This is a genomic window from Microbulbifer maximicatervae (SeqCode), assembly GCF_052467955.1.
On the sequence record NZ_CP174329.1, the window covers coordinates 3,800,555 to 3,858,225 of the forward strand.

At 52.0% G+C, this 57,671-nt stretch carries 49 protein-coding genes and 4 tRNA genes (2 of these 53 running past the window's edge); 14 read left to right on the forward strand and 39 right to left on the reverse strand.

Features of this window, described 5'->3' with window-relative positions; all coding sequences use genetic code 11:
* The 12 genes from ACJJI5_RS16280 to uvrB form a co-directional block, all read right to left on the reverse strand.
* A protein-coding gene (locus tag ACJJI5_RS16280) for a hypothetical protein (protein ID WP_445354652.1) crosses the window boundary here: on the reverse strand, nt 1–1,072 show its start. It extends 2,369 nt beyond the left edge of the window; only the first 1,072 of its 3,441 coding nucleotides appear in the window; the start codon lies at nt 1,070–1,072; the stop codon falls past the left edge of the window.
* 279 nt (nt 1,073–1,351) lie between these two features.
* Nucleotides 1,352–1,428: transfer RNA gene (locus tag ACJJI5_RS16285), tRNA-Pro, on the reverse strand.
* Between the two features lie 114 nt (nt 1,429–1,542).
* Complete coding sequence (locus ACJJI5_RS16290; RefSeq protein ID WP_108733836.1) at nt 1,543–1,911, reverse strand: MerR family transcriptional regulator; 369 nt, start codon at nt 1,909–1,911, stop codon at nt 1,543–1,545.
* Complete coding sequence (gene ihfA / locus ACJJI5_RS16295; RefSeq protein WP_108733837.1) at nt 1,892–2,197, reverse strand: integration host factor subunit alpha; 306 nt, start codon at nt 2,195–2,197, stop codon at nt 1,892–1,894. The genes ACJJI5_RS16290 and ihfA overlap by 20 nt, the downstream gene beginning before the upstream one ends.
* A gap of 129 nt (nt 2,198–2,326) precedes the next feature.
* Complete coding sequence (pheT, locus tag ACJJI5_RS16300; RefSeq protein WP_445354653.1) at nt 2,327–4,702, reverse strand: phenylalanine--tRNA ligase subunit beta; 2,376 nt, start codon at nt 4,700–4,702, stop codon at nt 2,327–2,329.
* A gap of 129 nt (nt 4,703–4,831) precedes the next feature.
* Complete coding sequence (pheS, locus tag ACJJI5_RS16305) at nt 4,832–5,845, reverse strand: phenylalanine--tRNA ligase subunit alpha (RefSeq protein WP_282932052.1); 1,014 nt, start codon at nt 5,843–5,845, stop codon at nt 4,832–4,834.
* Between the two features lie 193 nt (nt 5,846–6,038).
* Nucleotides 6,039–6,398, reverse strand: coding sequence for a 50S ribosomal protein L20 (rplT, locus tag ACJJI5_RS16310; protein ID WP_108733840.1), 360 nt, complete (start codon nt 6,396–6,398; stop codon nt 6,039–6,041).
* 36 nt (nt 6,399–6,434) lie between these two features.
* A complete protein-coding gene (gene rpmI, locus ACJJI5_RS16315; protein ID WP_020413351.1) occupies nt 6,435–6,629 on the reverse strand; it encodes a 50S ribosomal protein L35 in 195 nt (64 codons plus the stop codon).
* 146 nt (nt 6,630–6,775) lie between these two features.
* Nucleotides 6,776–7,321 (reverse strand): translation initiation factor IF-3, encoded by a 546-nt coding sequence (gene infC, locus ACJJI5_RS16320; RefSeq protein ID WP_444898242.1) that lies wholly within the window; start codon nt 7,319–7,321, stop codon nt 6,776–6,778.
* A gap of 21 nt (nt 7,322–7,342) precedes the next feature.
* Nucleotides 7,343–9,271: a threonine--tRNA ligase gene (thrS, locus tag ACJJI5_RS16325; RefSeq protein WP_445354654.1), complete on the reverse strand. Its 1,929-nt coding sequence runs from the start codon at nt 9,269–9,271 to the stop codon at nt 7,343–7,345.
* Between the two features lie 110 nt (nt 9,272–9,381).
* Nucleotides 9,382–9,458 (reverse strand) — tRNA-Val (locus ACJJI5_RS16330).
* 176 nt (nt 9,459–9,634) lie between these two features.
* Nucleotides 9,635–11,644, reverse strand: coding sequence for an excinuclease ABC subunit UvrB (gene uvrB / locus ACJJI5_RS16335; protein WP_445354655.1), 2,010 nt, complete (start codon nt 11,642–11,644; stop codon nt 9,635–9,637).
* 241 nt (nt 11,645–11,885) lie between these two features.
* Between uvrB and ACJJI5_RS16340 the strand changes: the two genes are divergently transcribed.
* Both ACJJI5_RS16340 and ACJJI5_RS16345 read left to right on the forward strand, forming a co-directional pair.
* Nucleotides 11,886–11,961: transfer RNA gene (locus tag ACJJI5_RS16340), tRNA-Asn, on the forward strand.
* A 46-nt stretch (nt 11,962–12,007) separates the two neighbouring features.
* Nucleotides 12,008–12,083, forward strand: a tRNA-Asn gene (locus ACJJI5_RS16345).
* Nucleotides 12,084–12,204: 121 nt separating this feature from the next.
* Here ACJJI5_RS16345 and ACJJI5_RS16350 read toward each other — a convergent pair.
* The 13 genes from ACJJI5_RS16350 to gyrA all read right to left on the reverse strand — a co-directional run bounded on the left by ACJJI5_RS16350 (nt 12,205) and on the right by gyrA (nt 28,531).
* The gene (locus tag ACJJI5_RS16350; RefSeq protein ID WP_445354656.1) at nt 12,205–14,157 is read right to left on the reverse strand and encodes a polysaccharide biosynthesis protein; all 1,953 of its coding nucleotides are present in this window, start codon (nt 14,155–14,157) and stop codon (nt 12,205–12,207) included.
* Nucleotides 14,158–14,210: 53 nt separating this feature from the next.
* Nucleotides 14,211–15,101, reverse strand: coding sequence for an MraY family glycosyltransferase (locus ACJJI5_RS16355; RefSeq protein WP_444897935.1), 891 nt, complete (start codon nt 15,099–15,101; stop codon nt 14,211–14,213).
* A gap of 354 nt (nt 15,102–15,455) precedes the next feature.
* Nucleotides 15,456–15,764 (reverse strand): ComEA family DNA-binding protein, encoded by a 309-nt coding sequence (locus ACJJI5_RS16360; protein ID WP_444897936.1) that lies wholly within the window; start codon nt 15,762–15,764, stop codon nt 15,456–15,458.
* A gap of 141 nt (nt 15,765–15,905) precedes the next feature.
* The gene (gene pyrF / locus ACJJI5_RS16365) at nt 15,906–16,613 is read right to left on the reverse strand and encodes an orotidine-5'-phosphate decarboxylase (protein WP_445354657.1); all 708 of its coding nucleotides are present in this window, start codon (nt 16,611–16,613) and stop codon (nt 15,906–15,908) included.
* Nucleotides 16,614–16,683: 70 nt separating this feature from the next.
* Nucleotides 16,684–17,877: a lipopolysaccharide assembly protein LapB gene (lapB, locus tag ACJJI5_RS16370; RefSeq protein WP_413662668.1), complete on the reverse strand. Its 1,194-nt coding sequence runs from the start codon at nt 17,875–17,877 to the stop codon at nt 16,684–16,686.
* A 1-nt stretch (nt 17,878) separates the two neighbouring features.
* Nucleotides 17,879–18,187, reverse strand: coding sequence for a lipopolysaccharide assembly protein LapA domain-containing protein (locus tag ACJJI5_RS16375; RefSeq protein ID WP_413662669.1), 309 nt, complete (start codon nt 18,185–18,187; stop codon nt 17,879–17,881).
* Nucleotides 18,188–18,279: 92 nt separating this feature from the next.
* Nucleotides 18,280–18,588 (reverse strand): integration host factor subunit beta, encoded by a 309-nt coding sequence (gene ihfB / locus ACJJI5_RS16380; protein ID WP_282932044.1) that lies wholly within the window; start codon nt 18,586–18,588, stop codon nt 18,280–18,282.
* 141 nt (nt 18,589–18,729) lie between these two features.
* A complete protein-coding gene (gene rpsA, locus ACJJI5_RS16385; RefSeq protein WP_445354658.1) occupies nt 18,730–20,409 on the reverse strand; it encodes a 30S ribosomal protein S1 in 1,680 nt (559 codons plus the stop codon).
* Nucleotides 20,410–20,577: 168 nt separating this feature from the next.
* The gene (gene cmk, locus ACJJI5_RS16390) at nt 20,578–21,267 is read right to left on the reverse strand and encodes a (d)CMP kinase (protein ID WP_445354659.1); all 690 of its coding nucleotides are present in this window, start codon (nt 21,265–21,267) and stop codon (nt 20,578–20,580) included.
* Nucleotides 21,268–21,341: 74 nt separating this feature from the next.
* Nucleotides 21,342–23,573 carry a bifunctional prephenate dehydrogenase/3-phosphoshikimate 1-carboxyvinyltransferase gene (locus ACJJI5_RS16395; protein ID WP_444897940.1) on the reverse strand — a complete coding sequence of 744 codons (2,232 nt, stop codon included), beginning with the start codon at nt 23,571–23,573 and terminating at the stop codon, nt 21,342–21,344.
* Nucleotides 23,573–24,676 carry a prephenate dehydratase gene (gene pheA, locus ACJJI5_RS16400; protein ID WP_282932042.1) on the reverse strand — a complete coding sequence of 368 codons (1,104 nt, stop codon included), beginning with the start codon at nt 24,674–24,676 and terminating at the stop codon, nt 23,573–23,575. The genes ACJJI5_RS16395 and pheA overlap by 1 nt, the downstream gene beginning before the upstream one ends.
* 46 nt (nt 24,677–24,722) lie before the next feature.
* The gene (serC, locus tag ACJJI5_RS16405) at nt 24,723–25,802 is read right to left on the reverse strand and encodes a 3-phosphoserine/phosphohydroxythreonine transaminase (protein WP_445354660.1); all 1,080 of its coding nucleotides are present in this window, start codon (nt 25,800–25,802) and stop codon (nt 24,723–24,725) included.
* 167 nt (nt 25,803–25,969) lie between these two features.
* Nucleotides 25,970–28,531: a DNA gyrase subunit A gene (gene gyrA / locus ACJJI5_RS16410; RefSeq protein WP_445354661.1), complete on the reverse strand. Its 2,562-nt coding sequence runs from the start codon at nt 28,529–28,531 to the stop codon at nt 25,970–25,972.
* Nucleotides 28,532–28,723: 192 nt separating this feature from the next.
* On the opposite strand from gyrA, the gene ACJJI5_RS16415 reads away from it, so the two are divergent.
* The 4 genes from ACJJI5_RS16415 to ACJJI5_RS16430 all read left to right on the forward strand — a co-directional run bounded on the left by ACJJI5_RS16415 (nt 28,724) and on the right by ACJJI5_RS16430 (nt 32,300).
* Nucleotides 28,724–30,049: a TRZ/ATZ family hydrolase gene (locus tag ACJJI5_RS16415; protein ID WP_444897943.1), complete on the forward strand. Its 1,326-nt coding sequence runs from the start codon at nt 28,724–28,726 to the stop codon at nt 30,047–30,049.
* Nucleotides 30,050–30,115: 66 nt separating this feature from the next.
* Entirely contained in the window at nt 30,116–30,817 is a 702-nt protein-coding gene (gene ubiG / locus ACJJI5_RS16420; protein WP_444897944.1) for a bifunctional 2-polyprenyl-6-hydroxyphenol methylase/3-demethylubiquinol 3-O-methyltransferase UbiG, read from the forward strand.
* Between the two features lie 12 nt (nt 30,818–30,829).
* A complete protein-coding gene (locus ACJJI5_RS16425) occupies nt 30,830–31,489 on the forward strand; it encodes an HAD family hydrolase (RefSeq protein WP_413662676.1) in 660 nt (219 codons plus the stop codon).
* A 52-nt stretch (nt 31,490–31,541) separates the two neighbouring features.
* Complete coding sequence (locus tag ACJJI5_RS16430; RefSeq protein ID WP_444897945.1) at nt 31,542–32,300, forward strand: YciK family oxidoreductase; 759 nt, start codon at nt 31,542–31,544, stop codon at nt 32,298–32,300.
* Between the two features lie 57 nt (nt 32,301–32,357).
* On the opposite strand, the gene ACJJI5_RS16435 is transcribed toward ACJJI5_RS16430, so the two are convergent.
* Nucleotides 32,358–32,666, reverse strand: coding sequence for a hypothetical protein (locus ACJJI5_RS16435; protein WP_444897946.1), 309 nt, complete (start codon nt 32,664–32,666; stop codon nt 32,358–32,360).
* A gap of 668 nt (nt 32,667–33,334) precedes the next feature.
* Here ACJJI5_RS16435 and ACJJI5_RS16440 point away from each other — a divergent pair.
* Both ACJJI5_RS16440 and ACJJI5_RS16445 read left to right on the forward strand, forming a co-directional pair.
* The gene (locus ACJJI5_RS16440) at nt 33,335–34,483 is read left to right on the forward strand and encodes a sigma-70 family RNA polymerase sigma factor (protein ID WP_444925445.1); all 1,149 of its coding nucleotides are present in this window, start codon (nt 33,335–33,337) and stop codon (nt 34,481–34,483) included.
* Nucleotides 34,484–34,582: 99 nt separating this feature from the next.
* On the forward strand, nt 34,583–35,167 hold the full coding sequence (locus ACJJI5_RS16445; RefSeq protein ID WP_445354662.1) for an acyloxyacyl hydrolase: 585 nt from the start codon (nt 34,583–34,585) through the stop codon (nt 35,165–35,167).
* Nucleotides 35,168–35,221: 54 nt separating this feature from the next.
* Here the strand turns inward: ACJJI5_RS16445 and ACJJI5_RS16450 are convergent, their stop codons facing one another.
* The gene (locus ACJJI5_RS16450; protein WP_445354663.1) at nt 35,222–36,343 is read right to left on the reverse strand and encodes a glycosyltransferase; all 1,122 of its coding nucleotides are present in this window, start codon (nt 36,341–36,343) and stop codon (nt 35,222–35,224) included.
* A 146-nt stretch (nt 36,344–36,489) separates the two neighbouring features.
* Here ACJJI5_RS16450 and ACJJI5_RS16455 point away from each other — a divergent pair, with 146 nt between their 5' ends.
* Together ACJJI5_RS16455 and ACJJI5_RS16460 are read left to right on the forward strand one after the other, a co-directional pair.
* A complete protein-coding gene (locus ACJJI5_RS16455; RefSeq protein WP_445354664.1) occupies nt 36,490–37,380 on the forward strand; it encodes a TraB/GumN family protein in 891 nt (296 codons plus the stop codon).
* Between the two features lie 135 nt (nt 37,381–37,515).
* Nucleotides 37,516–38,790, forward strand: a complete 1,275-nt coding sequence (locus ACJJI5_RS16460) for an OprO/OprP family phosphate-selective porin (protein ID WP_445354665.1) — start codon at nt 37,516–37,518, stop codon at nt 38,788–38,790.
* 53 nt (nt 38,791–38,843) lie between these two features.
* Here the strand turns inward: ACJJI5_RS16460 and ACJJI5_RS16465 are convergent, their stop codons facing one another.
* Nucleotides 38,844–42,401, reverse strand: coding sequence for an indolepyruvate ferredoxin oxidoreductase family protein (locus ACJJI5_RS16465; RefSeq protein ID WP_445354666.1), 3,558 nt, complete (start codon nt 42,399–42,401; stop codon nt 38,844–38,846).
* 277 nt (nt 42,402–42,678) lie between these two features.
* On the opposite strand from ACJJI5_RS16465, the gene ACJJI5_RS16470 reads away from it, so the two are divergent.
* On the forward strand, nt 42,679–43,149 hold the full coding sequence (locus ACJJI5_RS16470; RefSeq protein WP_020413378.1) for an Lrp/AsnC family transcriptional regulator: 471 nt from the start codon (nt 42,679–42,681) through the stop codon (nt 43,147–43,149).
* A 63-nt stretch (nt 43,150–43,212) separates the two neighbouring features.
* Here the strand turns inward: ACJJI5_RS16470 and ACJJI5_RS16475 are convergent, their stop codons facing one another.
* Nucleotides 43,213–43,728, reverse strand: a complete 516-nt coding sequence (locus ACJJI5_RS16475; protein ID WP_445354667.1) for a shikimate kinase — start codon at nt 43,726–43,728, stop codon at nt 43,213–43,215.
* A gap of 19 nt (nt 43,729–43,747) precedes the next feature.
* Nucleotides 43,748–44,470 (reverse strand): acyltransferase, encoded by a 723-nt coding sequence (locus ACJJI5_RS16480; RefSeq protein ID WP_413662686.1) that lies wholly within the window; start codon nt 44,468–44,470, stop codon nt 43,748–43,750.
* 116 nt (nt 44,471–44,586) lie between these two features.
* On the opposite strand from ACJJI5_RS16480, the gene ACJJI5_RS16485 reads away from it, so the two are divergent.
* Nucleotides 44,587–45,204: a class I SAM-dependent methyltransferase gene (locus ACJJI5_RS16485; RefSeq protein WP_282932028.1), complete on the forward strand. Its 618-nt coding sequence runs from the start codon at nt 44,587–44,589 to the stop codon at nt 45,202–45,204.
* On the opposite strand, the gene ACJJI5_RS16490 is transcribed toward ACJJI5_RS16485, so the two are convergent.
* The 8 genes from ACJJI5_RS16490 to ACJJI5_RS16525 form a co-directional block, all read right to left on the reverse strand.
* Nucleotides 45,133–46,245: a prenyltransferase/squalene oxidase repeat-containing protein gene (locus ACJJI5_RS16490; protein WP_445354668.1), complete on the reverse strand. Its 1,113-nt coding sequence runs from the start codon at nt 46,243–46,245 to the stop codon at nt 45,133–45,135. The genes ACJJI5_RS16485 and ACJJI5_RS16490 overlap by 72 nt on opposite strands.
* The gene (locus tag ACJJI5_RS16495; protein WP_445354669.1) at nt 46,242–47,003 is read right to left on the reverse strand and encodes a class I SAM-dependent methyltransferase; all 762 of its coding nucleotides are present in this window, start codon (nt 47,001–47,003) and stop codon (nt 46,242–46,244) included. The genes ACJJI5_RS16490 and ACJJI5_RS16495 overlap by 4 nt, the downstream gene beginning before the upstream one ends.
* Nucleotides 47,003–48,379 carry a glycosyltransferase family 4 protein gene (locus ACJJI5_RS16500; protein WP_445354670.1) on the reverse strand — a complete coding sequence of 459 codons (1,377 nt, stop codon included), beginning with the start codon at nt 48,377–48,379 and terminating at the stop codon, nt 47,003–47,005. Before ACJJI5_RS16500 ends, ACJJI5_RS16495 begins: the two co-directional genes overlap by 1 nt.
* A gap of 462 nt (nt 48,380–48,841) precedes the next feature.
* Entirely contained in the window at nt 48,842–50,227 is a 1,386-nt protein-coding gene (locus ACJJI5_RS16505; RefSeq protein WP_445354671.1) for a glutamine synthetase family protein, read from the reverse strand.
* Nucleotides 50,228–50,343: 116 nt separating this feature from the next.
* On the reverse strand, nt 50,344–51,693 hold the full coding sequence (locus ACJJI5_RS16510) for an aspartate aminotransferase family protein (RefSeq protein ID WP_282932024.1): 1,350 nt from the start codon (nt 51,691–51,693) through the stop codon (nt 50,344–50,346).
* Nucleotides 51,694–51,905: 212 nt separating this feature from the next.
* A complete protein-coding gene (locus tag ACJJI5_RS16515) occupies nt 51,906–52,571 on the reverse strand; it encodes a GntR family transcriptional regulator (protein WP_282932023.1) in 666 nt (221 codons plus the stop codon).
* 2 nt (nt 52,572–52,573) lie between these two features.
* A complete protein-coding gene (locus ACJJI5_RS16520) occupies nt 52,574–53,677 on the reverse strand; it encodes a hypothetical protein (protein WP_444917742.1) in 1,104 nt (367 codons plus the stop codon).
* A 56-nt stretch (nt 53,678–53,733) separates the two neighbouring features.
* Entirely contained in the window at nt 53,734–54,174 is a 441-nt protein-coding gene (locus ACJJI5_RS16525) for a VOC family protein (protein ID WP_444893272.1), read from the reverse strand.
* Nucleotides 54,175–54,249: 75 nt separating this feature from the next.
* On the opposite strand from ACJJI5_RS16525, the gene ACJJI5_RS16530 reads away from it, so the two are divergent.
* Together ACJJI5_RS16530 and ACJJI5_RS16535 are read left to right on the forward strand one after the other, a co-directional pair.
* A complete protein-coding gene (locus ACJJI5_RS16530) occupies nt 54,250–55,416 on the forward strand; it encodes a hypothetical protein (RefSeq protein ID WP_445354672.1) in 1,167 nt (388 codons plus the stop codon).
* Nucleotides 55,417–55,577: 161 nt separating this feature from the next.
* Nucleotides 55,578–56,288 carry an SIMPL domain-containing protein gene (locus ACJJI5_RS16535; protein WP_445354673.1) on the forward strand — a complete coding sequence of 237 codons (711 nt, stop codon included), beginning with the start codon at nt 55,578–55,580 and terminating at the stop codon, nt 56,286–56,288.
* 204 nt (nt 56,289–56,492) lie between these two features.
* On the opposite strand, the gene ACJJI5_RS16540 is transcribed toward ACJJI5_RS16535, so the two are convergent.
* Nucleotides 56,493–57,671: the 3' portion of a metal-dependent hydrolase family protein gene (locus ACJJI5_RS16540; RefSeq protein ID WP_282932018.1), read on the reverse strand. The gene runs 186 nt beyond the window's last position; the window shows 1,179 of its 1,365 coding nt (coding positions 187–1,365); its start codon lies off the right edge, out of view; it ends in the stop codon at nt 56,493–56,495.

The following is a 57,671-nucleotide window of genomic DNA, read 5'->3' on the forward strand; positions in this document are numbered from 1 at the left end:
CCATACTTTGTGCAACTTTAGAAACAATGCTTTCCCCGGGATGAAGACTAACATCATCCAGTAAACAGCTCCTCACCTTGAGTTCAGCATACTTAATTAAATCCCCCTCAACCTCACAATAACGGCCCTCAGTGTACGCATCAAAGTTCTCTATGCTTTCAGCCAGCTTAGATACGTCTATCTTTCCACCAAGAAGACTTCTTAAATTGTCTAAGCGCGCATCATAAATTTCTCTTAATAACGGTATGGCTTTATCAAGCCCTTTATTTGATATTTCTAGCTCGCCTCTAGAAAAGCATAGTTCCGACATCCATAGAAAGCTCTCATACCTGTCGATAACAGGAAAAGTTTCATCAAATTCAATTACTTTCTCTGGATTCTGAATTTCATAGAGATAATATGGACATACCTGATAAATGATATGGTCTCTCAACCCAGGTATTGGAATACTCAATGTGTCCTGAAGTTCTTCTCTAAACCCTTGAAGGGTAACTGCACTTTCACTACGAAGACCGAAGAAAAATGCAAAATAACCCGCGAGTGGATGGATATCCTCTACAGAAAGGACACGCTCAACATAGTCTTTTTGCGCCTTCAGCCCCCCAGAGACCTGGAGCAGTTGAATCCTTCTAGCTATTAACCACATCGAAACGCCTAATGACCCCTCAAGTTCATCTAGCAATTTATGGCACTGCTCGTAATCTCCATATAGAAATCGACGTTCAAATTCATCACGTGTCTTTATGAACTCGTTCAATTGTTCGGTGTACAGCGACAAAACCGAAGCACACCAAATGAACTCTGTCCTTGCATCAACAGACGAAAGCCTCTTTGCATTCCGAAGCTCTTCTAATGACTTCGGGAAGGTCAGATGGCAAATTGCCTCTGAGAACTGGGGTTTATGGACTAATTCGCGAATAATGCTTGGTATGGAACTAGCGCTCACCGACTTTCTGGCCAGTGATACACCAGCTCGAACATTTGGAGATCGAAAAATTGTTCTGCGGAACGCCTTTAATGGATTAATGGATTTCTTTGCTTTTTTTGATTGTCTCTGGCGTTTTTTTGACAAACTATCCCCCCCATATTTGATACGTCCTGTTAAGCATACAGGAATCGAATTTCTAATTTTTTAGATCGAAAGAGAATATTGGACCGAGCTGAAAAGATAAACCGTTTTGAACATTGAGGTGAGTACCCAACCTTACCCGGACTTTGATACACAGATCGGCCGATCCAAACCACCTTGGAAGCATTGCTAGCCCCTGGAGTTAATATGGGCTTAAATTCCACCCACAAAAAAACCCGCTAAAAAGCGGGTTTCTTGGCCGTTGCGATGCAACGATATGTATGGTCGGAGCGGCCGGATTTGAACCGACGACCACCACACCCCCAGTGTGGTGCGCTACCAGGCTGCGCTACGCTCCGATTTTGAAAAATCGCTCACTTCGCTAAGTGATTGATTTTTAAAGACATCGTGTCTCGATGTGGCGTGAATCATACCTGAGTGCGGCTGGATTGCAAGCCCAGGTTTACAGTTTTTTATAAATTATTTTTCCCTTCCAGCAGGGCCACCACGTCCTTTAGTTCTGCGATCACTTCGGGTAGTACTTGTTGAAGCTGTACCACCTCTGCCCGCTCACTACCGGTTTCGATCTGCTGGCGGGCTCCACCAATGGTATAGCCCTCTTCGTACAGGAGCGCACGGATTTGGCGGATCATGATGACATCTTGGTGCTGGTAGTAACGGCGGTTGCCGCGACGTTTGACGGGTTTCAGCTGGGGGAATTCCTGCTCCCAGTAACGCAGGACATGGGGTTTAACGGCGCACAGTTCACTCACTTCACCAATAGTGAAATAGCGCTTACCGGGGATTGCAGGCAGCTGAGCGTTATTGCTCGGTTCCAGCATGCTCTTCTACTCGTGTCTTGAGTTTTTGCCCGGGTTTAAAAGTGACTACCCTGCGGGCCGAGATGGGGATTTCCTCGCCGGTCTTAGGATTGCGACCGGGACGCTGGCTTTTATCGCGCAGGTCGAAATTGCCAAAGCCGGAGAGCTTGACCTGCTCGTTACTTTCCAACGCATTGCGGATCTCCTCGAAGAAATATTCGACGATCTCTTTCGCTTCGCGCTTGTTAAAGCCCAGCTCTTCGTACAGTTTCTCGGCGAGCCCGGCCTTGGTCAGTGCCTCTGTCATTGGATCCTACCAATTGATTCAGAGGCGTCGACTCCAGATCGGAAGCGGCCCAAACCGCGGCGGCTTTCAACCCGGTAGCAGACGCTCTCGGGGTGCAATTCAGCCTGCACCCGAGAGCATCATGCTCTACTAGCGCAGACTAGCGTTATATTTTTCTTCTAGTTTTCCGACCACCGCATCTACAGCGGCATTGATTTCGTCGTCATTAAGGGTGCGTGACGAATGCTGAAACGTCAACCCCAAAGCGACACTTTTTCTATTTAAATCAATACCTTTGCCCTGGTAGACATCAAATATCTTGAGGTCCGTCAAGGTTTCACCTGCAACTTCGACAGCAGTTTCCACCAGGCTGGCGGCAGGAACCTCTGCATCAATCAGCAGGGCCAGATCGCGGCGCACTTCCGGGAACTTGGACAGCGGACGGAATGCGGGGGTTTTGCCCTCGCCGATCGCTTCCAGGCTCAGTTCAAATACGAACGCGGGCTTGGACAGGTCCAACTTCTTCTGCAACTGCGGGTGCAGGGCTCCGATAACCCCCACTTCGCAGTCGCCGCGCATAATCTTGGCGGTTTGGCCGGGGTGCAGCGCGGGGTGTTGGCCAGCGACAAAGCGGAATTCATCGGCTACACCAGTGCGAGCCAACAGGGCTTCTACATCGGCTTTCACGTCGAAGAAGTCCACGGCGTCTTTGCTGCCAGTCCAGTTTTCTGCGTAACGGCTGCCGTAGGCAAGCCCGGCAATCATTTGCTCCTGGTGCAATTCTGCACCCGGCACAAAGCGCAGGCCGGTTTCAAACAGGCGCACGCGGTTTTGCTGGCGATTCAGGTTGTACTGCAACGCTTTGCACAGGCCCGGCAATAAGGTGGTGCGCATAACCGCCAGCTCGGCGCTGATCGGGTTTTGCAGGGCCACCGGATCGGCTTTCGGATCAAACAGCGCGGCGCTGTCGCTATCGATAAAGCTGAAGGTAATCGCTTCGTAGTAACCACGGCTCAGCAGGGTTTGCTCCAGGTTGTCCTGGGCAATAGTGCTCTCCGGGCGCGGGGCAATTTCCAACTCGGCGGTAAAGCTTTCGCTGGGAATACGGTTATAGCCGTATACACGGGCCAGCTCTTCCAGCAGATCTGCTTCGATGGCGATATCGAAACGGAAGCTGGGGGCGAGGAAGGTCCAACCTTCGTCGTTCTGGTCGATTTTTTCCAGGCCCAGGCGGGTGAGGATATCGACGATTTCGTCATCGGCCAGTTTGATGCCCAGGCCCAACTCTACTTTCGCACGGCGCAGGGTAATATGGCGCTCGGCGGGCATAATTTCAGTCAGCTCGCGCACGTGTACCGGACCGGGCTCACCGCCGACGATATCCAGCAGCAACTGGGTAGCGCGCTCTACCGCTTTCTCTTGTAGGTGGTAGTCCACACCGCGTTCGAAACGGTGGGAGGAGTCGGTGTGCAGGCCGTAAGAGCGAGCCTTGCCGGCAATGGCCAGCGGGCTAAAGAAGGCGCTCTCCAGGAAGATATGCTGGGTGCCCGTGGTCACGGAGGAATCCAAGCCACCCATAATACCGGCCATCGCCAGAGGTTTTTCCTCATCGGCAATTACCAGGGTGCCCTCTTTTAGTTTGACTTCCTGGCCGTCCAGCAGGGTCAGCTCTTCACCGGCTTCCGCCATACGCACTTTGATGCCGCCGGAGAGTTTCTCCAGATCGAAGGCGTGCATGGGCTGGCCCAGTTCCAGCAAAACATAGTTGGTAACGTCTACTACCGGATCGATACTGCGCAGGCCGCTGCGACGCAGGCGCTCTTGCATCCACAGAGGCGTTACCGCTTTGATATCGATATTGCGAATGACACGACCTACGTAGCGCGGGCAGGCGGCTTCGGCCAGCAGGGATACGGGCATGCTCTCATCGATCTGCTGGGGTACCGGAGCAACTTCCGGGCCCTGAACGGCGCAGCGATTCAATACACCCACTTCGCGAGCAATACCGGCAACACCGAGGCAGTCGGAACGGTTCGGGGTGAGATCCACTTCGATGGTCTCATCGTCCAGCTGCAAGTATTCGCGCAGATCGGTACCGGTGGGTGCGTCTTCTGGCAGTTCCCAAATACCGTCATTGTCTTCGCCCAGTTCCAGTTCGGTCTGTGCGCAGAGCATACCGAAGCTCTCTACACCACGGAGCTTGGCTTTCTTGATTTTAAAATCGCCCGGCAGCTTGGCGCCTACCAGGGCAAAAGGAATTTTGATTCCGGTGCGCGCATTGGGAGCACCGCACACAACCTGCATTTCACCGTCGGGGTGGCCAGCGACTTTACACACGCGCAGCTTGTCCGCATCCGGGTGCTGTTCGCAGGCGACAATCTCACCGACAACCACTCCGGAGAAATCGCCCGCAACTTTTTCTATACCATCCACTTCCAGGCCGGCCATGGTGATTTGATCGGCCAGTTCCTGCGTGGTGAGTTCCGGGTTTACCCATTCCCGCAACCAGGAGTTGCTGATTTTCATAGTTGATCTCTTTCTGTATTCCGTCAGCGCAACTTGGTGCGCATTTCGCCTGGGGCTATTTCGCCTCCCAGGCCTCCACAATTCGACTGCTGTTGCGAAGGGCCATTGCCATTCGCGCTGTCACTTGGCTTAGAACTGTTTCAAGAAGCGCAGATCGTTATCGAAGAACAAGCGCAGGTCGTTGACGCCGTAGCGCAGCATGGCGAGGCGCTCGATACCAATACCGAAGGCAAAGCCGGAGTATTTTTCGCTGTCGATATCGCAGGCGGCGAAGACATTCGGGTGCACCATGCCGCAGCCGAGAATTTCCAGCCAGCCGGTGCCGGAACATACGCGGCAGCCTTCACCGGAACAGGCGGTACACTGGATGTCCGCTTCTGCGGAAGGCTCGGTGAACGGGAAGTAAGACGGACGGAAACGCACCGGTACTTCCGCTTCGAAGAAGGCTCGCAGGAATTGGTCGATGGTGCCTTTCAGGTGGGCGAAGCTGATGTTCTCGCCGATTACCAGGCCTTCTACCTGGTGGAACATGGGCGAGTGGGTGACATCGGAGTCGCAGCGGTATACGCGGCCCGGGCAGATAATACGCAGCGGTGGAGATTTTTTCTCCATGGTGCGGATCTGCACTGAGGAGGTGTGGGTTCTCAGTACGGTGGTGGGGTCCACGTAGAAGGTGTCGTGCATCGCGCGCGCGGGGTGGTGCGCGGGAATATTCAACGCTTCGAAGTTGTAGTAGTCCTGTTCGACTTCCGGGCCGTTCTCAACAGAGAAGCCAATGCTCGCAAAGAATTCTTCCACGCGCTTTAAGGTGCGCGTAATGGGGTGGGCATTGCCCTGCTCTTCGCCGCGCCCCGGCAGAGTGACATCAATGGTCTCTTCGGCCAACTTCGCATTGATGGCGGCCTGCTCCAGCATAGTGCGGCGCGCGTTAATTTTTTCCTGAACCTGCTGCTTGGCTTCGTTGATCTTGGCACCCGCCGCCGGACGCTCCTCAGCCGACAGCTTGCCAAGGCCTTTCAGCAGTGCCGTCAGCTGGCCCTTTTTGCCCAGGTAATCAACACGCACCTGATCCAGTGCGGCGAGGCCATCGGCCTTCTCCACCAGCTCCATAGCCTGCTCGGTGAGGGACTGCAAATCTTGCATCGAACTGTTCCCGTTTGAATCCAACTTCGATTAATTTTTTCTGCTTTGTTCGGCCGGTACTTTCTGTACCGGAGGGAATTTCCCCAGGCACCGCCACCGGTAAAAAATAGCGGAAACTCCATAAAAAAATAGGGAAGGGCCACTACAGCCCTTCCCTATTTTGAGTATTCAGTTTTACAACTGAAGTGACAGCTTACGCTGCCAGGGCTGCCTTAGCTTTTTCAACTACGGCAGCAAAAGCGACTTTATCGTAAACAGCCAGATCAGCCAGTACACGGCGATCCAGTGCGATGTCCGCTTTTTTCAGACCTGCGATCAGGCGGCTGTAGCTCAGGCCTTCAGCACGGGACTGGGCGTTAATACGAGTAATCCACAGAGCGCGGAAGTTACGCTTTTTAACGCGACGGTCACGGTATGCGTACTGACCAGCTTTAATTACTGCCTGCTTGGCAACGCGGAATACACGCGAACGCGCTCCGTAGTAACCTTTAGCCTGCTTCAGAATCTTCTTGTGACGACGACGCGCCTCTACACCACGTTTTACACGGGCCATACTTCTATCCTCTTAAACCTTTGCGATTTGGGCCAATTACTTGGCGCGCAGCATACGATCGACCAGTCCAGCATCAGACTTGTTCATAGTCTGAGTGCCACGCAGCTGACGCTTGCGCTTGGTGGTCATCTTGGTGAGGATGTGGCTCTTGTTAGCGTGCTTGTGCTTGTAGCCCGCAGCCGTCTTCTTGAAGCGCTTGGCAGCGCCACTGTGAGTCTTTGCTTTCGGCATTTTGTACTCCAAAGTTAATATTCGCCTGTAAAACAGGCACCTTTAGTAACTGCCGACAACCGAAGTTACCGGCACTGCGAGAGTGGGGAGGCAGCCGTCGCCCAACCACTTCTCAAAGGAGATCCCGGGAATGACTTCCCCAAATCTCACTTTTTCTTTTTGAGCGGAGCAATCACCATCAGCATTTGACGACCTTCCATTTTCGGTCGCTGCTCTACGGTGCCCAGCTCTTCAAGGTCCTTTTCGATGCGCTGCATCATTTCCATGCCCAGCTCTTGGTGAGCCATTTCGCGGCCACGGAAACGCAGGGATACTTTGGCCTTGTCACCCGCTTCCAGGAAGCGGGCCAGGTTGCGCAGCTTGATCTGGTAGTCACCGACATCGGTGCCCGGGCGGAATTTCATTTCCTTGATCTGCTGCTGCTTCTGCTTCTTCTTGGCGGCATTCTTAGCTTTTTTAGCTTCGAATACGTGCTTGCCGTAGTCCATGATCTTACAGACTATCGGCGTGGAGTCCGAGGCAATTTCAACGAGATCCAAGCTAGCTTTCTGTGCAGCTTCCAGCGCTTCATCCAGGGAGACAATGCCTACCTGTTCGCCATCAGCGCCTATCAGGCGGATTTCTGACGCTTCAATCTGATCGTTTATGCGGGCCTTTTTGGACCGTCCCTTAGTGTCTCGTTTAATAGCTATGGTCTCCCAGTTGCCAAGTTGTTATGCATTATCTTCTGTCAAACGGCCGCGACGATTCACGTCTTGCTCGAGAATCTCGAGGAATGACTCATACGTCATTGTACCAAGATCTTCACCGCTACGGGTACGTACTGCCACGGTTTGACTTTCTACTTCCTTATCGCCAATTACCAATAGATAAGGAACACGCTGAAGCGTGTGCTCGCGGATTTTAAAGCCGATCTTCTCGTTTCTCAAGTCAGCTGTGGCGCGGTATTGCAGCTCACCCAAACGATCTTGCAAATTGCGACAATATTCGGCCTGGCGATCGGTGATATTCATGATCGCCACCTGCTGCGGCGCGAGCCAGGTGGGGAACGCGCCCTCGTAGTGCTCGATCAGGATTCCGATAAAGCGCTCGAAGGAACCCAGGGCTGCGCGGTGCAGCATTACCGGGGACTGGCGCGAGCCATCTTCCGCTACAAACTGGGCATCCAGGCGGCCCGGCATGGAGAAATCCACCTGAATAGTACCGCACTGCCATACACGGCCGAGACAGTCTTTCAGGGAGAATTCGATCTTCGGTCCGTAGAAGGCGCCTTCACCCGGCAGCTCTTCCCACGGCAGGCCAGCGGCATCCAGTGCGTCGGCCAGAGCTTTTTCAGCCTTGTCCCAGCTCTCATCGGAACCTACGCGCTTCTCCGGGCGAGTGGAGAGACGGTAGATCACGTCCTGGAAGCCGAAATCCTTATACACGGAGTGCAGCAGATCCATAAAGTCAGAAACTTCTGACTGGATCTGATCTTCGCTACAGAAGATATGGCCATCATCCTGTACAAAGCCGCGCACGCGCATCAGGCCGTGCAGGGAACCGGAGGGTTCGCTGCGGTGACAGGAGCCAAACTCCGCCAGACGCAACGGCAGGTCGCGGTAGCTGCGCAGGCCCTGATTGAATACCTGTACGTGACAAGGACAGTTCATCGGTTTAATGGCGAACTGACGCTCTTCACTGGTCAGGGTGAACATGTCATCGCCAAACTTATCGGCGTGACCGGACTTACGCCACAGGCTGAAATCTACCAGCTGAGGAGTCTTGATTTCTTTGTAGCCGAATTCGCGCTGGCGGCGACGCATGTACTGCTCGATAGTGCTGTAAATGGTCCAGCCGTTCGGGTGCCAGAACACCATACCGGGCGCCTCTTCCTGAATATGGAAAAGGTCAAATTTCTTCGCCAGCTTGCGGTGATCGCGCTTTTCTGCCTCTTCGATACGACGCAGGTAAGCTTTCAATTCTTTTTTGTTGGCCCAGGCAGTGCCGTAAACACGGGTCAACATTTCATTGTTGGAGTCGCCACGCCAGTAGGCACCGGCCACTTTGGTCAGTTTGAACGCTTTCAACCTGCCGGTGGAGGGCACGTGGGGACCGCGACACAAGTCTTCAAAGTCGCCCTGGCGGTAGAGAGAAATATCTTCATCGCTGGGGATGCTGTCGATAATCTCAGCCTTGTACTCTTCGCCCATCTCGCGGAAATATTTCACCGCTTCTTTGCGCGGCATCAGGCGGCGACTGACAGTGATGTCTTCTTTCGCCAGCACTTCCATACGCTCTTCGATCTTCTCGAGATCTTCTGGCGTAAACTGACGTTCGTAGGCGAAATCGTAGTAGAAGCCATCATCGATAACCGGGCCAATGGTGACCTGGGCTGTCGGGTACAGCTGCTTAACTGCTTGTGCCAGCAAGTGCGCTGTGGAGTGACGGATCACTTCCAGGCCTTCGGGCTGACGATCAGTAATAATTGCCAGATTTACGTCGGTATCAATAACGTAACTGGTATCGACTTCCTTGCCGTCTACAACGCCAGCAAGTGCGGCTTTTGCCAAACCAGGGCCGATATCAGCGGCTACATCGTGTACGGAAACCGGAGCAGAAAATTCTCGACGGGAACCATCGGGGAGAGTAACAACGGGCATTGTTTATCCTTTGTTCTCAGTGGCGATCCCTACCAAAGACCGCATGAAACTATCCATGAATTTTTTCATGGAACTCTTGATCGGGATGGGCAATCCATCCTTTTGAAAGGTGGTAGACCCGGGCGGATTTGAACCGCCGACCTCTGCCATGTCAAGGCAGCGCTCTAACCAACTGAGCTACGGGTCTAAAGCTCTACAGCGGGGGAACCCTGTGCTGTGAAGAGCGCGAACTTTAGCACCGCTTTTCAGTGTTTTCAACAACTTACTGAACTTTTGTGTGAAATTTTTTAAGAGCTACCAAGCACCAACAAGGCAGTGCGGGACTATCAAAATGTAGATCCAAGTCCCGCCCTTCAGCAAGGATTATTCCACACCTTTTAAGTGGGTAATCTCATCGCGCAATTTTGCTGCTGCTTCAAATTCCAGGTTCTTCGCATGCTGGTACATTTGCTCTTCCAGCTCGGCAATTCGGGCCCAGCGCTGCTTATCGGTAAGGGCCTCAACATCCACCTTGTACTCACCTTTACCCTCGGCAACTTTGCGGCGCCCCTTCTTAGGCACGCCGGGGGCCACCGCTCCCTCCAGAATATCCGCCACACTCTTGCGGATACCCTTGGGGGTAATGCCGTGCTCCTCATTAAAGGCCAACTGCTTCTCGCGGCGGCGACGAGTCTCTTCGAGTGCTCGCTCCATAGAGCCGGTGACTTTGTCCGCGTAGAGAATCGCCCTCCCCTCCAGGTTTCGCGCAGCCCGCCCAATGGTCTGGATCAGTGAGCGATCGGAACGGAGGAAGCCCTCTTTATCGGCATCGAAAATTGCCACCAGGGCAACTTCCGGCATATCCAGGCCTTCTCGCAGTAAGTTAATGCCAACTAGCACGTCAAACTCGCCAATACGCAGGTCCCGGATAATCTCTACCCGCTCGACGGTATCAATATCGGAGTGTAAGTAGCGGACGCGGACACCACTTTCGGAGAGGTATTCAGTCAGGTCTTCCGCCATCCGCTTGGTCAATACGGTAATTAGCACCCGCTGATCGGCGTCCACGCAGCGATGAATCTCAGACAGGGCATCATCTACCTGGGTCAATGCTGGGCGAACTTCGACTTCCGGGTCCACCAACCCTGTCGGGCGAACCACTTGCTCGACCACCTGCCCCGCATTCTCTTGCTCATAGACCCCGGGGGTTGCGGACACAAAAACCGTCTGGGGTGCCAACCCCTCCCACTCTTCAAACTTGAGAGGACGATTGTCCAGGGCCGATGGCAGACGAAAGCCATACTCCACCAAAGTTTCCTTGCGCGACCGGTCTCCACGATACATACCGCCGATTTGCGGCACTGTCACGTGACTCTCATCGATAAATAACAGTGCATCATTGGGAAGGTAATCAAAAAGCGTGGGGGGCGGCTGGCCAGATTCGCGACCAGAGAGATAGCGGGAATAGTTCTCCACCCCATTGCAGTAGCCAAGCTCCTGCATCATCTCCACATCGTAGCGGGTACGCTGATCTAGCCGCTGCGCTTCGACCAGCTTGTTGTTGCCACGCAGTTGCTCGAGGCGCCCTCGCAGCTCATCTTTGATTTCATCGATAGCACTGACGATCGTCTCTCGCGGCGTCACATAGTGACTCTTGGGGAAGATAGTGACCCGGGGCACCTTCCTGATCTGCTCTCCTGTGAGCGGGTCAAATATGGTGATCTCTTCGATCTCTTCATCAAAAAGAGACAAGCGCACCGCTTCCAAATCTGAGTCTGCCGGGTAGATATCGATAATATCGCCGCGCACCCGGTAAGTGGCGCGACGGAAATCTGCATCGTTACGAGTATATTGCAGTTCAGCCAGGCGCCTTAGGATAGTGCGCTGATCAACGAGATCACCGCGATCCAAATGCAGTACCATCTTCAAATATTTGTCCGGGTCACCCAAACCGTAAATTGCCGAAACTGTGGCGACCACAACCACATCGCGCCGCTCAATAAGTGCCTTGGTGGCCGAGAGGCGCATCTGCTCGATATGCTCGTTTACGGATGCATCCTTTTCGATAAAAGTGTCCGAAGAGGGAACGTAAGCCTCCGGCTGGTAGTAGTCGTAGTAAGAGACAAAATACTCCACCGCATTCTTGGGGAAAAACTCTTTAAACTCCCCGTAGAGCTGAGCCGCCAGCGTTTTATTGTGAGCCATCACAATGGCCGGCCGCTGCAGGCGCTCAATAATATTCGCCATAGTGAAGGTCTTACCCGAACCGGTAACACCTAGCAGCGTTTGATGGCTCAAACCATCATCAATTCCTTCTGACAACTGCTCTATCGCCAGAGGCTGATCGCCCGCTGGCTGATACTTGGATTCCACCTTAAAAGGTCGCGACTCCATACACTTCCCCCAACCGCTTAATCATTCATGCAACACAGGATTGTAGGCTGTCGTCATACGACCCACAATTACAAGAGAATAGCGTCCTACCCTTCCCAACTCTGACCTGCGGCATTTTGCGCATGACCCCAAAAAATAATTTCCTGACAAATCAATTAGTTAAAGATGAAAAAAGGGGTTGACCTGTTCGGAAGTGCTCTATAATATACGCGCCATCTCAACGGCACAGCCGAAAAGATATTCCGCCTTAGCTCAGTTGGTAGAGCAAATGACTGTTAATCATTGGGTCGCTGGTTCGAGCCCAGCAGGCGGAGCCAAATTTCAAAGCGCAGCTTAATTTGCGCTCTATAAATTAGATTAAATTCCGCCTTAGCTCAGTTGGTAGAGCAAATGACTGTTAATCATTGGGTCGCTGGTTCGAGCCCAGCAGGCGGAGCCAAACAAAAGCCTGGATAGATTCCATCTATCCGGGCTTTTTCTTTTCTGCTCAAATATTTTTAATCTACATGGAGATTGTGAGATAGCGACCAACCGTATTAGTTAGCCGCCCAAAATATACGCTAGCGGGAACCAGCCTCCCCAGCTAAAGGCAACCTCTCCACAGTCGCCCCTCCGCTCGCTTTACGTACCTTCCCCTGCCTCGACCAGACAACATCGACCAGCCCCTGCTTGGGTGAATAGCCTTTTACTGCCCGACATAGAATCCAGCGGACCTGCTCGCAATCATGAGAGTCGCACGCATCCCTAAGCTCTGAAACCAGAAGCTGCAAAGCCTCGCTATCGAGACGCTCCTCTTCTGCGCGCATAATCATTGGGTGGTCCGTGCCCAGCACGTTATCCCCCAACAACAGCTCTTCGTACAATTTCTCCCCAGGGCGCAGTCCAGTGAGCTGAATTTCAATATCACCATCAGGGTTTTCTTCATCCCTTACCGTGTGCCCCATCAAACGAATCAAGCGCTCAGCCAGATCGTAGATGCGAACCGGTTCACCCATATCGAGAACAAATACATCCCCGTTGCGCCCCATACTCCCAGCCTGCAATACCAGCTGAGCCGCCTCGGGAATTGTCATAAAGTAACGGGTTACTTTTGAGTGGGTCACAGTTACCGGACCACCGGCATTGATCTGATCCGTGAACAAGGGAATTACCGAGCCGGAAGAGCCGATAACATTACCAAATCTGACCATGCACACACGCATCTTGTTAAAACGGCGACCAAAATCCTGGCAAATCAGCTCAGCAAATCTCTTGGTGGCCCCCATAACATTGGTTGGCCGGACAGCCTTATCAGTGGAGATAAGCACAAACTGCTCAACCCCACACTGCTCCGCAGCCTCAAGTACAGAGAGGGTGCCCAGAACATTATTGTCGGCGCCAATAACAACGTTCTGCTCAACCAAGGGCACATGCTTGTATGCGGCCGCATGGTAAATTGTATGCACGGAGAAGCCCTGAATGATTTCCGCCATACGCTCAGTGTTACGCACATCGCCAAGCAGCGCGGTTACTTCAAACTGGACCCTGTCATCCTGATGCTGCTGTCGCAGCTCGCGCTCTATCTGATAGAGGGCATATTCAGAGGACTCAACAACAACCAGCCTGGCAGGCTTCCATTGCGATATCTGCCTGCACAACTCTGACCCAATAGACCCGCCAGCACCAGTAACCAAAACCACCTTGCCGCTGATGGAGCCAGAAACGAGCTCCTTCTGAGGCTCAACAGAAGCACGCCCCAGAATATTCTCATAAGTCTGCGAAACATCCTCTGCCCGTCCCACACCGTCAAGCAGCTCCTCCACTCCGGGAATCGCCTTTACCACCAGGCCTCGCTCTCTAAGCGCCTTGGTTATTTCTCTACGGCGGCGCCTGGGCACTCCCGGCATAGCCAAAATAACTTCTGCAATATCTTTACCTGCAACCACTTCAAGAATGTCTGCAGGGTTATACACAAGCAGCCCATCAATAAATGTCTTTTGTTTGGAGGCGTTATCATCAAAAAAAGCAACGGGCTTATATAGCTGCCCGTGAACTAGCGCCTTATACATTTGCAGGCCCGCAGTACCAGCACCATAAATGGCCACCCGGGTTTTGTGAATCTCAAGTGCTGCCTGATAGTAAAGGCGGACCAACCAGCGGGACCCACCCACGGCAATAAACGCAAAGCACCAGTAGATCACAGGGACAGAGCGAGGAACCCCTGCCGTAGTCAGGTAAGAAAAGAGCGCCAACATCACTGCAGAAAGAGTGACCCCCTGCAGAACCGCAATGATAGCTTTTTGCCCCATGTACCGAATAATCGTCCGGTACAAGCCGAGCCGGAGAAAAATAAAGCTAGTGGCAACTAGTGTTAATGTCAGGCAGACCACCATTCGCCACTCGAAAAATTGAGCGACACTATTAAGCCTAATCATCATTGCCAACAAAAAGGCCATGCTTAGCATCAGCATATCAAAGGCCAGCATCAATACTGGCTTATGGGCTTTCTTTACATTGCGCCAAACTCTTGTCACAAGACTCCCCGAAATCTATTTACCTTTAAAACGACATTCAGCATGAGAGACATTCACTTCCCCTCAAGTACAACAGCTGCTAGCGCCACTAAAGAAAAAGATATCATTGCGCCCAGCTGCAAAATGAGCGCCCTTTTAACGCCAATCTTAATTGCGCACCTCTGGTAGAAATGCTCACGATGAGCTTCCCACCAACGCTGACCACTCAACGCCCTTTTTAGCAGTGTATATGTAGCATCCAACCAAAATGGTATAAATATGACCACGGGTATCCAAAGCTCAAACGCTCCCCGCTGCCAGCCAAATAAGCTGACAGCAACCACCCCCAAACCTACGCCCGTGGAGCCAGCATCACCCAAAAAAATCTTCGCCGCAGGCCAGTTGAAGACCAGAAAAACGAACGCACAAACAGCCACCAGGGCACAGAGCCAGGCTAACTCCAAGTCCCCATTTAAAGTGCAAATAATCCCCAAGGAGGAAAAGCCAACAAGTGTCATTGACCCCGCTAGACCATCCATTCCATCCATAAAGTTGTAGAGGTTAACAACCCAGGCCCCCGCCAAGATAAGGACCGGGTACAACCACCACTCCAAACTTTCTGGCAGTGCAAACAGAAGAAAGACCACAGCTAGAAGATGAGCCGAAAAGCGAAGATGTATGGCTACATCTCCAAGATCATCCAGTGCGGATACCACTAACAACAGTGTAAATGCAGCCAACACCAACGGAGACAGGTCAAGTGGGCTAGCGACTACCGCAACCAGACAACCGAGCAAAAAGGCCCAACCACCTGTGCGAGGTACCGGCACCGAGTGCATTGAACGATTATTGGGCACATCGAGCGCAAAATTGCGCATCCTCACGATAAACAACGATGTAGCGCCATAGCTTGCTGCTAAAGCCAGCAATAGCGGTATTACCCACTCCCAAGCGATACTAATCAACTAACCAACCCTTATCACTTCCAAGCAAGCCAATCCTTCCGACTACATTCAACAAACAGGACAGGGAAGCACCATGCCCAGCAAATGAATTAAAAATGTTTTCGCAACTCGACAGAAAAACCTAAAGGTCATCCAGGCGGGGAACATTTGCCAACAATGAAAGGGGGACGAGAACAGGAAGTAGAACACAACGAATGGTGTAGCTCCGCGGCAGACGCAACATAAATGCTACATTTTATCGACAGTAACAACTGAAATTCATCCGGGGGAGTCATCTATTAATGCTCTCTTACTCACCAACTCAAAACCCCAACTGGAGACCACAAAAAGCCTCCAGTCGGGACCCATAAACCTTTAGAGCCGAATCAAATCCCTGTTTTTATCCAGGGTTGCCGCACCGATTCCTTTAACATTCAACAGCTGCTCCACAGAAGTAAACGGCCCATGCACCTCGCGATACTCAACGATTAATTGTGCCCGTGCTTCGCCAATGCCATTCAACCTCTCAGCAAGTTCAACAGCTGAAGCACTGTTGACATTGACAGACAGCACAACCTCTTTGGCTTCAACGCTGCCCATCTCTCCCGCAAATGCAGATGGACTCAAAAAAAGCGAAAAAGCTAGCGCAAAAACAACAGAAAACAATTGGTAGGTCAATTTCATGGTCAACTCCCAGTGAATTATCGGTTTCACTTTGGGACTGCTATTACCTCCCCCAAGCCACACCATAATATCAACGGGCAACTTTCTGTCGGCTCAGGCCTAATTACACATCATTACAAGCCACGAAGCAAGATAACCATCCTAATCTGCCACTTCAGCCAGTACTGACTTTAGGGCCGCTAGAGGTTCAGGAGCCGCGGTGATGGGACGACCCACAACCAAATAGTCAGAACCTTGCGCCAAAGCTTCAGCAGGCGTCAAAGTGCGTCGCTGATCCCCGGCATCAGAGCCCGCGGGACGAATTCCCGGCGTCACCAGGGAGAAACCGGCTCCGCATTCACTTCGCAGCAGTTGGGCCTCCCGTGCGGAGCAGACCACACCGTCGAGACCGCAGGACTTAGCTTGAGAGGCCAGGTGAAACACCTGCTTTTCCAGCGGTGCAGCCACACCAACTGCAGCCAGTTCCTCTGCAGTTGTGCTGGTAAGCACAGTAACCGCAATTAATAGAGGCTTATCTTCGCCAAATTCCCGCAGGGCCTCGGCGGCAGCCAACATCATCCGCTCACCGCCACTTGCGTGAACATTAACCATCCATACCCCCAATTTCGCAGCAGCTTTAACGGCCTTTGCAACAGTATTAGGGATATCGTGAAATTTAAGGTCCAGAAATACCTGGAAGCCACGGTCAACCAGCGTTTTCACCAGGTCTGGACCAGCGGCAGTAAACAGCTCCTTACCAACTTTGACCCGACACAGCGACGGATCGAGCTGATCTGCCATTGCCAGTGCAGACTCAGCATTGTCGTAATCCAGAGCAACGATAACCGGAGAAGAAACTTTAGACTGCAAGAAAAACCTCATTCATTTCAAAAGCCGCCCCGACCAGGCCCTTAGCCCGATGAACAGGACAGTCATTACTTTACTCGCCCTCAATCCCCTTAACGGAGCGTACCGAATCCCAGTGTTTGCAGCTCGGGCACAACCAGTGCAACTGATTGCCCGAAAACCCACAATTGCTACACCGGTAGTGAGGGCGGCTCGCTATTAGCTGATCGATTAGCGTCTTGAGCAGAGAGAGATTCTCTCTCGCCCTACCCTCTGTACTATCAATATGGAGGTCGAGAAAGCGTCCCAACCCCCTCAAAGACGGGCGCAACGCCAGCTGCTTCCCCATAAATGCAGCCGCTGCAGCCTCACTATCCTGCTGCTGAATACGCTCAGTCAGGGCAATCAATACGCTATTAGAGGGGTGCTCTTTCAAAAGGGATTCAAGATAGCGATCCAACCCCTTGCCATCCCCTAAATCCCCATAACAAGTAATCAACAACTCAAGGATTTCAGGAATATAGTCCGGACTCTGCTTAGGTATCCGCTGCAAAACCTTGATCGCCTCTCTTGGCTTGCCAAGCAGATATTCGAGGCGACCCCACAGCAAATTTGCCCGCACTGAGCTGCGCTCATAACTCAGAGCAGAATCGATATGCTTCCTCGCACTTAGGTAATCCTTTGCCGCTATTGACTCCTCTGCCAATTCGCAACAAAAATGAGCCTGAACCGGAGCCCAGTCAGCCGAGAGGCGCTTGAACCGTCGGCCATGCAATAGGTTTACAGCATGAATCGCTTTAGCCCACTCCCTTTCATCCCGGTAGACTTCAATCAGGCGCTCCAGGCTAACAGCCTTTAACTCCTGAGAGGTCTCAACCAACTCCTGCAGCAGGCGCTCAGCTCTATCCAGCCAGCCAGCAGAAATATAGTCACAGGCAAGTTCAAGTTGAGCTTTGTTTTGACTAACCCTGGACAAGCTCGGGCGCCCGAGTAAATTTTGATGGACTCGAATCGCCTGATCGTACTCCCCTCTTCGGCGCAACAGACTTCCAAGAGCCAGGTGGGTGTCAAAAGTAGCCTGACTTACTTCCAAAGAGTCAATAAATTTATCGATGGTATCGTCGTGGCGCTCACTCAATAAATAGTTCAAACCCTGGGCATAAGACCTCACCAGCGCATGCTCTTGCTCACTATAATCCGCCACTTTCTTTTTGGCGCTGCCTCGCCCCAGCACCCAGCCGATCGCGATTGCCGCAAGCAGGAAAAAGAAATAGGTAAAATCGAGCAAATCAGTCTCCAGAAGCCTTGCGGTGGGCGGTGTGTAATTCCCGCTCCATTTTCTTCAATTGCTTCTCGAGCGACCGCACTTGGCGACGCTTGGCATAAACAGGCTGCAGACTAACGACAAAACCCAGCAACAACCCCAGCAACAAGAAACCAATCAACCAAAAGCCTACACTTCCTGCCGGCAGTTGATAGCCCACAATATTTGGCTTGATAGTCTCCGGATTGGCAACTGCGAAATAAATCCCCAAAGCGATGCAAAGCAGGGCGACGACCCCATAGACGATGCGTGTCAGCCAACGCAAAAATGACAAGGGAACCTCCACGTTCCACAAAAACTTTATCGATTAACGACGAAGCTCACCCCGATTAATGGCAGTATTTATACTGCTGCCAGGGAATCTAATCATACTTCGATACTCGCCTCATCGTGCATACTTCGATTCACTCTGTCGCGCAACTCTTTGCCAGGTTTGAAATGCGGGACATATTTCCCGGCGAGATCAACCGCGTCCCCAGTTTTGGGATTCCGGCCCGTACGCGGAGCTCGATAGTGAAGAGAAAAGCTACCAAAGCCGCGTATCTCTATACGCTCACCCTGAGACAGGGCATCTGACATGGTGTCGAGCACCACTTTTACCGCCAGCTCTACATCCTTAACTGGCAGCTGATCCAACCTCAACGCAATCCTTTCGATCAGTTCGGACTTGGTCATGCGCTCCGCAACCTTTGTAAGTCATTGATTATTCTGGAGTAGAGCACCAATCATCTAATAGAAAGCCGGACTGGGCAACCCCAGTCCGGCTTTCGAGTCACTCCAAATGATCCATTTGGAGCTATGAACACTCAAAGACGATTAGTCTTTGTTATTCATTTGAGCCTTGATCAGGTCACCGATAGTAGCGGGCTGAACTTGTTCAGACTGCTTCTTGCTGTGATCCTTGATAGCTTGCTTCTCGTCGTCCTGGTCTTTGGCTTTGATAGACAGGCTGATCACGCGGTTCTTGCGATCCACGCTGGTGATCTTAGCTTCTACTTCTTCGCCTTCTTTCAGGACGTTGCGAGCATCTTCAACCTTGTCGCGGCTGATTTCAGAAGCGCGCAGCACGCCTTCTACTTCGTCCGCCAGGGTGATTACTGCTTGCTTAGCGTCAACTTCCTTAACAGTACCTACAACGATGCTGCCGCGATCGCTGGTGGTAACGTAGTCGGAGAACGGATCGGACTCCAGCTGCTTGATGCCCAGGGAGATGCGCTCGCGCTCGGAATCGATACCCAGGATAATAGTCTCGATTTCGTCGCCTTTCTTGAACTTGCGAACAGCTTCTTCGCCAGCTTCGTTCCAGGAGATGTCGGACAGGTGAACCAGACCGTCGATGCTGCCGTCGAGACCAATGAAGATACCGAAGTCAGTGATGGACTTGATCTTACCGGAAATCTTGTCGCCCTTAGCGAATTTACGCGCGAAGGCATCCCACGGATTTTCCTGGCACTGCTTGATACCCAGGGAGATACGACGACGCTCTTCGTCGATATCCAGGATCATCACCTCTACCTCGTCGCCAACCTGGACAACTTTGGACGGGTGAATGTTCTTGTTGGTCCAATCCATTTCGGAAACGTGTACCAGACCTTCCACACCTTCTTCCAGCTCGGCAAAGCAGCCGTAGTCGGTCAGGTTGGTTACAACCGCCTTCACGCGGCTGTTCTCTGGGTAACGCTGCTTGATGGATACCCAAGGATCTTCGCCCAACTGCTTCAGGCCAAGGGATACACGGCTGCGCTCGCGGTCGAACTTCAGTACTTTTACTTCGATCTCGTCGCCAACGTTCACGATCTCGCTCGGGTGCTTGATGCGCTTCCAAGCCATATCGGTGATGTGCAGCAGGCCGTCGATACCGCCCAGGTCTACGAAAGCACCGTAGTCGGTCAGGTTCTTCACGATACCCTTGACGCTCATGCCTTCCTGCAGGCTTTCCAGCAGAGCTTCACGCTCTTCGGAGGTGGCAGCTTCCATAACGGCGCGGCGGGAAACAACTACGTTGTTGCGCTTGGAGTCCAGCTTGATAACTTTGAACTCGAGCTCTTTACCTTCCAGGTGCGCAGTGTCGCGAACCGGACGAACGTCAACCAGAGAGCCGGGCAGGAACGCACGGATATTGGCAACATCAACAGTAAAGCCACCTTTAACCTTACCGCTGATAACACCTTTAACCACTTCGTCAGCTGCGTGAGCTGCGTCGAGGATTTTCCAGGCTTCAGCGCGCTTGGCTTTTTCGCGGGACAGACGGGTTTCACCGAAACCGTCTTCTACAGCTTCCAGGGCAACCTGCACTTCGTCGCCCACCTGCAGCTCAACTTCACCTTTATCGTTGGCGAATTGTGCAGCAGGGATAACGCCTTCAGACTTCAGGCCCGCGTGAACGGTAACCCAGTCTTTATCTACGTCGATTACAACACCAGTAACAATTGCGCCCGGTGCCATTTCAACGCTTTTCAGGCTCTCTTCAAATAGATCAGCAAAGCTCTCGCTCATTACATTACCTATAGTGCTGGGTCCAGCCGTTGGTAACTGTTAAGTCTAGTCAACCGCCAGCCGCGACCCCAACCGCGCTGCCAGCACGCGGGTCGGATTACGATAACGGCCGGGCGATTCTGGCTGATCCCGGCCGCTGTCGTTAGAAAACTATTTACTGCCCGAACTTCAGGGTGAAATACGCTCCTGAACCAAATCGAGCACTTTTCGGAGGACTTCATCGATACTCACCCCCGTACTATCCAGCTCAACCGCATCCTCAGCGGGAGCCAGGGGGGAGGCTTTTCTGTTCATATCCTGTGCATCTCGGGCACGGATGTCCTCCAGCAGGTCGCGGAGGCTAACAGAAACCCCCTTCTCCTGCAACTGAGCGAAACGCCTGTTAGCGCGCTCCTCAGCGCTGGCGGTTAGGTAAACCTTGACCGGCGCGTCGGGAAACACGGTAGTGCCCATATCCCGACCATCGGCAACCAAGCCGGGGGGCTGGCGGAAGTCCCGCTGGCGCTGCAGCAGCGCTGCCCGCACACCGGGAATTGCCGCGACCTTGGAAGCAGCCATGCTTACCCGCTCCATACGGATATCTGCGGTGACGTCACTCTCTTCCAGCCACACCTGCAACTGACCGGCACTCACGGTAAAGCGCACATCGAGATCTTTCGCCAATTCGGTCAGCAGCTTGTCATTGGAGAGATCAACTTCCTTATTAAGTGCGGCCAAAGCTGCAGCCCGATAAAGGGCCCCGGAGTCCAACAAGGAAAAGCTCAAGCGATCAGCCAAAAGCTTTGCAATGGTTCCCTTACCCGAACCACTGGGACCATCAATGGTAACTACTGGTGGCAACCCGTTTGTATCACTCATATTTTCTTTACAACTCAACATCTCTGGCGGATGCACTCAAGCGAACCACAACCGCCCAAACCTGAATGCCCGTGTCACGCCAACTGCAACTTGAGACCCGCGCCCGTTGCCAGTTCGGCAAAGTTCGGGAATGAGGTCGCCACATTGGCGCAGTGAAGGATGCGGATTGTATCCTTTGCGCGCAGCGATGACACTGCAAACGCCATAGCAATGCGGTGATCCCCTAAGCTATCGACGGTGCCTCCAGCAAATACCGCACCCTCTTTGCAGCCCTGGATCACGATACCGTCCGGTGTTGGCTCAGCTTTTACCCCAAGTGCAATCAAGCCATTTGCCATCGCCTGAATCCGGTCACTTTCCTTGACCCGTAACTCCTCCGCACCAGTCAGGACGGTCTCACCTTCTGCACAAGCTGCCGCAACAAACAATGCGGGAAACTCATCAATCGCCAGGGGTACCTGATCCTCAGGGATACGAATTCCCTTCAAGGGCGCATAGCGAACGCGAATATCCGCCACCGGCTCACCGCCCACTTCACGCATATTCAGCAATTCGACATTACCGCCCATTGCACGGAGGATATTGATAACCCCATCGCGGGTCGGATTGATCCCCACATGCTCCAGTACAACATCGGAACCGGGAGAAATAGCGGCAGCAACCATAAAGAATGCGGCTGAAGAAATATCGGCAGGCACATCGATGCGACAGGATTTCAGTGAGCCGCCGCCCGCCAGTTTAGCCTGAGCCCCATCCCGCTCCACCTTATAACCAAAGCCCTGCAACATGCGCTCGGTATGATCTCTAGTGGGCGCCGGCTCAACGGTAGACGTTTGACCCTCACTATAGAGCCCAGCCAGTAATACCGCTGATTTCACCTGGGCACTGGCCATCGGCAGCGGGTAATCAATCCCTTTCAACGCACTACCACCCTTAATCAAAAGCGGCGGACGACCTTCCGGGCCAGTCTCAATATTTGCACCCATCTCACGCAGGGGGTTAGCCACGCGATTCATCGGGCGCTTTGACAGGGACTCATCGCCAGTGAGTGTTACGTCGAAATCCTGCCCGGCAAGCAATCCAGCCAACAGGCGCATGGAGGTCCCGGAGTTACCGAGATATAGCGGTCCGGGCGGTGCCTGCAAGCCATTAAGACCCACGCCATGAATTACAACCCGACCATTGTCCGGCCCCTCAATCACGACCCCCATATCGCGGAAAGCCTGCAGGGTTGCCAGTGCATCCTCACCCTCCAGGAAGCCCTCAACTTCTGTAACTCCCTCGGCCAGGGAGCCCAGCATAATTGAGCGGTGCGACATGGACTTGTCCCCCGGCACCCTGAGCTTGCCATTTACAGCCTCGCCCGGCTGCACGATAAAAGTAATCTCTTGTTCTTGCATAGGTTCCGAATACGCTTGTTTTGCCAACATTTTGGTGAAGTGATCCCGCGCCGCTTTGGCGCGGGTAAAAACCCCCATCAGGGCAGCGCTATCACCGGAGGCAATAGCGTCGCGCAGGGAAGAAAGGTTGAGGCTGTATAGGTCGATAGCCTTTAAGATGGCATCTCGATTGGCGAGCATAATATCTCGCCACATAACCGGGTCACTGGAAGCGATACGAGTAAAATCACGGAAGCCTCCCGCCGCATAGCGGAAGATATTTTCGTTTTCCGCATCGTGGGCCAAAGTGTCCACAAGGCTAAAAGCGATGACATGAGGAAGATGGCTCGTAGCGGCCAGAACCTCGTCGTGCTCCTCCACTGACATTGTCAGGGGCTCAGCTCCCACGGCCTGCCATGCTCGCTCCACGAGATGCAAATGAGCAGCCCCTGTATTCGCAAGCGGCGTCAGGATAATGCGGTGATCCCTATAGAGGTCATCTCTCGCCGCGGTAACACCACTTTTTTCAGAACCAGCGATTGGGTGCCCTGGCACCAGAAAATCTGGAGCACTCCCCCACACTTTTTCTGCCGCTGCCACCACGCTACCTTTTACGCTGGCGCCATCTGTCACAGTGACTCCCGCCGGCAGGTGTTCTTTCAGCTGCGCGAATACAGGCTCAATCGCCAGTGTCGGCACAGCCACAAACACCAAATCGCCCGGCTCCAGCTGCGGCAATACCAGCTCGAGACTGGTGCTGGCCCGATCAACAATACCGAGCGCCCTGGCTTCATCGCAGACACTCTCTTCCAGAGCGACCCCGATAACCTCTCGGCAAGCCCTCGCAGCTTTCAGTGCAAGGGCAAAACTCCCCCCAATTAAACCGATCCCAACAACCAGCAGTCGGCCAATTTGAGCCTCTGCCATCACAGCACTCCGCGAGGGTAGGAGCCCAGCACTTTCAAGTCTGAAGCGCAGCCACCGACTTCTTTTAATGCCTCGGCAATTCCCTGGGTATCGCGGTGGCCGCTAAAATCGATAAAGAACACATAGGTCCAATTGCCAGACTGCGATGGCCGGGTCTCTACCCGAGTCAAATCGACACTGTAGCGACGAAACGGCTCCAGGAGATCGTGCAGAGCACCTGGCTCATTGCGCATTGATACCATCAATGAGGTCTTATCATCCCCACTCGCAGGCACTTGCTGGGTACCAATAATCAAGAAGCGGGTGGAATTATCCGGGCGATCTTCTATTTTCTCCGACAGCACCTTCAACCCGTAGAGTTCCGCTGCCATATCGCCAGCTATCGCCGCAGCATTCCACTCACCCTTAACGCGCTTGGCCGCATCCGCATTGCTGGCAACTGCAACACGCTCCACATTGGGATAATGAGCATCAAGCCATTTGCGGCACTGCGCTAAGCTCTGCGCATGGGAATAAATACGAGTGATTGACTCTGGGCGCGTTACATCTGAGATCATCAAGTGATGATGGATACGCAGCTCCACCTCACCGCAGATACTCAGGTTAGAGTGCATAAAGTTATCCAGGGTGTGATTGATCACCCCTTCGGTAGAGTTTTCTACCGGCACTACACCGTAACTGACGGCACCTGCTTCTACCTCACGGAAAACTTCATCAATTGCCGCCAGCGGCCGGCTCTGGGCAGAGTTGCCGAAGTGCTTTAATGCCGCCTGCTGGGTAAAGGTACCCTCAGGGCCCAGGTAGGCCACCTTGACGGGCTCTTCCAAGGCCAGGCAGGCCGACATAATTTCGCGAAACAGTCGCGCCATTTCTTCATCAGTCAGCGGACCATTATTGCGCTCCATAGCCTTGCGCAGCACTTGTGCTTCACGCTCCGGCCGATAATAGAGAGCATCCTCGCCAGTAGCTTTCTTAACCTCTGCAACCTCCAGGGCGCAGCGAGCCCGCTCACTAATTAAGCGAGCAATCTCTCCATCAATACTGTCGATCTGATTGCGCAGCTCCAGCAGTCGCTGGTCACCACTCACAGTTTCCTCTGCCATTCGTTTATCTACTTTCTCTAGAAATCATCAAGATTGAATTAACTACCTAAGCCTTGCGCGCTTCAAAATCCGCCATAAATGCCACAAGCGCTTCCACTGCCTCCATGGGAACGGCGTTATATAGCGACGCGCGCATACCACCCACAGAGCGGTGCCCCTTTAAGCTCAACAAACCCGCTTCTTCTGACTCAATCAAAAACTGCTTATCCAGGCGGTCGTCAGCCAACACAAAGGGCACATTCATGCGGGAGCGACTTCCCTCCTCAACCGGACTGGAGAAAAAGTCACTGCTGTCGAGGAAGTCGTACAGCATTTTGGATTTAGCATCGGCCTGCTTAGCCATCGCATCAACACCCCCCTGACCTTTCAACCACTGGAAGACAAGACCAGATAAGTACCAGGCGAAAGTAGGTGGCGTGTTATCCATAGAGCCCGCTTCTGCCGCCACCTTCCAGCTCAAACTGCGAGGAATATTTTCCAGTGAGCGATCGAGTAAATCATCCCGAATCAAGGCTACAGCGATACCTGAGGGGCCAATGTTTTTCTGCGCGCCGGCATAGATAACGCCGAACTTTTCCACCTCAATCGGTTGAGACAAAATAGTTGAGGACATATCCGCCACTAGCGGGCACTCCACTTCCGGCACATAGCCAAACTCAACACCGCCAATCGTCTCGTTGGGGGTATAGTGGAAATAAGCCGCATCACCACTCGACTGCCAGCTGTCTGCCGCAGGTGCATAGCTGAAGTTGCGATCCTCACTGGATGCGACCACATTTACCTCACCGTAGCGACGAGCTTCTTTGATCGCTTTGGCCGCCCAACTACCGGAGTGTATAAATTCAGCTTTGGATGAACCGGCACCGAGAAGATTCCAGGGCACAGCACTGAACTGCCCAGTTGCCCCCCCCTGAAGAAACAATACTTTGTAGCTGCTCGGCACACTGAGCAGATCGCGGAGATCCTGTTCGGCCCGCTCAGCTACCTCAACAAACTCTGGAGAACGGTGGCTGACTTCCATTACAGAGCAACCGAGCCCTTGCCAATTGAGCAACTCCCTTTGCGCCTGCTCCAATACGGGCTGCGGTAAAGCGGCAGGACCTGCACAGAAATTAAACTTCCTCATGAGCTGATTTCCACAATACAAAAAAGGTTTCAAATACAACTAGATGTGTCTACGCACAAACTGCCATTCAGGGGGATAGATATCGCGCCTTTAGCGTTTTTCGTGGGAGCCAAAGGCAAGAAAGGCCGCGATAAACGCAGCCTTTCTTAGTGGTCTGGAGCGGTGGGTCACTCTTCCCCACCGTTTTCTTCACCGTCATCTTCGGTCTCTTCAATGCGACCGAGACCAACCAGCTTCTCGCCAGTCTTCAGGCGAATCACTCGCACCCCCTGCGTGTTGCGCCCAAGTACAGACACTTCATCAACACGGGTACGCACCAGAGTACCCTGGTCGGAGATCAACATCATCTCCTCACCTGGGTGCACCTGACAGGCCCCAACCAAGGCACCGTTACGTTCACTTTCCGCGATCGCAATAACACCCTGGGTACCGCGTCCCTTGGTGGGGAATTCACTGATAGCTGTACGCTTACCGTAACCATTCTCAGTAGCCATCATCACAGAGCCACCCTCTTCAGGGATAACCATAGCGATAACCTGCTGACCTTCCTGCATACGAATACCGCGAACACCACGGGAAACACGACCCATAGAGCGCACATTGGACTCGGAGAAGCGCGCCGCCTTACCGGCGCTGGTAAACAGCGCTACATCGCGCTCACCATCGGTAATCGCAGTGGCTACCAGGCGATCGCCCTCCTCCAATTCAATTGCACGCAAACCAACACTGCGGGGGCGAGCAAAAGCGGTGAGGGGGGTTTTCTTCACGGTGCCATTGGCAGTGGTGAAGAAGATAAAGTGATTTTCGTCGTACTCGGACACCGGCATCATGCTGCTGATACGCTCACCCTCTTCCAGGGGCAGCATATTAACCATTGGGCGACCACGGGAGGCTCGGCCAGCGGTGGGCACTTCGTAGACTTTCAGCCAGTACACCTTGCCCTTATTAGAGAAGCATAGAAGGGTGTCATGGGAGTTGGCGATCAATAGATGCTCGACGAAGTCCTCGTCTTTTACCTGGGTCGCGGATTTACCCATACCACCACGGCGCTGGGCCTGGTAATCGGTCAGCGGCTGGCTCTTGGCGTAACCACCGTGGGAGATAGTTACTACCTTGTCTTCCGGGGTAATCAGGTCTTCAACGGTCAGATCCTGGCGAGACGCAACGATATCGGTACGACGCTCATCGTTAAAGTCCTTTGACAGCTGCTCTAACTCTTCGCGGATCACTTCCATCAGGCGCTCGAAGCTGCCGAGGATATGCAGGTATTCAGCGATCTGCTCCAGTCGATCCTGGTATTCTGCCAACAGCTTGTCGTGCTCCATACCGGTCAAGCGGTGCAGGCGCAATTCGAGAATTGCCTGAGCCTGGGCCGGGGACAAGTAGTAAGAGTCGTCGCGCAAACCAAATTCTTGCGGCAGATCATCTGGACGGCAGGCATCAGAACCAGCCCGCTCCAGGAACTGCTGTACATTGCCCACAGGCCAGCCTTTAGCCAGCAACGCCTCGCGGGCATCTGCCGGTGTGGCGGAAGATTTGATCAGCTCGATTACCGGATCGATATTGGCGATGGCAATCGCCAGACCTTCCAGAATATGACCGCGCTCGCGGGCTTTGCGCAACAGGTAGACCGTACGACGGGTAACCACTTCCTGGCGGTGGCGAATAAAGTGCTCGAGCAGCTCTTTGAGGTTCAATACCTTGGGCTGGCCATCGACCAGGGCCACCATATTGATACCGAAGACGCTTTCCAGCTGGGTCTGGGAATAGAGGTTATTCAGGACCACATCACCCAGCTCTCCTCGCTTAAGCTCAATCACTACGCGCAAGCCGTCTTTGTCGGACTCGTCGCGCAGCTCAGAGATACCCTCGATCTTTTTCTCTTTCACCAGCTCAGCAATACGCTCGATCAAGCGCGCTTTATTCAACTGGAAGGGGATCTCAGTAATGATGATGGTTTCGCGATTGGTCTTGTCATCGCGGATCACATCTGCTTTGGCACGCACATAAATGCGGCCACGGCCAGTGCGGTAGGCAAGGAGAATACCGGCGCGGCCATTGATGATGGCGCCCGTGGGGAAGTCCGGCCCGGGGATGTACTCCATCAGGTCGTCGACGGTCAACTCGGAATTATTGATCAGAGCCAGACAAGCCTTGATCACCTCACCCAGATTATGGGGAGGGATATTGGTGGCCATGCCTACCGCAATACCGGAGGAACCATTGACCAAGAGGTTCGGCACACGCGAAGGCAACACCTCCGGCATTTGCTCGGAACCATCGTAGTTATCGACAAAATTAACAGTTTCTTTATCGAGGTCGGACAGCAGCTCGTGGGCCAACTTATCCATACGAATTTCGGTGTATCGCATGGCAGCTGGACTGTCACCATCGATAGAACCGAAGTTACCCTGGCCATCTACCAAGGTGTAACGCATAGAAAACGGCTGCGCCATACGCACAATAGTGTCGTAGACCGCAGTGTCTCCGTGCGGGTGATATTTACCGATTACATCACCAACGACACGCGCTGATTTCTTGTAAGGTTTATTCCAGTCGTTTTTAAGCTCGCTCATCGCGTAGAGCACGCGGCGGTGTACCGGCTTGAGGCCATCGCGTACATCCGGCAGTGCGCGCCCGACAATCACGCTCATGGCATAGTCGAGATAAGACTGCTTGAGTTCTTCTTCGATATTAATCGGAGAGATTTCTTTGGCTAATTCGCCCATGGCTTACGGCGTTCCTTTTATAGCGCGGGCGTACGTACTGTGCCCGGGATAAGCGGGCGATTCTACCATAGTTTGAGATGTTTGGAGCTGCAGGACTCGGAGATATCCAACTGCGGCACAAACCACAGTTGTCGCCCCCATTGACTGCGGCTACAGTAAAACACCCCCACAGCAGCCACCAGATAACTCCTCATGCAACAAGCTGTCGATACCCTGATCCACGCACGCTGGATCATACCCGTCGTACCCGAGAAAAAAGTGTATGAAAATTGTTCACTCGCAATAGAAAAGGGCAAAATCTCTGCTCTGGTACCCACAGCTGAGGCCTCAATTCGCTTTAGGGCAACAGATGAAGTCGACCTGGGGCAACACGCACTAATTCCAGGGTTAATTAATACTCACAACCATGCGCCCATGACGCTATTGCGCGGCTACGCTGATGACCGCCCCCTTAAAGAGTGGCTGGAGCAGCACATCTGGCCGACAGAGCAACGCTGGGTAGGTCCGCAATTTGTAGCTGACGGCAGCCGGCAAGCGATTGCCGAGATGCTGCGCTCTGGTACTACTACTTTTTCTGATCAGTACTTCTTCCCGGAAGCCGTCGCCATTGCTGCGCGGGAAAGCGGAATCAGAGCCCATATCGCCTTCCCCGTGCTGGATGCCCCAACCCCCTGGAGCCGCAATAGCGACGAGGCCCTGCACAAAGGATTGGCGTTACGCGATGATTATCGTACGCACGATCGAATTGAGGTGGTATTTGCACCCCACGCCCCCTACACCGTGGGGGATAAAACACTGGAGAAAATTGCAGTCTGCTCTGCCGAAGCGCAGATCCCCATGCAAATGCACCTCCACGAGACCCACGCTGAAGTTGAAAGCGCCCTGAACGCTAATGGAGAGCGGCCCACCGAACGGCTATTCCGCCTTGGGCTGCTGGGGCCGCAGACACTTTGTGTACATATGGTGGCCACTAATGAACGAGACATTGAGCTAGTGAGTTCAAGTGGCGCCCATGTTTCTCACTGCCCATCATCCAATCTCAAGCTCGCCTCAGGCTTTTGCCCGACCTATGACATGCTGGAAGCCGGTATCAACGTATCCCTTGGCACCGATGGCGCTGCGAGCAATAACACCCAAGACTTGTTCTCCGAAGCCAACACAGCCGCACTACTGGCAAAAGCTGTTAGCGGGAACGCAACAGCCCTACCCGCGCATCAGACACTGAGCATGGCGACCATCAACGGAGCCAAAGCACTGGGAATTGAAGATATAACCGGAAGCCTGGAAGTAGGCAAAAGCGCAGACATTGCTGCTATCAATCTCGGCGGTCTAGAACAGCAGCCTTTGCATGACCCAGTGTCCCAGTTGATTTATACCAACGGAGGACACAATGTCAGTGATGTCTGGGTTGCAGGGCGACAACTTTTAAAGGAGCGCCAGCTACAAACCTTAAACGAAACTGAGGTTATCCAGCGGGCGCAAATATGGCGTGATAGAATCAGCGGAAATTTACGCTAGATAACTGATTCCGGCCCAATCGCTGAAAAATGCCGGTTACGAGCGACGGAGTTTGCAGAGAAGTTCATGAGCAATGTAGATCCCTCAGAAATCGCCAAATTTGAGCAACTTGCCAGCCGCTGGTGGGACAAGGAAGGCGAGTTCAAACCACTACACGAAATCAATCCACTGCGTGCAAATTACATTGACGGGTATGCTCCGGTTGCCGGCAAGAAGCTCCTCGATGTGGGCTGCGGTGGCGGTATACTGGCTGAAGCCATGGCACAGAGAGGAGCAGATGTTACTGGTATCGATCTAGGGGAAGCCCCACTCAATGTCGCCAAACTCCACGCCCTCGAAAGTGGCGTCAGCGTCAATTATCGCAAAGTGGCAGTAGAGGAACTGGCAGAAGAAGCGCCCGAGAGCTTTGATATTGTCACCTGCCTGGAGATGCTTGAGCATGTACCAGACCCCTCTTCTGTCATTCGCGCCTGCGCAAAACTTGCAAAACCTGGCGGCAAGCTATTTTTCTCTACGATCAACCGCACCCCTAAAGGGTGGCTGTTTGCCGTAGTCGGAGCAGAATATGTCCTACGCTTACTGCCCAAGGGCACTCATGAATACAGTAAGTTTATCCGCCCCTCAGAAATGGGCGCCTGGCTGCGCGATGAGTCCCTGGAATCGCACGATATAACCGGTATGACTTATAACCCGGTTACCCGCAGCTACAAATTGAACCCCCGGGATGTCGACGTCAATTATTTGATGTATGCCAGCAAACCAGAATAAGTGAACTGCAAAATGAAAGCCGTTTTATTTGACCTGGATGGTACCCTGCTTGATACAGCGCCAGATTTTATTGTTGTATTAAATCAACTGCGCCAACAGGAACAGTTACCTCCACTGCCTGACGAGACGATCCGGGGAACTGTATCCAATGGTTCCAGGGCGCTGGTCACATTGGGGTTTAACAAAGAAGAAGGTGACCCCGCCTTCCCAGGATTACTGCAAAGGTTGCTGGACCTCTACTTGGCACATCTTGCAGAGAAGACAACCACTTTCCCCGGTATCGACAACCTGCTCGACAACCTGGTTGAAAAAAACCTTCCCTGGGGGATTGTCACCAATAAACCGGAGGCCTACACCACTCCTCTAATGGAAGCCTTTACCCATCTACCGCCAGCCTCTGCAATTGTTTGCCCTGACCACGTCAGCAAATCCAAGCCGGACCCCGAGCCCCTATTTTTAGCCTGCAGCCAGATTGGCTGCGCTCCCGCTGAAGCAATTTATATCGGCGACCACAAGCGCGATATCATCGCCGGCCAAAAGGCTGGTATGCCAACTATCGCTTGCGGGTATGGTTATATTGACTCTACAGACAACCCCGCCAATTGGGGGGCAGACCACCTGGTAAATTCCGCCAATGAAATTTGGCCCCTTCTAGAACAACACTATTTTTGAAACTTGAAGTAATACCGGGCACCCAAGCCCGGTGACAGTATCGGGATATTTCATGTCAGACTTTGTTGGCGACTATCAAGCGCCCTCCGACCTATTAAAGAGCAAGATTATTCTTATCACCGGTGCCGGAGACGGCATAGGTAAAACTGCAGCAAAGACTTTTGCTGCTCACGGGGCGACGGTAATTTTGCTAGGCCGTACAACTCCCAAGTTAGAAGCTGTCTATGACGAAATCGAGGCTGCCGGTGGGCCACAGCCGGCTATTTTCCCCATGGACCTGGGTGCGGCAAAAATAGAGGATTTCGAGAGCCTCGCAGAAGCTATTCGCAACGAGTTTGGTCGCCTGGATGGACTCCTGCACAATGCCGGCCTACTCGGGCAACGCACCCCTATCGGCAATTACAATTTCAACACTTGGCAACAAGTAATGCAGGTGAATGTTAATGCAGCGTTTGGACTAACAAAGGCAATGCTGCCCCTGCTAGAGGAATCAGAAGCAGGCTCTGTTGTCTTTACAAGCTCCAGCGTTGGGGTTAAAGGGAGAGCCTACTGGGGGGCCTATTCAGTATCGAAGTTTGCCACTGAAGGACTGATGCAGGTACTCGCCGATGAACTGGAAGGGGTTTCCAATACCCGGGTCAACTCCCTAAATCCAGGGGCAACCCGTACATCAATGCGAGCAACTGCCTACCCAGCAGAAAACCCTCAGTCGGTAACCTCTGCAGAAGATATTATGCCCACCTATCTCTATTTAATGGGCAGAGACAGTAACGGAGTTAGTGGGAAGCATTTTAGCGCCCAGAAGAAATAGAAAGCTTGGCCTATGGACAAGAATCAGAGTCTCAAGCTCGAGGCTTGTCCATAACAGCTATTCACCAAAGCCTTTGTTATCACCTTCCTTAGCACCTGAGCCCTCTCCCGCTGGGGGCATATGCTCTGGAGCATCGGCAAATACATCACCTTCAAATTCCAGCATGCTGGAGTCATCAAACAGCTCTATATCTTGAGCATCTCCCGAATATTGACTGTAATCAACAGACTGGTCATCACGCTCACTAAGAGTAACAACCCCAGCCAAGGCCACAGATCGATCAGACACCGTGAGATTTACTCCCTCAAAAGACACACACCCAATTACAACAGCGAATAGTGCTGTAGGTGCTAGCAATCCCTTCATTTTTCTGCCCCCTGGATAACCTAATTTTATTAATGATCACTACTCGATAGGGTTATTTGTCTACCCTTTAAATATCCTCCTCCATCAAGCAATTACCACTACAAATGACTTTGCTTAATGAGCCGTACTCCAGCCTCCCTCTTAATGGACTGCCAGCGAGTGCGGTTCTTCAAATTCTTTCATGCTGACAACCAAAAAAGTGTGAACCTATCGACAATTCTATTTGTTCAGACAAGTCTCTTGAGGCAAAAGTTAGATGACATCTCTCAATTACAGGCAGCAAATACACTATGAAAGCCATGGTTGTCATCCGCTTCGATATATTTTCTACTCCCTCCACTCGCCCTTTTTCGTAGCAATATTAACGGAAGAGACTGAGGAATATAGCCGAGCTGAGTAAAAAATAAGCGCCCAGCTTGTTATAACAAATTGGTCCTATTACCGAAAATAACACCCAAGAAAGGAAGACGCGGTGGCCGAAATGCCCGGCTCTATTCAAGGGTACATAAAGCTGCCCCTCCTCTTCAGATAAAGAAAACCTACAAGTCCCATTTTTCTCTCCTAAAGTTTGCTGACACATCTATAGTGAGTAGAAATAGACGTCAATCGAAATTTTGAGAGACCGATCAGCAAATATCGTTCACACAGCCAACAGAAGGTTTAAGCACTTGTCCCGAGAACATTTTTACTCAAGGGATGAAGAATGGCTGAAGGATACAGGCGAACCACTCTCTGACTCCTGCCAGGGTGCCAGCGAGCCCGACCCTCAAGTCGAGCGAGACCCTGACGCGGAAGAGATTCATGCAGCGGGTGATACCCTCTCCGAGAGCGGCACCACCCCAATGCAAAGCTATCTCAAGCACCTCTACAGGCTTGAGCTATTAACTCCGGAGGAAGAGCACAGTACCACCTGTCTATTACGCGACCTGGAAGAAAAGCTCATTTCCAACCTCCAGGAAAGTGGCACCCAATTGGTCCAACTGCGTAGCGAGGGAGTCGAGCAACGAGGAAGCACAGGAGCCTATGATCACGGATTGATAATTGCCCACACCGAAATCCTTCTCGCCAGCGAGTACTTGGACAGGCGCGGCCGCAGCAAACTGAACGGGCTATTACAGCGTTTTCAAAAACAGCGGAAAAAACTAATCCAATGCAATCTGCGCCTAGTTATTGCCATTGCAAAACGCTTTCGCAATCCATCAGTTCCCTTTATCGATTTAATTCAAGAAGGCAATGTTGGATTAATGAAAGCTATTGAGCGGTTCAAGCCGCAAATGGGATACCGCTTTTCCACCTATGCCTACTGGTGGATCCAGCAGGAAATTCAGCTGGCCTTGAGGCGCAATGAAGATCTCGTCCGGCAGCCTGCCAACGTGCAAGACGATTTAAGGGCAATTTACAGGGCCATTGGTGAAGTCCGCGCCCAAGGACAACCCGCATCCGATGAAAATCTAGCCCGCCATACAGGACTGGATATTGAGCGAATTCAGAGTTTGTTAAAACTACCGGGACCGACTGGATCTCTAGATGACCCAGTAGCTGACGATCAGAGCAGTACAAGACTAGACTATGCGCCTGCTGACGAACTTTACAATACCGATGAGCTAGTAACCAGTCAGGAGTTGGCTCAACGTCTCCGCGAAGCTGTTGCCCGCCTTCCTGCACGACAAAGGACAGTTCTCAACCTTAGGTATGGATTAATTTCTGACAAAGACTGCTCTTTTCGAGTGATTGGCGAACAATTGGGGCTTAGCCAAGAGCGTGCCCGGCAACTGCACTCCGACGCACTTCGACAATTAAAGCGGCAATGGCGCTAAGAAAGGAAGAAGTCGATGGCAAGCCTCCCGAGAGAGCTTGCCATCGACTTCTTTCCCACTAGTCTTTAAAGCAGCTCTATCAATAAGTATCGCGAAGTTATGCGTAAACAAGTTGTCCTTTCTAAAATTTGCAGCGCTTTAAAATACTGTGCCTGTATTTTTGCCGGCGGACTAATTTTATCCCCCCAGAGCCTTGCTGAATCTGAACTCATTGCAAGTGCAGGCAAAGGGTTGGGGACTGAATTGATGCAATATCGCTCTATTTCAGCCGCAGAAATGGCTGGTTTTAGTTATTCCCACCTACTGTCTTCATTTAACCTTGGCAATAACTCCCTTCAATGGTGGGCACAGGGCAGTTATTCCCATATGCGGACCCAGCATCAAAACGAGAACCAGCAACAAAATATTCTCGAAATTAAACCTATTCTGCGCTGGTATCCTCGCAGTCAACTACAGGGAGGATTTGCCGAAGCTGGAGCGGGCGCATCCTATTTGAGTCAAAAAGATTTTGGTGATATTGGGCTAAGTACTAAGCTCAATTTTGCTCTGCATTTTGCACTTGGCTATCGTTTCCCCAGGGGCCACATCCTATCTTTACGATACAGCCATTTTTCAAATGCCAGAACTAACACACCCAATCCTGGCTTTGATTTTGCTTCTTTAAATGGGCACCTGAGCTTTTAGCAACTTAGTCAATTAGCATTTTACATATCTTCTGAGAATTTTTACGCGCGCAATTTAATTTAATAGCTTCTGAAAGAAAACTATGGCTTTTTCAGCTGAAGCAGAATAGCTGAACTCTTCAGGATTCAAGCTATTTGGCCTATTCACTAACCCCAAACTTTTTTCTATCAAAGACTTCATATTGCCTCGTTGCACTAAGCCATCAGGAAAGTATTTCTCTAAAACTTCCCCTGTACAACCATCAGAGTAAGCGATTACAGGACGTCCCATCGCCAGCGCCTCCCTAGAATATTTTGCACTCTCATTCTTTTCACTCGCAAGATGAAAAACTAACTGGGACGTTGCGTACAACTCACGCATATCCTGGCGCTCCCCCAAGAAAGTAACTCTACCCCCAAGACCTAAGCCTTGCGCGAGCCCTTCCAGCTTTTTCAGATAGCGCAAATCATTTTCGACTAAAGCTCCTACAACCACTCCGTGAACATCATCTCTTTGTACCGCAGCCTGAGCCAACATATGTAGAAATTCTTCCTGCCCGCCATTTGCAGAGATTTCGCTAGGCATTAACCACCAGTTTTTCCCTTCCAGCTGAGGGTAACTATTTAGAAGCTTTAATTGCCACTGGCTCGCTACAGGTTTTTCACGATCAAACTCTCGGACATTAATGCCACGATAAATAACTTCTATCGGATTTTCTGAAAATTTGATAGAAGCATTTTTCAGGTATTTCGCAATCCCATACGAAGTTGCAATAACTCCATCTCCTGCCAATAAACCTTTGTTGAAGTAGCTATTGGAAAAATATTGATCCACCAGAGGCACCAGCTTAGGACGAGTTGCGACTGACTCACTCTTCAAGGCATGCCATGCAAGGAAGGCCGTTGAGCGACCATAGGTATGGACAATATCCGGTTGCAATCCTGCGAGAATCTTACGCAGGCGGGATTTGTGCCGCAAAGACCAAATTGACTCACTGATTTTTGGAAAGCTGATAAAGTCACTACCGTGCAAACGAAACCGCGCCTCCAATGGCCCACCAGTAGAAATTACCAGGGACTCGTGGCCTTTTTTGACCAGTTCATTTGCAAACTCAAGCGCAAGAGTTGCTGTAATCCCTGGTTCTAGGCTGGGCAAAAACTGTACAACTTTCAATTTGACTTCCGTGAAACAGACCAAAAGGTCTATTTTGACTTCCTATAGGATAATTTCCCAGTAAATCATCACTAATTTACAAGTCAGTGACTTGATGCCTAAAAGCCCCTCTGGTACCTGAAGGTGTTAGTGATAGTATTTGTAAAGGCAAATTACTCAGGGGCCCGACAATGCTTCAGCGACAAATAAGTTACTTTCTCGCCTTTACACTGCTTCTACTAACAATAGGAGCTTCAGCCGCTGAGAGCGATAAAGGCATCTTCTGGAAAGCAACTAAAGATGATAAAACCGTTTACTTATTAGGCTCGGTTCACTTGGCAACTGAGGACTTTTACCCTCTTAGAACAAAAATTGAACAGGCCTACTCCAATAGTGATGCCATTGCCGTCGAGGCTGACATTCTCGCTGCAGAAGGCGACAGCCTGTTACAGCAGCGAATCATGATGGAGTCTATCTACCAAAGTGAACGAACTTTAAAAGACGAACTTCCACCCGCGATATACAGCCAACTGAAGTCGTGGATGCGAAAACGTAGTATGCCCGAGGCTATGTTTATCCGGCAGCGTCCCGCCATAGCCATGATCTCTATGAGCATGATTGAGATGCAAGCCCACGGCCTCAACCCAGAACTAGGCATTGATAGGCACTTTTTACAAAAAGCAAAAAAGGATGGAAAATCCGTTCTGGAGCTGGAAGGTGTCTTGCAACAATTCAAGATGTTAAATGACCTGGACAACCCTGCGCTCCTCTTCCAGCAAACCCTTGAGCAAATTGGGGATATTTCAACCTTTTTACCCAAACTCACCAGCGCATGGAAGCGAGGAGATGAAGAAGCTTTGAATCGCCTTATTATCCTCGACGGCCTAACTGAAAACCCTGAATATAAGCCGCTCTATGACACACTTTTTTTTAATCGCAATGAAAGGATGGCTGAGAAAATTGCCCTTAAAGGGCCAAATTACCAGTCTCTGTTTGTCATTGTCGGCGCTGGCCACTTGGTGGGCGAACGCAGTGTTATCGAGTTTCTAGGCGACACTGGTTACAAATTAGAACGCCTTTAATCAACTGTCCAGTAACCCCCGGCGCAGATTTTCTGCGCCGTCCCATCCCCCCTCCCCGTCCAAAGTCTTTTCTATTGCTAAACTCGAATAGCACTTTTCCCGTGACCAATGACAACTCTCAACTAGAGGCGTCCGATGAAATGCTGGGGAGCATACTGTGCCATATCAATTCTTTTATTTAGCTTCCCGGCTATTGCTGATGAAGCCGAGACAAAAGGCGGACTGAAAATTGTCTCTGACGATGGGGATTTCTCCGCACAACTCGGCGGAAGGATTCACTTCGATACATACATTTTTGACAAAGACCTAGAAGATCCGGTCAATACAACCGACTTCCGTCGGGTTAGATTGACAATGAGGGGCAAAATCTGGGAGTGGGAATACAAACTTCAGAGAGACTTTGCCACCAGTGGAACCGCAGGGTTGCGTGACGTTTATTTAAGTACAAAGTTCTATACAGGAAAGTTGACTATTGGCAATTTCAAACCCAGTCGATCAATGAGTCAACTAACCAGCTCAAACGACCTCGTACTTATGGAGCGAGCATTTACCAGCTCTGCAGGTATTTACGACGGACGAGGCTACCTACAGGGGATCAAATGGGATAAACAATGGTGCTGCCATACCTTCGGTTTTACCCTGTTCAACTTGCGAAACCCCGGTGACCCACGCAATTCGGGGTTTGGCGCCGCAACTCGATTAACCTGGGCTCCAATCAGCGACTCCATATCAACCGTTCACCTGGGCGTATCCCGTAGTTACGAAAAAGCTAACCAAGATACACCTGATATTATTGCTGAGGTCGCCTATGCGGGCCGGCGGGGGCCAGAGCAACTTATAGCCATCTCACCTGGTGGATCAGTTAATTTTTTTGGCGATTTTGGTGACGATGAATTTTTTCTCGGCGACGGTGGGGGGCGGGTCAATATTACCGGTTTCGAGCTGGCTGCAACCTACGGTCCCTTATTTGGTCAGGCGGAATACGCCTACGGGCACTTTTCAGGAAAAATATATCTCTCAGAATTGGTCTATGAAGAGTTTTTCGGTTTGCCTCCGAATTTTTTCTGTGACCCTATCACCGGGTGCTTTATTGGCGGGCAGGATGTCCACTCCTGGTACATTTTGGGAAGCTGGGCAATTACCGGACAGCACAAGCCATATGACGACAAGAAAGGGGTTTTTAAGTCAATTAAACCATCCCCCCCAGAAGGCGCATGGGAAATTGCCGCAAGATACCAAACTATAGAAAACCGCAATTTCCACCAGCTGCGAGCAAGTAATCTCACGTTAGGGGTAAACTATTACTTCAACCCCAAAGTCCGGGTAATGATGAACATCACCCTAGGCGACAACGATTTTACTGGAGACAAAACCAACCAATTCGCCATACGACTACAAGGGGTTTGGTAGAGGAGTATAAAGTGGCTCAAGACAGTCCTTGAGCCACTTTACCAAACGGGAAATTAACCTACTTGCTGTGCCTTAGCTGGGTCAAAAACCTCAACCTCCGCTGAAAGTTTTATATCCCGAACCGGATTTTCAAATCGATTTAATGCGATATTTCGCTGTTCTTTCGCTTTCTCAATATTGGCCTCCTTCACCGGGCCGTAGCCCCGGATGATATCCGGGTATTGAAGTAGCTCAACTGCAGCAGCGTGATTCTGCGAATTTAATTGGCCCAGAACTTTCTTAACCAACTCTTCATATTCGCTAATCAGTGCCCTCTCCATTTTTCGCTCTGCTGTATAGCCAAAAATATCAAGCGCCGATCCGCGCAAGAATTTCAGCTTCGCCAAAACACCAAATGCCTTGTACATCCAACCGCCAAATTTCATTTTGCGGGGACGCCCCAAGCCTTTATCGAAGCGCGCCAGTAATGGGGGAGCCAAATTGAACTCCAGGGTAAAGTCACCACTGAAGTTTTCTTTTAGCGATTCGGTAAAGCGACTATCGGTGTATAGGCGGGCCACCTCGTACTCATCCTTATAGGCAAGCAATTTTGCGTAATTGCGCGCAACCACCTCGGCCAACTGGACATTCCCGGGCACTTTTAAAATCTCAGCAGATTTCACCGTATCGACCAAACTGCGGTAACGCTCGGCGAGGTCTGCATTTTGATAACCGGTGAGGTGCTCCACCCGGTGAGCTACAATCGCCTCAAGAGTTTGTGGTACCTCTACTGCAACTTTTTCGTGGGTTAACAGTTTGTCCAGAGCGTTGCGATTTTCTGCCGCCAACCGCCCTGCAGCAAATCCCTGCAGATTTCCTTCCACAGCTACACCGTTTAAGCGGATCGCTTCCTGCAGGGAGGCTTCAGTTAGCGGAATCAACCCTTTCTGCCAGGCGTAGCCGAGCATGAAAATGTTGGCGGCGAGCGTATCACCCAGAGCTGCTTTGGTCAGGCGATGCGCTTCCACAGAGCTGAGCTCATTAACCGCGCCACTCACCGTATCCAATACCGCTTGCGGTGAATGGACATCCTCACGCCCGAGAACCGTTGCCGCCGTTGGGCTCAAGTGGGTATTCACTACCGCGCGACTGTGCGATTTATCCAGTTTAACCAAACAAGCTGCCACATTGCCGGCTGCAATCAAGTCGCAGGCCATTAGGGCATCGGCACGACCGTCAGAAATACGTACCGCCTGCAAAGCCTCGGGCGCAGCTGCAAAGCGAATATGGGAGTAAACCGCTCCGCCCTTCTGAGCCAATCCCGTCTGATCAAGGGTACTGCACGCCTTGTCTTCGATATGTGCTGCCATCGCTAACAAGGCGCCAATAGTCACTACACCCGTACCGCCAACGCCGGTAACCAGGAAGTTATACGGCTGCTGTAAGCCCGGAAGCTGTGGCGAGGGCAACTTGGCCGCTTCAGTTCGCAACACGTCACCCACCCCGGCGCCCTTGGCAATATTGCCACCCTTCACCGTAACAAATGAGGGGCAGAAGCCGTTAACGCAGGACATATCCTGGTTACAGCCGGTTTGGTTTACCCTGCGCTTATCACCCAGCGCCGTTTCCACTTTCTCAACAGCGATACAGCTCGACTGCTGGACGCAGTCTCCACAGCCTTCACACACCAGCTCGTTAATGAAGGGGCGCCCCTCGGCTTTAGGCAGTAGCCCGCGCTTGCGCTTGCGGCGCAGTTCGGTGGCACAGGTCTGGTCGTAAATAATAACGGTACAACCTTCAACCTCACGCAGCTCATCCATTACAACGGGCAAGTAATCCCGGTGACGAATTTCAACTTCACTGGGGAAGGACAGCGCACCCTTGTATTTATCCGGGTTATCCATCACCAGGACAACTTTCTGCACCCCTTCTGCCAAAACTTGGCGACAGATCATATCCGGAGCCAACTCACCATCGTGGGGCTGGCCGCCGGTCATGGCGACCGCATCATTAAACAGGATCTTGTAAGTGATATTGACCTTGGCAGCCACGGAAGCGCGAATCGCCAAAATACCGGAGTGGAAATAGGTACCATCACCCAGGTTTACAAAGACATGCTTTTCAGTAGTAAACGGCGCCTGCCCTACCCAGTTGACCCCTTCGGCACCCATTTGGGTGAAGGTATAAGTCTCCCGGTCGAGCCACTGGGCCATATAGTGACAACCAATACCTGCTAAGGCTCGGCTTCCTTCTGGCACCTTGGTGGAACGGTTGTGAGGGCAGCCGGCACAGAACATAGGCAAGCGAGACACACTTGAGCCAGTCTGCTGGGAAATACGTTCAGCCAGCGCATTGAGACGCATCAAGCGGTGCTTGCCGCCTTCATCCAACTTGTCCTCACCTAAAACAAAACCCAATACCTGGGCAATAATCGCTGGCGACAGCTCTCCATAAGCGGGCATCAGCGGCTGATCACAATCGTCCACTTTACCGAGAATACGCGGGAAATTCGGGTCCTTCACGTGGACGTTGTACAGTTCCTCTTTCAGCTGTACTTCCATCAAACTGCGTTTTTCCTCAAGCACCAGCAGCGTATCCAAGCCACGGGCAAACTCCTGGATACCCGGCACATCCAACGGGTAGGTCATACCCACTTTAAGGATTCGGATACCGAGCTGCTTGGCCTTCTGCTCATCGATACCCATATCTTCGAAGGCCTGCATCAAGTCCAGATGGGCCTTACCGGTAGTGACGATGCCGAGGCTCGCCTCAGGGTTTTCCAATACAACCTTGTTGAGTTTATTGGCGCGGGCAAAAGCCAGCGCAGCAGGGCGCTTGTAGCGCCACAGGCGCTCTTCCTGCTCGAGAGGGTTATCCTGCTTGCGAATATTCAGGCCGCCCTCGGGACGTTCAATATCCGGGTAGTGGAATTTAACCCGCTCAGGGTCCACTTCCACGGTCGCAGAGCTATCCATATTTTCTGCCAGGGTGATCATTGCCACCCAGCAGCCGCTAAAGCGGGACAGCTCCAGCCCGTAGTGACCATAATCCAACACTTCCTGCACGGTGGCGGGGTTAAGTACTGGAATATGCATATCCACAAAGGCAAATTCAGACTGCCCTGGATAGGAGGATGACTTACAGCCGTGGTCATCGCCGGCAACGATCAGTGCGCCACCTTTGGGAGAGGAGCCAGCGGCATTGGCATGGCGAAATGCATCGCAGGAGCGGTCGACACCCGGTGTCTTGCCATACCAAATCCCACAGACGCCATCCACTTCTGCACCCTGGAACAAGCCCACCTGCTGGGAACCCCAAACTGCCGTAGCCGCCAACTCTTCATTGACGCCAGGCTGGAAACGGATGTTGTACTCTCCCAGCAGTTTTTTCGCCCTGGATAACTGCAGGTCGTAGCCACCTAAGGGCGACCCCCGATAACCGGAGATAAAAGTCGCGGTATTGAGGTCGCGATCCCGGTCCATTCGCATCTGGTCTATGGGTAAGCGCACAAGGGCCTGGATACCTGAAAGGAGCACACGGCCCTTGAGCATGGTGTAGCGGTCGTCCAATGAAACCTGTTTTTTTACTTGGGAATCCGCCGTACTTTGAGGACTGGTTACTTTTTCAGTCATACACCTACTTCCGGTTAATTATTCTTCTCGAAACCCGGTTCGAGTTATTAGTCATTATTCTTCCGAATAGTCCGTTTTCTGTGGTTAGATGCGCCTGTTTTTATATTTGCCGCAAAGTCCCAGAGCGGCTGAGGGCACACTGCACCTATCCCGAAACGGTTTAGTCAGGTCATACTAGTTCGTTAAGCGCAATAGAGCATTGCTTTATTCACGCAAATATGCGTAAATTTGTGATAGAAGTTTCGATTTAGATAATTTTTATAGGATAGGAGTCTTTATGAAGCGTTCGACAGACCTGGATGATTTTGACCGTAAGATTCTGCGAGCGCTGCAGGAGAACGCAGATTACTCCATGGCAGAGCTGGGCGATAAAGTCGGCCTTTCGCACACCCCCTGCTGGCGCAGAATCAAGCGATTGGAAGCCGAAGGCATTATCCGTGGCCGTGTTACCCTGCTGGACCCACGCAAACTGGATCTGGGTGTCACCGTATACTGCTACGTTACCATCCACAATCACGATGAGGAATCCCTGAACAACTTTGAATCAGCAGTTCAGGATGTCCAGGAGGTGGTCGAGTGCTATTCCACCAGCGGAGACAAAGACTATGTCCTGCGCGTTGTAGTGGATAGTGTGGAACACTATGAGCAATTACTGAAGCGCTCTCTGGTACACCTGCCAAACGTGGCCTCAGTCAACTCCACCTTTGCCCTCAAGCAGGTGAAGTACACCACCCAGCTGCCACTTTAAGCCAAAAGTGTGAAAAGTAAAGCCCCTTGCTTTAACGCATGGGGCTTACTGAGAAAATGTCGGTTACTCTGCAAGCTCCTGCAGCGCATTAAGTAAATGATCAAGCGTTTCCTGCAGTGATTTACTGTCACAATCCACCGTTATTTCTGCATATTGCCGGTAAAGGGCCTGTCGCTCTTCAAATAAGTCCGCAAAAGACTGCCCGGGCGCCTTCGCTATGCCACGGCTTTCATAATTGTGGATACGCCGACGCAGTTCCTCCGCTGAACACTGAAGAAACACTACCACACCCTGACTGCGTAGATTCGCCATACCCTCATCGCTATAGACTGCGCTTCCTCCAGTGGCAATAACATCACTGGGGAGGGTGGCCTCAGCTAAAACCTCCCCCTCAATGGCGCGGAGATTAAGATAATCACTTTCAGCCATAATTTGCTGCAAAGTCTTGCCCTCTCTGGACTGGATCAGAACATCAGTATCTGTAAACCCCAGTGCCAGCTCCTTTGCCAACAACACCCCCAGCGTACTTTTACCGGCGCCGGGCATTCCAATCAGGACAATACTTTTTCTTTTTTTCATTTTATTAATACTTGCACATTCAATCGCTACGGCGGGGAAAGAATACCGAGCGCAACCAACCCAATAAGGTGTTCCCACCCAACATCATCTTATCCAATTCATCCAGATTATGCGCTTGGCGAAAGGCATCGGCAAATAATGCCTCCCGGGTAATCATTCGCCGCTTGGGATTAATTGATTTAATGGGTTTTGCCGGATTACCGGCGACAACCGTATTTGCGGGGACATCCTTGGTGACGATACTGCCGGCTCCCACTACAGAATTATCACCGATAGTGACACCTTTGCAGATGGTTGCACTATCTCCAATCCAAACATTGTTACCCAGGCGCACCGGGGAGGTACAACGGAAGGGCCGCGTGCGATTGTAGAGCCCATGCCAATCAGAATCGGAAATATACACATTGGCTGCGATCATACAGGCGTCGCCAATCTCAATAGATTGAGCCGCAGAAATACGTACCCCTGGAGAGATCAATACGAAATCCCCAATAGTAATAAATGCCTCTCCCCCCTTGTGCCCAAAAGTGGTAAAGCGAATACACTTCTCGTTGTTGGAGATTAAGTGAGGATAATTTCCGAGCCGAACATTTCCGCCAAAAACATGGACAGAACCCGGGTCCATTACTTCCGGCTCAACCCCAACCGCATCGAATTGTGGCAGAAGGAAATACTCTGTTCGCCATTTTCGCCAACGCAGCTGCAGTCGCTTGAGCCAATAGGGCCTGTGATCCTTACGCATATTTTAATTTCTACTTATATTTTATGGGATTTACGGAGCCCTGAGTAAAAACCCAATTGCTTTTGTATTAGTGGCAGTTTAGTGTTTCGGCCACGAAAAATAGCAAGCGTTTACCCATGTCCCTAAATCTACCTATTGATATTCGAGCAATTAAAGGTTTCCTCGCCGCCCATGAAGGGGAAGCTCTCTACCACCTGGCAGCTGAAGCCAGCTCACTGGGTCCCTGTCTTGAAGTGGGCAGCTACTGCGGCAAATCATCAATTTACCTGGCCAGTGCCTGTAAGCTGACCGATAACGTCCTGTTCGCCGTGGACCACCATCGAGGATCTGAAGAGCACCAGCCCGGAGAGGAGTATCACGATCCCGAACTGTTTGATGGCCAGGCCAATTTAATGGACAGTTTTCGCACTTTCCGCGCGAATATTCGCGCGGCTGAATTGGATGACTGGGTTGTTCCCGTCGTCGCCCCCTCCGCAACAGCTGCACGCTGCTGGAATACCCCTTTGGGTCTCGTATTTATTGACGGCGGCCACTCCCTGGAAGCGGCCATGACCGATTATCGCAGCTGGTCCCGCCATATCGTGCCCGGTGGCTACCTGGCGATCCACGACATTTTCCCGGACCCCGCCGATGGCGGCCAAGCGCCCTACGATATTTACAAACTAGCCCTGGCTTCCGCTCAATTCGAGCTCGTCGAAACTGTCGACACCCTGGGAATCCTGCGCCGCATTTAGGGGCAGGCGCACCGATGTAAACAGCTCGCTCGCTGGCGTTAATCCGGCGAGCGCATCGGCAGCCAGAAGCATGGCCCCTACAGTCCAGGTGGTTTTTTCCTCCGGCCAGATGGCCTCATCCCGGTAGACATAACCGGTCCAGTAGCCCCCATCTTTATCCTGCCAGCGGTGCAAGCCGCGATACAAAATTTCCGCCCGCGAACGCTGGCCAGCAGCGATTAGGGACATAGTGAGTTCGCAGGATTCAGCCACCGTCACCCAGGGCTCATCACTGACGCAACGACAACCCAAACCAGCCACGACAAACTCATCCCAGCGCTGCTGAAGACGCAACTGCGCTGCCTCACCAGAAAAGGCACCGGTTAATACGGGATAAAACCAGTCCATTGAAAAGCGCGCCTTGCTTTCCCAGGTGCGATCAAAGCGCTCCGGTTTATTGCGCAGCGCATCGCCCAAAGCTTCCCGGGCAAGTATCCATTGAGGGCGAGCAACCCCTAGCTGGTGGGCAATATTAATTGCGCATTCCAGACTTTTATAAATGGAAGAACAACCGGTGATCAGGGCATCTTTCATAGGGGCGCCCTCTGAATCTACCGCCCAATGAATTTCGCCAAATTCCGTTTGCAAGCGCAATACAAACTCGATTGCACGCTCCACCATCGGCCAATAGCGCTGTAAAAACAGCGCGTCTCTACTAACCAGAAAGTATTGCCAAATTCCTGTTGCCACATAGGCAACAAAATTGGTTTCACGGCGCTCCCGGTTGTCTATATCGCCATCTTTATAAGCGGCCCACCAGCTGCCGTCTTCCAGCTGAATCTCAGCCAACCAGCAATAAGCGTTTTCAGCAGCACTGAACTCTCCGGCAATGGCGAGCCCCATAGCGGCCTCAACATGATCCCAGGGGTCGGCATAGCCCCCTTTAAACCAGGGAATTGAACCATCGGGGAGCTGCTGGGAGAGAATATAGGCGGCGCTATCCTGGATAAATCCTTCAGGGAAAAGACCAGAAGCTTTTGCCGGCACAGAAATTTTACTCATGCTTCAACTCCCTCAGGCAGAGAGAGGGGCGTATCCACTCGTTGTGTCGAACCAGCAGGTTTCACAAAATAGAGAGCGATACTTTTTCCCAACAGCGGGTTCAATAGTTTTTCGAGAATCCGGGTAAAGGCTGGTTTCTTCATCAGATCCCACACCAACAGGCGATGATAGGCAGAGACCAAACGGGAATCGGGCTTGTCCCAAAACAAACACTTTAACCACCAATAAGGTGCATGTAACGCATGGGCCTTATGCCGGGCAAAATAGTGGTGTCCCAGTTTTTCAATATCCTCTCGCAGCCCGCGCTCGCGGAATATTCGGATATGCCCACCCTCAACCTGGTGGTATTCATCGCTGAGTTTCCAACACACCCACTCAGGAAAAAATGCCGGTACTGTCGCGGCAAAAATACCAGAGGGTTTTAATACCCGGTTAATCTCAGCCAGGACAGACTTGTAATCGGAGATATGCTCAAGTACCTCTGAGCAGATAACTACATCAAAACTCCCATCGGCAAATGGTAGTTGCAAGCCATTGGCAACTCCGAACTGCAAGCGACCCTTTGAATGCTCGGGAGAGCGGAAAGGTTCCGCTCGCTCACTGGCAGTGCGCACATCATCAAAACACAGGTCAATGCCGTAAACATCAACCTCATCGGTGATCATCAAGTGAATGGAATGGCGCCCTTCACCGCACCCCAAGTCGAGGACTTTTTGGCCAGGGCGAAGATTTAAATACTGGGGATCTACAGTAATCATCAAGCCGCCTCCGCACTGCGCATATTCGGAGTTTCTATTTCATAACTACTGGGTTGTTCCGCCAGTGTATGTCCGAGAATTTCCCGGTAATATTTCACCAAACTCCCTGCAGCGATTTTCCAGGAAAATTTATTTTCAATGCGCTGGCGACCTTTCTCACTGAGTTCTTTTCGCAGCGCTTCGCTGGATAAAACCTGGCGCAGGGCATTAGCCAAAGCTTCGTGATTTCCTGCAGGGACCACGATTCCGGCATCCCCAACCACCTCAGGCAAAGCACCCCCGTCACTGGATACTACCGGAGCACCACATGCCATTGCCTCCCCGGCAGGTAAACCAAATCCTTCGTAGAGCGATGGGCAAACTACCGCTGTAGCCTTGCGGTAATTATCGACCAGTTCTTCGTTAGAAATACCGGAGACAAACTGAACCCTATCCTGAAGATCCAGATCGTGAAGCAAGTGTTCCGTGGCGCCACCTTCGCGTAATTTGCCAACCACCAACAACTCTATGTTTTCATATTCCTGGCGTAATTCCGCCAACGCCTGTAATAAAAAGCGCAGACCTTTAAGCGGCTGGTCTGCCGATGCGGTGGTCATAATTCGCAGAGGCAAGCGCTTATTCTCTGCCCCTGGGTTGAATAATTCGGTATCAATACCGTTGTAAATCAGGTGGATCTGCTCGGGAGCTACGCCAAACTGCTCGATAATATCCCGCTCAGATTGCTTGGAAACTGTCACGATATGGCGAAGCTTCCGCGATACCTTAATCTGCATATTCAAAAAATTATGCCAGCGGCGTACCAGCAAACGAAAACGCCAATCGGGGGCGGCATCTAATGCCAGTTGACGATCCCGGGTAATGGGGTGATGAATTGTCGCGACAACAGGCAATCCTTTTTTTTCGATATCCAGCAAGCCGTAACACAGTGATTGGTTATCGTGAACAATGTCGTATTGTTTGCCGTGCTTGCGCAGGTATTTATTTACCCGACGGCCAAAGGTATAAGGCTCGGCAAAACCGCCGGTAAGCTTACTCCACCATTCAAAAAAATCCGCCCACGACAGCAGGTGGCGAGGTTTCAAGGCCCGCGCTGGACGCTCAACTTCATAGAGGTTCAACCCTGGCATTTTGATGAGTTTTACGCGCCCATCGAGTTCTGGGTAGGGCTGGCCAGAAATAACATCCACAGAGTGACCAGCATCAACCAGTGCTTTACTCAGGTAGCGCAGGTAGATGCCCTGACCACCACTGTGTGGATTGCTGCGATACCCCAAAAGGCATATTTTTAGTGGCTGCGTCTCGCCAGCCGTTGGACCGTCTGCACAATTTCCCAAGGCGGTCATAGTTTCCCCATCTGCAATATTCTTATACCCCATAACATTATCCGCTCTCGCACAGACACTCTGCGAATGCCAACGTCTAAGAGCCGACCGTTTGGGGTGTCTCGCTGGTAAAGCGGAAGAATACACTGGCGGAGAAATGACTGCTAGGCGGAAGCGGTCCACACTCTTGGTATCCTGGCCCAAGGATGTGTGCTCGCAAGCCAAAATAGCAACAAAAGCCCAGCAATCGCACACCGTGTCATTCGATACACTCAAGCCATGGCGACTTTAAAAGAAGGGATTAACACGAACAGGAAGTGGAAATAAGTCAATCGAGAATAAAAAAATGCCCGCCAAAAGGCGGGCCAGATTTCTCGAACACACTTTCAGGAGGAGAGTTTCAAGCACATTACGCACTTAAATTTAGGTATAGCAGAGGAAATACCCCCACTGACTCTCCTGTCGTGAAAGCCGTTCACTAAAACGGCAATCGGCGCTAAAGCACACCGCCAATCTTTATACCCGATGCAGATAACTCTGGTATTCAACATCGGTAACGCGGGCAGCTATCTCTGCTTGCTCCTGTCTTTTCAACAGAGAGAACAATTCCACAAAGCGCGGATCAAGATACTCGCGCCACAAAGGGCTCTGCTCAAAGCGCTCCAGTGCACCACTCCAGGTATTGATCAACTTCTCACTCTCCACCTGATAGGCATCGCCTTCCACGGGTGCAGGCGCTTCCATCTGGTTCTCAATGCCATGACACACACCAGTGAGAATCGCAGCTAACACCAAATAGGGGTTTACATCCGCCCCGGCAATACGGTGCTCGATACGTCGTGCCACAGGATCACTGGCGGGCACACGCAAAGTTGTAGTGCGATTATCGTAGCCCCAGCAGAGATTCAGCGGTGCGTGAGAGCTCTCCTGGAAGCGGCGATAGGAATTGCTGTGAGGTGCGAAAAACGCCATCGCATCGTTGGCAGTCGCCAACATTCCTGCTGCGGCATAACGCAGTAAATCGGAGCCAGTGTCAGAACCGTCATCAAAAACGTTCTTCCCATTGGCGTCGATCAAACTCATATGCACGTGCATTCCGTTACCCGCCTGATCCCCGAAAGGCTTGGCCATGGTACTCACGCGGAAGCCGTGACTGCGCGCCACCCCTTTTAACAAGCGCTTAAACAGTAATGTTTGGTCGGCCACTTTAACGGGATCGGCACTGTGCAACAGGTTGATTTCAAACTGTCCCGGCGCACACTCCGACAATACTGAATCTGCGGGAATACCCTGTGCCTCGCAGGCAGCTCGCACATCGGCAAAGAAGTGTCGCTGTGCATTGAGCTCGGACAGATCGTAAACGTCGGTGGAAGGCACCAGTTCGGCGTCGTTATCGCTAACCGGGCGCGGACGCGCCAGATGATCCACCTCATCGCGGAGCAGATAGAATTCCAGCTCGGTCGCACACACGGCGGTATAACCCAGTTTGCCGAGACGCTCTACCACGCGCTGCAACTGGCTGCGGGGATCGGCATAGAGAGAGGAGCCATCTGCCTCATGCAACTGCATATGCAGCTGGGCAGTGGACTCGCGATGCCAGGGCGCCAGGCTAATAGGCGAAACCGGCCGACAAACGCCATCGCTGTCTCCACTGGCAAATACCAGCGGGCTGTCTTCAATATCCCGCCCCCAGATATCGAGACTGACCGCGCTACGCGGCATTTGCAGACTGCCCTTGAGCAATTTCTCCGCAGCTTCTGCCGGCAACCACTTCCCTCGCGGCACGCCATTGATATCGAACATAAAGCCTTCGATCCACTTTAGGTCCGAGTGCTCTGCCAGGAATTTTTGCGACTGCTCCAGCAGATCGGGCTGGGCAGTGAATTCTTTTTCTTGAGACATAAGGTGCCTGGGGTGATCCAATCTAAACGCAGAGACGGCCCGGCATCCCTTTTCCATTCAAATCATGGAAAACGGGGTATCAGACCGCCTCTGCAACAGAGTATCTTGCCGCTATGTTACGCCAGTGCTTTAGCAGTGTCGTCCAGGGCGCGGTGCGCTTTTTCTACCAGCTCATCGACCTGTTCAGTGGTCATAATCAGCGGTGGTGCGATAACCATGGCATCGCCAACGGCGCGCATCACCAAACCGTGCTTGATACTCAGGTCACGACATACCGCACCAGCGGTGCAGTCATCATCAAAACGAGCGCGGCTGGCCTTATCTTTTACCAGCTCCAAGGCACCGACCATACCCAAACTGCGGGTTTCGCCAACGATCGGATGCTCCGCCAGTTCAGCCCAACGCTTGGACAGGTAAGGGCCGGTTACATCGCGGACATTCTCGATAATCTTCTCGTTGCGCAGAATATTGATAGTTGCCAGACCTGCCATACAGGCAGCCGGATGCGCGGAGTAGGTGTAACCGTGGGTAAACTCGCCACCTTTGGTTTTGATCACTTCAGCGACACGATCACTCACCATGGTACCGCCCAGGGGGAAGTAACCATTGGTTACTGCTTTGGCGAAAGTCATCAGGTCGGGCTTCATGCCGTAATAGTCGGCACCGAACCACTCACCGGTACGACCGAAACCAAAAATCACTTCATCCATCACCAGCAGGATGTCGTACTGGTCCAGCACCTTCTTGACTTCCGGCCAGTAAGTTTCCGGCGGGATAATTACGCCGCCAGCACCCTGGATTGGCTCAGCGATAAACGCCGCAACATTATCCGGGCCCAACTCCTGGATTTTCTCATCCAGGCTGCGAGCCGCTTGGATACCAAACTCCTCTGGAGACATATCGCCGCCCTCACCAAACCAGTAGGGCTGCTGTACGTACTCAATGTAGTCGAGCGGCTGGAATTGCTTGTGCATACCACTCATACCACCCAGGCTGGCACCGGCAATGGTAGAGCCGTGATAGCCATTCTTACGGGAAATAACGATGCGCTTCTCCGGCTTTTCCTGGATATCCCAGAAACGGCGGATCAGGCGCAGGTTAGTATCATTTGCCTCGGAACCGGAACCCGTGAAGAACACATTGTTCATATGCGCCGGGGTCACTTCAGCCAGGGCGTCGGCCAGTTCAATCGAGGGCACCGTAGTGCACTGGAAGAAGCTGTTATAGAAAGGCAGGGTATTCAGCTGCTCGTAGATCGCATTGCTGATTTCTTTGCGGCTGTAGCCGAGGTTGCAACACCAGAGGCCTGACATGCCATCAAGCATTTTGTTGCCATCAATATCGGTGATGTAAGCGCCCTCGGCGCTGGTAATCACACGGGTCCCCTGCTGGCCCAAATCATGGAAGTCAGTAAATGGGTGTAGCAGGTGCTCACGGTCGTGTTGCTGCAGCTCAGTCTTGTTCATATTTCTCTCCTGGCTTTCACAGGCCTTGCTCAGCGCCCACCAATCGGGCTCAAAAGGCCAAATCGTTACCACTAATTTGTGATCACATTCTAGTGGGGCCATCGACAGAAGCGCAAGGTCTATCTGCCCTTACCGAAAACATAAGGTCGAATTGCGCCAGTGCGAGGAGAAAAAAGGGAACTGAATAGTCAACTGGGGGGGGGGAGGAGCCGCTACAGCAGCTCCTCTGCAGAGATAGAGCCGAGCCCCTCTTCAATATCCTGCTGAATGGCTTTGCGCACCTTCAACTCATCTTTACTGGCAATAGCTTCGAGCAGATCTTGATGCCGGTCTGGCAACTCTTGCACGCCAAAGCGCTGGAAAACCAAGTGCTGGAGGGGAGCTGTCTGTAGCCACAGGCTCTCGATCAGGGACAGGATGATATGGGGCTGCCCCAGGCGATAAAGGGTAAAGTGAAATTCCAGATTAGTGGTTACATAGCGCTCGATGTCTTTCTGAGCGAGAGCTTCTGTTACACGTTCATCCAGCTCCCGAAGTTGCGCTAATTCAGCATCCCCGACCAATGGCAGGGCCTGTTCAGCGGCCTGACACTCCAGGGCCACACGAGCGGCACAAATCTCTGCCAGTTTTTCCGGGGTCATTGTCGGCACCCTGACCCGGCGGGTATCTGACAGCTCCAGGGCCCGCTCCGAGGTCAGGCGACGCAACGCTTCGCGAACCGGCATTGGACTGCAATTAAGCTCCGAGGCCAGGCCCCGAATAGTAATCGCCCTACCCGGCAAAAACTTTCCCCGCAGAATGGCATCCCGCACCTGAAAATAAACCCTCTCCTGAGTTGTGCGGTACTCTTCCTGGGGACTGTTAAATTCCTGCACCATACCTATGCTGCCCTGACCTGCTCCAACATATGAGGGACATCCTCCGCACCCACCTCAATTAAATGTTCAGCCGCCCGGCCACTTTGCCAAATTTCATAAAAATCATCTGCCACCCGGCGACTGAGATCAACCACCCGCCCCCAGTACTTCAAACGGTCTTCACGGTCGAGCTTGTAGAAATCATTGCGGTCTGGAATTTTGCCATAGGGCAAGGAGGCAACGAATTTGGGCGAAGGAGCTACAACCAGAGTGGATTGCATGGCATCTCCGCGAACCCGTCGCCAAGAGAGCCCTTTATCAAACCAGCCGGGCACCATATAGGGGAAAAAGTGCGGGTAGAGCACTAGGCCCTGGGGGTGGCGGAAGCGCAGATCAAAGTGGTAATCGGTGATACCGCCATCGCGATAATTACCCTGTGGAGCTCCCTCCGGTGTTTGCACCCCTGTCATTACCAAAGGGATACAGCCACTGGCCAGTACAGCAGCACAGGTATTCTGCTCAGTCAGCGGAATATTTTCGGTGCTCAGGTTCTGGAAGTGGATGCCTGCCGACTCTTGCGAATGAAAAACCACCCGCTCCCAAAAAGCGCTCAGGCTGTTGCGAGATACAGCATTTGCCAGTGCCGAGGCGAGTAATGCCGGCGCCAACAGCGCCTTGTTTTCACTGGCCAGCGGCCCCCTGCCCCTGACCGCCACAAAGTGGCTGTGCCAAATGGGGTTTTCCACTACCTCGCGCGCACCTTCAGCACCCAACACTGCCTGCAGCATCTTGCGACCGCCGGCAGTAATCTCTTCAGGGGAGGGCTTGTCAGAATAGGCTTGGTAGATGTAATGATGTTCTAATCGTTCAAGTGCTGACAACGGCTCTGCCATTGCGTAACACATGTTGCGAAAACTACCGATAGATGATCCCAAGGTGACAATTGGCTCGCTCCGCTCCTTAAAGAACTCCCCCATCAATACCCGATCCAACTGGCTAATCACCAGCCACTTGGGACCGCCGGAAGCGCCGACCAGCGTCGAAAATTGCCTCTGGGACAACCCCTCTTCACGTATGCGCCGCGCAGCCGTCTCTCCGGCCAGTAGAATACAACTGGTATTTTTCACTCACTTACTCTTTTTCTTGGCCGTCAAAATTTATCTCAGGTTTCAACTATCCCGGACTACCACTCACCCTGATTTTCCATAGACATCCACGGCTCCTGTGGTGGGAGAGGCTCTCCACTTTGCAGCAACTCAATGGAAATCCCATCTGGGGAGCGAAGAAATGCCATGTGGCCGTCTCTCGGGGGCCTGTTGATAACCACTCCCTGATCCATCATGCGTTGGCACACCCCGTAAATATCATTTACCCGATATGCCAGGTGTCCGAAATTCCGCCCGCCAGTGTAGCTTTCCGGGTCCCAATTGTAAGTGAGTTCCAATGTCGGGGCCTTATTCTCCCTGGCCGCTTCAAGATCCTCGGGAGCTGCGAGATACACTAGGGTGAAACGCCCTTTATCATAATCATTTCGACTAACGACCTGCAGGCCCAGCTTTTCACAGTAAAACGCCAGAGATTCATCCAGATTGGTTACGCGAACCATGGTGTGTAAGTACTTCACCCTCTACTCCTTCTTGTTGCCAAGCTCTACAATCAGCCCATAACAAATAAATCGGCTTTTTAAAGCTAAACGCATATGTATAAAAAATTCTATCGCGAGTTCCTTCAGGCGCCCAGTGGCAGCCCCTCTTCCATGCTGCACATGGCTTGCCACTCCCACCATTACTGGCCCGATGTTACCCTTGATGCAGTACAGCAGTACTGGCGCGATTCAGCACTTCTGGCCGATGAAAAATGGGGGCCAATTTTTGAGGAGAAGATACCCTCATGGCAAGCGGCGATCGCAAAATCCCTCAACCTCCCCAGATCAGACTTGATCGCTATAGCCCCAAATACCCATGAACTAGTGTACCGGCTACTGAGTTCATTCGACCCCAGTAAACCATTGCGCATTCTCACTACAGACGGAGAGTTCTACAGTTTTACTCGCCAATTACAACGTCTGGAAGAGCTCCCTCAAGTAGAGGTAACGAGAGTTGCCAAAGAACCCTACGCCACCCTGGCGGAAAGATTTGAGACCGAGCTACATAAAAATGAATACCATCTGGCCTATGCCAGCCTGGTATTTTTTGACTCCGGTTTGGTATTTCCCCGGCTGCTGGAGGTTGCGGCACAGAAACCGCATGACACACAATTCGTTATCGATGGATATCACGGTTTTTTTGCCCGCCCAATCGATCTTTCAACCGTTGCAGACAAGGTTTTTTTTACGGCAGGATCATATAAGTACCTAGGCGCCGGTGAAGGCCTGTGTTTTATGACAATTCCTGCGAACTGTACACTGCGCCCCGTAAATACCGGCTGGTTCGCAGAAATGGCTGAGCTGGAGAATCGCTCGGGAGAAGTCGGATATAGCGACAATTGGCTGCGCTTTGCCGGGGCGACCATGGACTATTCAACACTCTACAAAGCCCTGGCTATTTTCGATTTATTCCATCGCGAAGGCATTACCATCGAGAAAATACACAGCTATGTTCTCAATGCGCAAACCCGATTCCTGAATAGCATGGATAACTCAGACCACCCCATCTTGAATCGCAACAACTTGATTTATCATGATCTGGAAGAAGGTCACGGCCACTTTTTCACATTTAACTGCTCACAACCAGAAATCTCACAGAGGGTTCAGGAAGAACTCAAGGCTCGAGCAGTTCTGTGTGATCGCCGACAACAGTTTCTCAGGCTGGGATTCGCCATCTATCACGATAAGGATGAAACTTACCAGCAGGTTTTTAACTCTTAAAGCTTCAGAGCTAAGAGGACAGAGTGATTTTTACCACCGCCGCTAGAGCATATTTCACACCTAAAAGGCACACCGGCTCAGCTGCGGTTCAGGATTCAATCTATAAAATAATGGCGCCATTTTCGTCGCAACAATCAGCACTCAATGGATAAGGAAGCGTTATGAAAGCAGTAAAAATTTCAGTAATTTCTCTTCTCGCCCTGCTCGCCACCGCCTGTGGTAACGAGCGGGCTCCAGAAGACCGGGGGACCATGGTATCCATCGCTGCACGGGGGGAGGCAAGTCAGGTTCCTGATATCGCAAAAATTTCTGTCGGAGTGGTAACCGAGGCAGAGGACAGCAAACAGGCAATGCGCGATAACGCCAATCAGATGGAGTCTTTAATGGCCGCCATCAAAAAATCGGGTATCAACAAGAAAGATATTCAAACCACAGGCGTTAACCTGTCTCCGCGCTACCAGTACCAGCAAAACAAAAAACCCCGAATCACTGGTTACACCGCGCGAAATACCGTCAGCGTGAAGGTTCGCAAATTGGATGAACTCGGCAAGGTCTTGGACAATCTTACTGCCGCTGGCGCCAACCAGATCAACGGTCCGAGCTTCGAAATTGGTGAACCTGCTCCAGTTCAAGCCAAAGCCCGGGAAAAAGCCCTTGAAGACGCCCAGGAACGTGCAGAAATGTACGCCAAAGCGCTGGGTACAAAAGTACGTCGCATTGTCAGTATTTCAGAAAATGGCAACGGCGGTATGCCACGCCCCATGTACCGCACTGAAATGGCGGCCATGAAAGACAGTGCTTCCACCCCCATTTCACCGGGAGAAACCACACTTACCGTCAATCTGGATCTGGTATACGAACTCGAGGACTAATACGGAGCAATAGCTACTCACATACGGAGGCAGGAAGGATACACGGTGCTTGGGGCCATTCGGGGCTTGAATATATTCACAGCATATTTCGATTCTTCCCTACTGCCCCGTAGTAGCTGATGTCTTGCCAGCAGTGAAACAGCACAACAGCCTTGCTGTTTCACTGCCATTCTTCTCTACCCGCTAACCGCTAACCGCTAACCGCTAACCGCTAATATCTTGCTCAAGAAACACATCGCTTGGCAGCTCGCTGGACTCTTTGTAAATAACGCCTTCTTTCATCACAAACAGAACCCGTTGCATTTCCGAAATATCTTCCAGGGGATTTCCAGCCACAGCGATAATATCGGCTATCTTGCCCTCGCTAATGCTGCCCAGCTCATCCTGTACTTGCAGTAGTTGGGCCGCGTTCCAAGTCGCTGAACGCAGTGCATCGGCCGGGCTCATTCCACCCTGCACCATCAGTAAAAATTCACGGGCATTATCGCCGTGACGGGTAACACCGGTATCGGTTCCAAATGCAATTTTTACTCCGCGCTTGTGAGCGCGGCTAAAAGTATCCTGCATTAAAGGCCCCATAGTCGCGGCTTTCGGGCGCACCAGGTCTGGCAGGAAGCCTTCAATCGCCGATTTTTCTGTCACCCACTCACCAGCCATTAAAGTCGGCACAAACCAGGTGTTGTTACGGCGCATCAGGTCCATCACTTCATTATCCATATAGGTGCCGTGTTCAATGGAGTCCACCCCAGCACGAATTGCGCGGATCATTCCCTCCTTACCGTGGGCATGTACTGCAACCGTGAAACCATAGTCCTTAGCAGCCTCAACAATTGCCTCCAACTCATCCTGCATAAATTGAGGGTTCTGGCCGCTCTTTGCCACACTCAAGACTCCACCAGTCGCGGTGATCTTGATCAGGTCAGCGCCGTCCTTATAGCGTTGACGAATCGCTTTGCGCGCGCTGATAGGCCCATCAATAACACCATCCACCGGGCCAGGGTTCCCCATCAGGTCCTGCCTTAGCCCATTGGTGGGGTCAGCGTGCCCACCGGTAGTTGCGATTGTCTTTGCCGCCGTATAAATACGCGGACCTTCCACCAGGCCTTTGTTGATTGCATTACGTAAACTCACAGTCACATTGTCGTGATCACCAAGATTTCGAATCGTGGTAAATCCAGCCTGTAGAGTGCGATGAGCAGCATCCACGCCGCGCAAGGTAAAATCGGCAGTATTCCAGCTGAAAGACTCCATATAAGCACGCGGCCCAAACTCGTAAGTGAGATGGCTGTGCATATCCATCAAACCTGGCAATACCGTATATTCTCTCAAGTCGACCAAGCGCTCTCGATCGCGCTTGGCAAACCCCTTCTGTACTGACTCAAC

Bases quoted from the DNA above. Each gene is read 5' to 3' on its own strand.
- uvrB (WP_445354655.1), bottom strand. From the start codon at position 11,644: ATGGAGTCGCGACCTTTTAAGGTGGAATCCAAGTATCAGCCAGCGGGC.
- ACJJI5_RS16460 (WP_445354665.1), top strand. From the start codon at position 37,516: ATGAAATGCTGGGGAGCATACTGTGCCATATCAATTCTTTTATTTAGC.
- ACJJI5_RS16480 (WP_413662686.1), bottom strand. From the start codon at position 44,470: ATGCGTAAGGATCACAGGCCCTATTGGCTCAAGCGACTGCAGCTGCGT.
- pheS (WP_282932052.1), bottom strand. From the start codon at position 5,845: ATGCAAGATTTGCAGTCCCTCACCGAGCAGGCTATGGAGCTGGTGGAG.
- ACJJI5_RS16490 (WP_445354668.1), bottom strand. From the start codon at position 46,245: ATGAGTAAAATTTCTGTGCCGGCAAAAGCTTCTGGTCTTTTCCCTGAA.
- cmk (WP_445354659.1), bottom strand. From the start codon at position 21,267: ATGAGTGATACAAACGGGTTGCCACCAGTAGTTACCATTGATGGTCCC.
- ACJJI5_RS16435 (WP_444897946.1), bottom strand. From the start codon at position 32,666: ATGAAGGGATTGCTAGCACCTACAGCACTATTCGCTGTTGTAATTGGG.
- ACJJI5_RS16500 (WP_445354670.1), bottom strand. From the start codon at position 48,379: ATGGGGTATAAGAATATTGCAGATGGGGAAACTATGACCGCCTTGGGA.
- thrS (WP_445354654.1), bottom strand. From the start codon at position 9,271: ATGCCCGTTGTTACTCTCCCCGATGGTTCCCGTCGAGAATTTTCTGCT.
- ACJJI5_RS16475 (WP_445354667.1), bottom strand. From the start codon at position 43,728: ATGAAAAAAAGAAAAAGTATTGTCCTGATTGGAATGCCCGGCGCCGGT.
- ihfA (WP_108733837.1), bottom strand. From the start codon at position 2,197: ATGACAGAGGCACTGACCAAGGCCGGGCTCGCCGAGAAACTGTACGAA.
- ACJJI5_RS16535 (WP_445354673.1), top strand. From the start codon at position 55,578: ATGAAAGCAGTAAAAATTTCAGTAATTTCTCTTCTCGCCCTGCTCGCC.
- ACJJI5_RS16495 (WP_445354669.1), bottom strand. From the start codon at position 47,003: ATGATTACTGTAGATCCCCAGTATTTAAATCTTCGCCCTGGCCAAAAA.
- serC (WP_445354660.1), bottom strand. From the start codon at position 25,802: ATGAGGAAGTTTAATTTCTGTGCAGGTCCTGCCGCTTTACCGCAGCCC.
- ACJJI5_RS16455 (WP_445354664.1), top strand. From the start codon at position 36,490: ATGCTTCAGCGACAAATAAGTTACTTTCTCGCCTTTACACTGCTTCTA.
- ACJJI5_RS16485 (WP_282932028.1), top strand. From the start codon at position 44,587: ATGTCCCTAAATCTACCTATTGATATTCGAGCAATTAAAGGTTTCCTC.
- ACJJI5_RS16445 (WP_445354662.1), top strand. From the start codon at position 34,583: ATGCGTAAACAAGTTGTCCTTTCTAAAATTTGCAGCGCTTTAAAATAC.
- ACJJI5_RS16470 (WP_020413378.1), top strand. From the start codon at position 42,679: ATGAAGCGTTCGACAGACCTGGATGATTTTGACCGTAAGATTCTGCGA.
- rpmI (WP_020413351.1), bottom strand. From the start codon at position 6,629: ATGCCGAAAGCAAAGACTCACAGTGGCGCTGCCAAGCGCTTCAAGAAG.
- ACJJI5_RS16290 (WP_108733836.1), bottom strand. From the start codon at position 1,911: ATGCTGGAACCGAGCAATAACGCTCAGCTGCCTGCAATCCCCGGTAAG.
- pheT (WP_445354653.1), bottom strand. From the start codon at position 4,702: ATGAAAATCAGCAACTCCTGGTTGCGGGAATGGGTAAACCCGGAACTC.
- ACJJI5_RS16510 (WP_282932024.1), bottom strand. From the start codon at position 51,693: ATGAACAAGACTGAGCTGCAGCAACACGACCGTGAGCACCTGCTACAC.
- ACJJI5_RS16430 (WP_444897945.1), top strand. From the start codon at position 31,542: ATGTCAGACTTTGTTGGCGACTATCAAGCGCCCTCCGACCTATTAAAG.
- rplT (WP_108733840.1), bottom strand. From the start codon at position 6,398: ATGGCCCGTGTAAAACGTGGTGTAGAGGCGCGTCGTCGTCACAAGAAG.
- ACJJI5_RS16415 (WP_444897943.1), top strand. From the start codon at position 28,724: ATGCAACAAGCTGTCGATACCCTGATCCACGCACGCTGGATCATACCC.
- ACJJI5_RS16360 (WP_444897936.1), bottom strand. From the start codon at position 15,764: ATGAAATTGACCTACCAATTGTTTTCTGTTGTTTTTGCGCTAGCTTTT.
- ACJJI5_RS16505 (WP_445354671.1), bottom strand. From the start codon at position 50,227: ATGTCTCAAGAAAAAGAATTCACTGCCCAGCCCGATCTGCTGGAGCAG.
- rpsA (WP_445354658.1), bottom strand. From the start codon at position 20,409: ATGAGCGAGAGCTTTGCTGATCTATTTGAAGAGAGCCTGAAAAGCGTT.
- ihfB (WP_282932044.1), bottom strand. From the start codon at position 18,588: ATGACCAAGTCCGAACTGATCGAAAGGATTGCGTTGAGGTTGGATCAG.
- gyrA (WP_445354661.1), bottom strand. From the start codon at position 28,531: ATGGGCGAATTAGCCAAAGAAATCTCTCCGATTAATATCGAAGAAGAA.
- ACJJI5_RS16425 (WP_413662676.1), top strand. From the start codon at position 30,830: ATGAAAGCCGTTTTATTTGACCTGGATGGTACCCTGCTTGATACAGCG.
- ubiG (WP_444897944.1), top strand. From the start codon at position 30,116: ATGAGCAATGTAGATCCCTCAGAAATCGCCAAATTTGAGCAACTTGCC.
- ACJJI5_RS16515 (WP_282932023.1), bottom strand. From the start codon at position 52,571: ATGGTGCAGGAATTTAACAGTCCCCAGGAAGAGTACCGCACAACTCAG.
- pheA (WP_282932042.1), bottom strand. From the start codon at position 24,676: ATGGCAGAGGAAACTGTGAGTGGTGACCAGCGACTGCTGGAGCTGCGC.
- ACJJI5_RS16465 (WP_445354666.1), bottom strand. From the start codon at position 42,401: ATGACTGAAAAAGTAACCAGTCCTCAAAGTACGGCGGATTCCCAAGTA.
- ACJJI5_RS16530 (WP_445354672.1), top strand. From the start codon at position 54,250: ATGTATAAAAAATTCTATCGCGAGTTCCTTCAGGCGCCCAGTGGCAGC.
- ACJJI5_RS16395 (WP_444897940.1), bottom strand. From the start codon at position 23,573: ATGGCAGAGGCTCAAATTGGCCGACTGCTGGTTGTTGGGATCGGTTTA.